General features: G+C 64.5%; 58 protein-coding genes, 2 tRNA genes and 1 pseudogene. 31 read left to right on the top strand and 30 right to left on the bottom strand.

Features of this window, described 5'->3' with window-relative positions:
• Window positions 1-216 precede the first annotated feature (216 nt).
• The 6 genes and pseudogenes from EH240_RS29460 to EH240_RS29435 all read left to right on the top strand — a co-directional run bounded on the left by EH240_RS29460 (window position 217) and on the right by EH240_RS29435 (window position 7169).
• Window positions 217-2337, top strand: a complete 2121-nt coding sequence (locus EH240_RS29460) for a molybdopterin-containing oxidoreductase family protein (protein ID WP_125005171.1) — start codon at window positions 217-219, stop codon at window positions 2335-2337.
• 87 nt (window positions 2338-2424) lie between these two features.
• The gene (speB, locus tag EH240_RS29455) at window positions 2425-3234 is read left to right on the top strand and encodes an agmatinase (RefSeq protein ID WP_125005161.1); all 810 of its coding nucleotides are present in this window, start codon (window positions 2425-2427) and stop codon (window positions 3232-3234) included.
• A gap of 58 nt (window positions 3235-3292) precedes the next feature.
• Window positions 3293-4068, top strand: a pseudogene (gene dapB, locus EH240_RS29450) (4-hydroxy-tetrahydrodipicolinate reductase).
• A gap of 180 nt (window positions 4069-4248) precedes the next feature.
• Window positions 4249-5262: an ABC transporter substrate-binding protein gene (locus EH240_RS29445; protein ID WP_125005159.1), complete on the top strand. Its 1014-nt coding sequence runs from the start codon at window positions 4249-4251 to the stop codon at window positions 5260-5262.
• A gap of 162 nt (window positions 5263-5424) precedes the next feature.
• Complete coding sequence (locus tag EH240_RS29440) at window positions 5425-6279, top strand: ABC transporter ATP-binding protein (protein ID WP_125005157.1); 855 nt, start codon at window positions 5425-5427, stop codon at window positions 6277-6279.
• A gap of 14 nt (window positions 6280-6293) precedes the next feature.
• A complete protein-coding gene (locus EH240_RS29435) occupies window positions 6294-7169 on the top strand; it encodes an ABC transporter permease (RefSeq protein ID WP_125005155.1) in 876 nt (291 codons plus the stop codon).
• A 72-nt stretch (window positions 7170-7241) separates the two neighbouring features.
• On the opposite strand, the gene EH240_RS29430 is transcribed toward EH240_RS29435, so the two are convergent.
• The gene (locus tag EH240_RS29430; protein WP_125005153.1) at window positions 7242-8627 is read right to left on the bottom strand and encodes a sensor histidine kinase; all 1386 of its coding nucleotides are present in this window, start codon (window positions 8625-8627) and stop codon (window positions 7242-7244) included.
• Complete coding sequence (locus tag EH240_RS29425; RefSeq protein ID WP_125005151.1) at window positions 8617-9285, bottom strand: response regulator; 669 nt, start codon at window positions 9283-9285, stop codon at window positions 8617-8619. The genes EH240_RS29430 and EH240_RS29425 overlap by 11 nt, the downstream gene beginning before the upstream one ends.
• Window positions 9286-9765: 480 nt before the next feature.
• Between EH240_RS29425 and EH240_RS29420 the strand changes: the two genes are divergently transcribed.
• From EH240_RS29420 to EH240_RS29410, 3 genes are all read left to right on the top strand, one after another.
• The gene (locus tag EH240_RS29420) at window positions 9766-10026 is read left to right on the top strand and encodes a DUF680 domain-containing protein (protein ID WP_125005149.1); all 261 of its coding nucleotides are present in this window, start codon (window positions 9766-9768) and stop codon (window positions 10024-10026) included.
• A 52-nt stretch (window positions 10027-10078) separates the two neighbouring features.
• Complete coding sequence (locus EH240_RS29415) at window positions 10079-10285, top strand: DUF680 domain-containing protein (protein WP_125005147.1); 207 nt, start codon at window positions 10079-10081, stop codon at window positions 10283-10285.
• A gap of 81 nt (window positions 10286-10366) precedes the next feature.
• On the top strand, window positions 10367-10573 hold the full coding sequence (locus EH240_RS29410) for a DUF680 domain-containing protein (protein WP_125005146.1): 207 nt from the start codon (window positions 10367-10369) through the stop codon (window positions 10571-10573).
• A 241-nt stretch (window positions 10574-10814) separates the two neighbouring features.
• Here EH240_RS29410 and EH240_RS29405 read toward each other — a convergent pair whose 3' ends face one another.
• The 3 genes from EH240_RS29405 to purM all read right to left on the bottom strand — a co-directional run bounded on the left by EH240_RS29405 (window position 10815) and on the right by purM (window position 13470).
• On the bottom strand, window positions 10815-11330 hold the full coding sequence (locus tag EH240_RS29405; RefSeq protein ID WP_125005144.1) for a SixA phosphatase family protein: 516 nt from the start codon (window positions 11328-11330) through the stop codon (window positions 10815-10817).
• Between the two features lie 341 nt (window positions 11331-11671).
• The gene (gene purN / locus EH240_RS29395; RefSeq protein ID WP_125005142.1) at window positions 11672-12379 is read right to left on the bottom strand and encodes a phosphoribosylglycinamide formyltransferase; all 708 of its coding nucleotides are present in this window, start codon (window positions 12377-12379) and stop codon (window positions 11672-11674) included.
• Window positions 12376-13470: a phosphoribosylformylglycinamidine cyclo-ligase gene (purM, locus tag EH240_RS29390; protein ID WP_125005140.1), complete on the bottom strand. Its 1095-nt coding sequence runs from the start codon at window positions 13468-13470 to the stop codon at window positions 12376-12378. The genes purN and purM overlap by 4 nt, the downstream gene beginning before the upstream one ends.
• Window positions 13471-13716: 246 nt before the next feature.
• On the opposite strand from purM, the gene EH240_RS29385 reads away from it, so the two are divergent.
• The 4 genes from EH240_RS29385 (at window position 13717) to hdaA (ending at window position 17342) form a co-directional block, all read left to right on the top strand.
• Entirely contained in the window at window positions 13717-14706 is a 990-nt protein-coding gene (locus EH240_RS29385) for a methyltransferase (protein ID WP_125005138.1), read from the top strand.
• Window positions 14707-14928: 222 nt separating this feature from the next.
• Entirely contained in the window at window positions 14929-15486 is a 558-nt protein-coding gene (locus EH240_RS29380) for a CDP-alcohol phosphatidyltransferase family protein (RefSeq protein ID WP_125005136.1), read from the top strand.
• Window positions 15458-16636 carry an AI-2E family transporter gene (locus EH240_RS29375; protein ID WP_125005134.1) on the top strand — a complete coding sequence of 393 codons (1179 nt, stop codon included), beginning with the start codon at window positions 15458-15460 and terminating at the stop codon, window positions 16634-16636. The genes EH240_RS29380 and EH240_RS29375 overlap by 29 nt, the downstream gene beginning before the upstream one ends.
• A gap of 1 nt (window position 16637) precedes the next feature.
• Entirely contained in the window at window positions 16638-17342 is a 705-nt protein-coding gene (hdaA, locus tag EH240_RS29370) for a DnaA regulatory inactivator HdaA (RefSeq protein WP_125005132.1), read from the top strand.
• 562 nt (window positions 17343-17904) lie between these two features.
• On the opposite strand, the gene EH240_RS29360 is transcribed toward hdaA, so the two are convergent.
• The 3 genes from EH240_RS29360 to EH240_RS39755 form a co-directional block, all read right to left on the bottom strand.
• Window positions 17905-17981: transfer RNA gene (locus tag EH240_RS29360), tRNA-Pro, on the bottom strand.
• 176 nt (window positions 17982-18157) lie between these two features.
• Window positions 18158-19354: a flavin-containing monooxygenase gene (locus EH240_RS29355; RefSeq protein WP_125005169.1), complete on the bottom strand. Its 1197-nt coding sequence runs from the start codon at window positions 19352-19354 to the stop codon at window positions 18158-18160.
• Between the two features lie 385 nt (window positions 19355-19739).
• A complete protein-coding gene (locus EH240_RS39755; protein ID WP_125005128.1) occupies window positions 19740-20711 on the bottom strand; it encodes an NAD(P)H-dependent oxidoreductase in 972 nt (323 codons plus the stop codon).
• Window positions 20712-21022: 311 nt separating this feature from the next.
• Between EH240_RS39755 and EH240_RS29345 the strand changes: the two genes are divergently transcribed.
• From EH240_RS29345 to EH240_RS29325, 5 genes are all read left to right on the top strand, one after another.
• On the top strand, window positions 21023-21328 hold the full coding sequence (locus tag EH240_RS29345; protein WP_125005126.1) for an ETC complex I subunit: 306 nt from the start codon (window positions 21023-21025) through the stop codon (window positions 21326-21328).
• A 55-nt stretch (window positions 21329-21383) separates the two neighbouring features.
• A tRNA-Arg gene (locus tag EH240_RS29340) sits at window positions 21384-21460 on the top strand.
• A 142-nt stretch (window positions 21461-21602) separates the two neighbouring features.
• Window positions 21603-21977, top strand: a complete 375-nt coding sequence (locus EH240_RS29335; protein ID WP_125005124.1) for a pyridoxal-dependent decarboxylase — start codon at window positions 21603-21605, stop codon at window positions 21975-21977.
• A 129-nt stretch (window positions 21978-22106) separates the two neighbouring features.
• Entirely contained in the window at window positions 22107-22688 is a 582-nt protein-coding gene (locus EH240_RS39750; protein ID WP_281035175.1) for a CatB-related O-acetyltransferase, read from the top strand.
• Window positions 22689-22711: 23 nt separating this feature from the next.
• Window positions 22712-23683, top strand: coding sequence for a glycosyltransferase family 8 protein (locus tag EH240_RS29325; RefSeq protein ID WP_125005120.1), 972 nt, complete (start codon window positions 22712-22714; stop codon window positions 23681-23683).
• A 439-nt stretch (window positions 23684-24122) separates the two neighbouring features.
• Here the strand turns inward: EH240_RS29325 and EH240_RS29320 are convergent, their stop codons facing one another.
• The 3 genes from EH240_RS29320 to EH240_RS29310 all read right to left on the bottom strand — a co-directional run bounded on the left by EH240_RS29320 (window position 24123) and on the right by EH240_RS29310 (window position 25207).
• Window positions 24123-24365, bottom strand: coding sequence for a DUF982 domain-containing protein (locus EH240_RS29320; RefSeq protein WP_125005119.1), 243 nt, complete (start codon window positions 24363-24365; stop codon window positions 24123-24125).
• Between the two features lie 263 nt (window positions 24366-24628).
• Entirely contained in the window at window positions 24629-24874 is a 246-nt protein-coding gene (locus EH240_RS29315; protein ID WP_059186167.1) for a DUF982 domain-containing protein, read from the bottom strand.
• A 114-nt stretch (window positions 24875-24988) separates the two neighbouring features.
• Window positions 24989-25207 carry a hypothetical protein gene (locus EH240_RS29310; protein WP_125005117.1) on the bottom strand — a complete coding sequence of 73 codons (219 nt, stop codon included), beginning with the start codon at window positions 25205-25207 and terminating at the stop codon, window positions 24989-24991.
• Between the two features lie 428 nt (window positions 25208-25635).
• On the opposite strand from EH240_RS29310, the gene EH240_RS29305 reads away from it, so the two are divergent.
• Complete coding sequence (locus EH240_RS29305; RefSeq protein ID WP_059186266.1) at window positions 25636-25995, top strand: ArsR/SmtB family transcription factor; 360 nt, start codon at window positions 25636-25638, stop codon at window positions 25993-25995.
• 49 nt (window positions 25996-26044) lie between these two features.
• Here EH240_RS29305 and EH240_RS29300 read toward each other — a convergent pair whose 3' ends face one another.
• A complete protein-coding gene (locus EH240_RS29300; protein WP_125005115.1) occupies window positions 26045-26230 on the bottom strand; it encodes a hypothetical protein in 186 nt (61 codons plus the stop codon).
• Window positions 26231-26406: 176 nt separating this feature from the next.
• Between EH240_RS29300 and EH240_RS29295 the strand changes: the two genes are divergently transcribed.
• Window positions 26407-26946: a cytochrome b gene (locus EH240_RS29295; RefSeq protein WP_125005113.1), complete on the top strand. Its 540-nt coding sequence runs from the start codon at window positions 26407-26409 to the stop codon at window positions 26944-26946.
• Between the two features lie 329 nt (window positions 26947-27275).
• Here the strand turns inward: EH240_RS29295 and EH240_RS29290 are convergent, their stop codons facing one another.
• The 5 genes from EH240_RS29290 to EH240_RS29270 all read right to left on the bottom strand — a co-directional run bounded on the left by EH240_RS29290 (window position 27276) and on the right by EH240_RS29270 (window position 32455).
• Window positions 27276-28082 (bottom strand): ABC transporter permease, encoded by an 807-nt coding sequence (locus EH240_RS29290; RefSeq protein WP_125005111.1) that lies wholly within the window; start codon window positions 28080-28082, stop codon window positions 27276-27278.
• 4 nt (window positions 28083-28086) lie between these two features.
• Window positions 28087-28920 (bottom strand): ABC transporter permease, encoded by an 834-nt coding sequence (locus EH240_RS29285; RefSeq protein WP_125005109.1) that lies wholly within the window; start codon window positions 28918-28920, stop codon window positions 28087-28089.
• Between the two features lie 20 nt (window positions 28921-28940).
• The gene (locus EH240_RS29280; RefSeq protein ID WP_125005167.1) at window positions 28941-30053 is read right to left on the bottom strand and encodes an ABC transporter substrate-binding protein; all 1113 of its coding nucleotides are present in this window, start codon (window positions 30051-30053) and stop codon (window positions 28941-28943) included.
• An 81-nt stretch (window positions 30054-30134) separates the two neighbouring features.
• Window positions 30135-31229 carry an ABC transporter ATP-binding protein gene (locus EH240_RS29275; protein WP_125005107.1) on the bottom strand — a complete coding sequence of 365 codons (1095 nt, stop codon included), beginning with the start codon at window positions 31227-31229 and terminating at the stop codon, window positions 30135-30137.
• A 329-nt stretch (window positions 31230-31558) separates the two neighbouring features.
• On the bottom strand, window positions 31559-32455 hold the full coding sequence (locus EH240_RS29270) for a LysR substrate-binding domain-containing protein (protein WP_125005104.1): 897 nt from the start codon (window positions 32453-32455) through the stop codon (window positions 31559-31561).
• Between the two features lie 83 nt (window positions 32456-32538).
• On the opposite strand from EH240_RS29270, the gene EH240_RS29265 reads away from it, so the two are divergent.
• Together EH240_RS29265 and EH240_RS29260 are read left to right on the top strand one after the other, a co-directional pair.
• The gene (locus tag EH240_RS29265; RefSeq protein WP_167484209.1) at window positions 32539-34125 is read left to right on the top strand and encodes an amidohydrolase; all 1587 of its coding nucleotides are present in this window, start codon (window positions 32539-32541) and stop codon (window positions 34123-34125) included.
• A 48-nt stretch (window positions 34126-34173) separates the two neighbouring features.
• Window positions 34174-35106 (top strand): dimethylarginine dimethylaminohydrolase family protein, encoded by a 933-nt coding sequence (locus tag EH240_RS29260; RefSeq protein WP_125005100.1) that lies wholly within the window; start codon window positions 34174-34176, stop codon window positions 35104-35106.
• 236 nt (window positions 35107-35342) lie between these two features.
• On the opposite strand, the gene EH240_RS29250 is transcribed toward EH240_RS29260, so the two are convergent.
• Window positions 35343-35516 (bottom strand): hypothetical protein, encoded by a 174-nt coding sequence (locus EH240_RS29250; protein WP_125005098.1) that lies wholly within the window; start codon window positions 35514-35516, stop codon window positions 35343-35345.
• A gap of 41 nt (window positions 35517-35557) precedes the next feature.
• Here EH240_RS29250 and EH240_RS29245 point away from each other — a divergent pair, with 41 nt between their 5' ends.
• Together EH240_RS29245 and EH240_RS29240 are read left to right on the top strand one after the other, a co-directional pair.
• Window positions 35558-35914 carry a hypothetical protein gene (locus EH240_RS29245; protein ID WP_125005096.1) on the top strand — a complete coding sequence of 119 codons (357 nt, stop codon included), beginning with the start codon at window positions 35558-35560 and terminating at the stop codon, window positions 35912-35914.
• Between the two features lie 3 nt (window positions 35915-35917).
• Window positions 35918-36178, top strand: a complete 261-nt coding sequence (locus tag EH240_RS29240) for a hypothetical protein (RefSeq protein ID WP_125005094.1) — start codon at window positions 35918-35920, stop codon at window positions 36176-36178.
• A gap of 11 nt (window positions 36179-36189) precedes the next feature.
• On the opposite strand, the gene EH240_RS29235 is transcribed toward EH240_RS29240, so the two are convergent.
• The 7 genes from EH240_RS29235 to EH240_RS29210 form a co-directional block, all read right to left on the bottom strand.
• On the bottom strand, window positions 36190-36894 hold the full coding sequence (locus tag EH240_RS29235) for an SOS response-associated peptidase (protein ID WP_125005092.1): 705 nt from the start codon (window positions 36892-36894) through the stop codon (window positions 36190-36192).
• A 93-nt stretch (window positions 36895-36987) separates the two neighbouring features.
• Window positions 36988-37206: a hypothetical protein gene (locus EH240_RS29230; protein ID WP_125005090.1), complete on the bottom strand. Its 219-nt coding sequence runs from the start codon at window positions 37204-37206 to the stop codon at window positions 36988-36990.
• 21 nt (window positions 37207-37227) lie between these two features.
• The gene (locus EH240_RS29225; RefSeq protein WP_125005088.1) at window positions 37228-37494 is read right to left on the bottom strand and encodes a hypothetical protein; all 267 of its coding nucleotides are present in this window, start codon (window positions 37492-37494) and stop codon (window positions 37228-37230) included.
• A gap of 269 nt (window positions 37495-37763) precedes the next feature.
• Window positions 37764-38315: a dihydrofolate reductase family protein gene (locus tag EH240_RS29220; RefSeq protein ID WP_125005086.1), complete on the bottom strand. Its 552-nt coding sequence runs from the start codon at window positions 38313-38315 to the stop codon at window positions 37764-37766.
• Between the two features lie 105 nt (window positions 38316-38420).
• Complete coding sequence (locus EH240_RS38215) at window positions 38421-38567, bottom strand: hypothetical protein (protein ID WP_167484208.1); 147 nt, start codon at window positions 38565-38567, stop codon at window positions 38421-38423.
• 104 nt (window positions 38568-38671) lie between these two features.
• On the bottom strand, window positions 38672-38866 hold the full coding sequence (locus tag EH240_RS29215) for a hypothetical protein (protein ID WP_245436471.1): 195 nt from the start codon (window positions 38864-38866) through the stop codon (window positions 38672-38674).
• A 145-nt stretch (window positions 38867-39011) separates the two neighbouring features.
• Window positions 39012-39554 (bottom strand): phosphatase PAP2 family protein, encoded by a 543-nt coding sequence (locus tag EH240_RS29210; protein WP_125005084.1) that lies wholly within the window; start codon window positions 39552-39554, stop codon window positions 39012-39014.
• A gap of 38 nt (window positions 39555-39592) precedes the next feature.
• On the opposite strand from EH240_RS29210, the gene EH240_RS29205 reads away from it, so the two are divergent.
• Window positions 39593-40075, top strand: coding sequence for a DUF2127 domain-containing protein (locus EH240_RS29205; RefSeq protein ID WP_125005082.1), 483 nt, complete (start codon window positions 39593-39595; stop codon window positions 40073-40075).
• A 157-nt stretch (window positions 40076-40232) separates the two neighbouring features.
• Here EH240_RS29205 and EH240_RS29200 read toward each other — a convergent pair whose 3' ends face one another.
• The 4 genes from EH240_RS29200 to EH240_RS29185 form a co-directional block, all read right to left on the bottom strand.
• Window positions 40233-40655: a hypothetical protein gene (locus EH240_RS29200; protein ID WP_125005080.1), complete on the bottom strand. Its 423-nt coding sequence runs from the start codon at window positions 40653-40655 to the stop codon at window positions 40233-40235.
• Between the two features lie 111 nt (window positions 40656-40766).
• Window positions 40767-41312: a cytochrome c gene (locus EH240_RS29195; protein WP_245436469.1), complete on the bottom strand. Its 546-nt coding sequence runs from the start codon at window positions 41310-41312 to the stop codon at window positions 40767-40769.
• On the bottom strand, window positions 41309-41707 hold the full coding sequence (cueR, locus tag EH240_RS29190) for a Cu(I)-responsive transcriptional regulator (RefSeq protein ID WP_125005078.1): 399 nt from the start codon (window positions 41705-41707) through the stop codon (window positions 41309-41311). Before cueR ends, EH240_RS29195 begins: the two co-directional genes overlap by 4 nt.
• Before the next feature lie 12 nt (window positions 41708-41719).
• Window positions 41720-43237, bottom strand: coding sequence for a multicopper oxidase family protein (locus tag EH240_RS29185; RefSeq protein WP_125005076.1), 1518 nt, complete (start codon window positions 43235-43237; stop codon window positions 41720-41722).
• Between the two features lie 198 nt (window positions 43238-43435).
• On the opposite strand from EH240_RS29185, the gene EH240_RS29180 reads away from it, so the two are divergent.
• From EH240_RS29180 to EH240_RS29165, 4 genes are all read left to right on the top strand, one after another.
• Complete coding sequence (locus EH240_RS29180; protein WP_125005074.1) at window positions 43436-45331, top strand: multicopper oxidase domain-containing protein; 1896 nt, start codon at window positions 43436-43438, stop codon at window positions 45329-45331.
• A 144-nt stretch (window positions 45332-45475) separates the two neighbouring features.
• Window positions 45476-46543, top strand: a complete 1068-nt coding sequence (locus EH240_RS29175; RefSeq protein ID WP_125005072.1) for a type III polyketide synthase — start codon at window positions 45476-45478, stop codon at window positions 46541-46543.
• Window positions 46540-47262 carry a methyltransferase domain-containing protein gene (locus tag EH240_RS29170; protein WP_125005070.1) on the top strand — a complete coding sequence of 241 codons (723 nt, stop codon included), beginning with the start codon at window positions 46540-46542 and terminating at the stop codon, window positions 47260-47262. Before EH240_RS29175 ends, EH240_RS29170 begins: the two co-directional genes overlap by 4 nt.
• The gene (locus EH240_RS29165; protein WP_125005068.1) at window positions 47259-48521 is read left to right on the top strand and encodes an NAD(P)/FAD-dependent oxidoreductase; all 1263 of its coding nucleotides are present in this window, start codon (window positions 47259-47261) and stop codon (window positions 48519-48521) included. Before EH240_RS29170 ends, EH240_RS29165 begins: the two co-directional genes overlap by 4 nt.
• Here the strand turns inward: EH240_RS29165 and EH240_RS29160 are convergent.
• Window positions 48518-49330, bottom strand: a complete 813-nt coding sequence (locus EH240_RS29160) for a class I SAM-dependent methyltransferase (protein WP_125005066.1) — start codon at window positions 49328-49330, stop codon at window positions 48518-48520. The genes EH240_RS29165 and EH240_RS29160 overlap by 4 nt on opposite strands.
• A gap of 264 nt (window positions 49331-49594) precedes the next feature.
• Here EH240_RS29160 and EH240_RS29155 point away from each other — a divergent pair, with 264 nt between their 5' ends.
• Window positions 49595-50074 carry a DUF2231 domain-containing protein gene (locus EH240_RS29155; RefSeq protein WP_167484207.1) on the top strand — a complete coding sequence of 160 codons (480 nt, stop codon included), beginning with the start codon at window positions 49595-49597 and terminating at the stop codon, window positions 50072-50074.
• A 684-nt stretch (window positions 50075-50758) separates the two neighbouring features.
• Entirely contained in the window at window positions 50759-52324 is a 1566-nt protein-coding gene (locus EH240_RS29150; protein ID WP_125005064.1) for a tlde1 domain-containing protein, read from the top strand.
• The last annotated feature ends 78 nt before the right edge of the window (window positions 52325-52402 follow it).

Genomic DNA, 52402 nt, shown 5'->3' with positions numbered 1-52402 from the left:
CTTGAGGGTCCCTTGAGGGGGAGATGCCCGGCAGGGCAGAGGGGGTAGTCTCACGTAGAGTGCCAACGTCGTCTCGGCATAGAAGACGCTAGCGCTCCACGCGCGGCGACCCCCTCTGTCGCCTTCGGCGACATCTCCCCCACAAGGGGGTGAGATCGGCGCTTGCGCCCCATCTGGCCCTACATCTCTTCCCCAAAACCCGCTACACACCCCGCCATGAACCAGCACGCCAAGCTTCGCATCGGCCATTCGGCCTGTCCGCATGATTGCCCATCCACCTGCGCGCTCGAGGTCGAGCTGCTCGACAACAACCGGATCGGCCGCGTCCATGGCGCCAAGGCGAACAGCTACACGGCGGGCGTCGTCTGCGCCAAGGTCGCCCGCTATGCCGATCGCGTCCATCACCCCGACCGCCTGCTGAAACCGCTGGTGCGCGCCGGAGCCAAGGGCGCGGGCGCCTGGAAGGAAGCGAGCTGGGACGCAGCCCTCGACCTCGTCGCCGAGAAGTTCATCGCGGCCGAGGAGAAACACGGCTCGGAGACAGTCTGGCCTTATTACTATGCCGGCACGATGGGGCTGGTGCAGCGCGACGGCATCGAGCGGCTGCGGCACGCGAAGAAATATTCCGGCTTCTTCGGCTCGATCTGCACCAATCTCGCCTGGACCGGCTGGATGATGGGGGCGGGCGCCTTGCGCGGACCCGATCCGCGCGAGATGGCGAAGTCGGATTGTGTGGTCATCTGGGGCACCAATGCCGTGGTCACTCAGGTCAACGTCATGACCCATGCCACCCGGGCGCGCAAGGAACGCGGCGCCAGGATCGTCGTCATCGACATCTACGAGAACGCCACCGTGAAGCAGGCCGATCTCGGCCTGGTGCTGAAGCCCGGCACGGACGGCGCGCTGGCCTGCGCGGTGATGCATGTCTTGTTCCGCGACGGCATGGCCGACCGCGCCTATCTCGAAAAATACACCGACGATCCGCGCGGGCTGGAAGAGCACCTCAAGACACGCACGCCGGAATGGGCGGCTGCCATCACGGGGTTGACCGTCGCCGAGATCGAAACCTTCGCCCATCTCGTCGGCACGACGAAGAAGACCTACTTCCGCCTCGGCTACGGCTTTGCGCGCCAGCGCAACGGCTCGGTCAACATGCACGCCGCCTCCTGCATCGCCGCCGTCACCGGCGCCTGGCAATATGAAGGCGGCGGTGCCTTCCACTCCAATTCCGGCATCTTCAAGCTGAACCAGGACGTGCTGGAAGGCACCGCGATGCGGGACCCGAACATCCGCTATCTCGACCATTCCCGCATCGGCCCGGTGCTGACCGGCGCGGCGGACGCGCTTTATGGCGGCCCGCCGGTGACGGCGATGCTGATCCAGAACACCAATCCGGCCAATGTCGCGCCGGAGCAGCGCCTGGTGAAGCAGGGGTTTCTGCGCGAGGACCTCTTCACCTGCGTGCACGAGCAGTTCATGACCGATACGGCCAAGCTGGCCGATGTCGTGCTGCCGGCGACGATGTTTTTGGAGCATGACGACATCTACAAGGGCGGCGGCAACCAGCACATCACGCTCGGCCCCAAGCTGATCGAGCCGCCGGAAGGACCGCGCACCAACCACTACGTCAATGAAGAACTCGGCAAGCGGCTGGGCGTCGGCGACCGGCCTGGCTTCGGCCTGACCGAGCGGGAGCATATCGACATCATTCTGGGCAAGCGTGGGATCGGCAGCTTCGACAGCCTCAAGGGACAGAAGTGGGTCGATCTGCAGCCCGATTTCAACGACGCGCATTTCATCAACGGCTTCGGCCACGCCGATGGGAAGTTTCACTTCCGGGCCAACTGGACCGGACAGTCGGCGCCCAACCGGCCGCCGAAAAGCATGGGCCTGTTCGGGCCGGTGGAACGACTGCCGGAATTCCCCGACCATGTTGACCTGATCGAGGTGGCGGATGACGAGCACCCGTTCCGGCTGACGACGTCGCCGGCGCGCAATTTCCTCAACTCGACCTTTTCCGAGACGCCGGTGTCGAGGGCCAAGGAAGGCAGGCCGGAACTGCTGCTCCATCCCGAGGACGCGGCGGCGCTCGGGATTGAAGACGGCGGCCGCGTCGAGGTCGGCAACCGCCGCGGCGATATCGTGCTGCATGCCAAGCTCTTCGACGGCGTGAAGCGCGGCGTGGTGGTGGCCGAAGGCATCTGGCCGAACAGCGCGCATGAGCGCGGCGAAGGCATCAACGTGCTCACCGGCGCCGACGCGCCCGCGCCTTACGGCGGTGCCGCCTTCCACGACAACAAGGTCTGGCTGCGGAAGGCGCAAGAGCTGAACGCTTAGTTGGCACCTGGCCCAAGCGCCTCCGGTCGCAACCGCCAGCTCGGGCGTCTATAGAGGCACCCTGTCTGCGCAACGAGGGAGAATGTCGTGGCCAAGGTCTCGCTTTTGGGCATTCCGCATGACGAGAACTCGTCCTACCTGCGCGGGCCGGCCGAGGCGCCACCGCTGATCCGCCGCGAGCTCGCCAGCGACGCCTATACCTCATGGTCGGAAACCGGTTTCGATCTGACCGACCGCTTCGTCGATCATGGCGATATCGATTTCACCCGGCCCGGCGACCCGTGGCAGCGGATCGAGAGCGAGGTCGACCGCGCGCTCGATGCAGGCTATCCGCTGATCTCGCTCGGCGGTGACCACGCGATTGCCTGGCCGGTTCTGCGAGCGGTGCGTCGCCGCCACCAGAGTCTGACCATCGTCCATATCGACGCGCATCCGGATATCTATCATTCCTACGACGACAATCCGCGCTCGCACACCTCGCCCTTTGCCCGCATCATGGAGGAGCGGCTCGCCGACCGGCTGATCCAGATCGGCTTGCGCACCGTCAACGACCATCACCGCGAGCAGTTCAAGCGCTTCGGCGTCGAGGTGGTTGAGATGCGGCATTTCAAGGAAGGGTTGCGGCTCGACCTCAGGACGCCCGTCTATATCTCGATGGATATCGACGCGCTCGATCCGGCCTTCGCGCCCGGCATTTCCCACCGTGAACCGGGCGGTTTCACCACCCGCCAGGTGGTCGGCTTGATTCAGGGAATAGACCAGCCAATCGTCGCCGCCGACGTCGTCGAGTACAATCCACGCCAGGACCTTTCCAACGTCACCGCGCTCGTCGCCGCCAAGCTGGTCAAGGAGATCGCCGGCATGATGCTGAAGACCAACGGCGCGACTGCCGGCTGAATCAATTTGGCAAGGCGGCGTGCTAAAGCGTTGTTTCGACTCGACTCTGGACAGGGACATGCCGCAGCCGCTCAGGATAGCCGTCGCCGGCGCGCTCGGCCGCATGGGCCGGCAGATGGCGGAAGCCGTTCAGGCCGATCCACGGCTGGAGCTCGTCGCTTGCTTCCATCGGCCAGGCAGCACGGGAGAGGGATTGGTCGAGCGCGATGAAGCGCTGGCGCTTGCCGTCGTCGTCATCGACTTCACCACGCCGTCGGCTTCCGCCGAACTGGCAAAGGCCTGCGCGGCGCGCAACGGTCCCGCGCTGGTCGTCGGCTCGACCGGTTTCGATGCCGCCGAACTGGAAACCATCGCCGACGCCGCAAAGAAAATCGCCGTTGTGCGCTCCGGCAGCTATTCGCTGGGGCTCAACATGCTGACCGGCTTGGTTGGCGAGCGGCAAGAGCGCTGGGCGGAGACGACTGCGACATTGAGATCCTGGAAGCGCATCACCGCTTCAAGGTTGATGCGCCGTCGGGCACGGCGCTGATGTTGGGCGAGGCGGCCGCGCGCGGCCGCGGCGTCAGGCTGGACGATGTGGCGAGGCGCGCCCGCGACGGCGTCGTCGGCCCGCGCCCCGCCGGCGAGATCGGTTTCGCCGTGCTGCGCGGCGGCGGCATCGTCGGCGAGCACAGCGTCAGCTTCCTCAGCGAAGGTGAGAGGCTCACGCTTTCGCATGCGGCCGGCGACCGCTCGATGTTCGCGCGCGGCGCCATCGCGGCCGCGCTCTGGGTCGCCGGGCGTCCGCCAGGCGAATACGACATGCGCGACGTGCTGGGGTTCAACGCCTCGTGATCGGCGATCCTTGCCGATTTCAAGTACTTCCGATCATCGAAACGGCTGAAAGCCAGCTGAAAGCTTGGGCATGCCATGACAGCGTTGCGGCGTTCGCCGCGTGACCGGTCCCGGGAGTGGCCGGCAAGGAGGAAATGCGGCGCAGCCTGGAGGGCGTGCCGCCCAGGTGGAGGAAATTACGTGACCGGTTTCATCTCGAAGTGCGTCTTGCGTTCGGCGGTGCTAACGCTTGCCATCGTCGCCACGGGCGCCACGGCGGCATCGGCCGCCGACAAGATCACCATCATCGTTGGAGGCATGGAAAAGCAGATCTATCTGCCGGCCGTGCTCACCCAGCAACTCGGCTACTTCAAGGATGAAGGGCTCGATGTCGAGCTCGTCAACTCGCGCGCCGGCGTTGAGGCCGAGAACGAATTGCTGGCGGGCGCCGTGCAGGGCGTCGTCGGCTTCTACGACCACACCGTCGACCTGCAGTCGAAGGGCAAATACATCCAGTCGATCGTCCAGTTCAGCCAGGCGCCGGGCGAGGTCGAGCTGGTTTCCGCAAAACACCCGGAGATCAAGTCGCCGGCTGACTTCAAGGGCGCCACGCTCGGCGTCACCGGCCTCGGCTCCTCGACCGATTTCCTCACGCAGTATCTTGCCGTGCGTAGCGGCCTGAAGCCGGGCGACTACACGCTTCTGCCCGTGGGCGCCGGCAACACCTTCATCGCCGCCGTCAAGCAGGATCAGATCCAGGCCGGCATGACCACCGAGCCGACCATCGCCAAATTGCTCCAGACCGGCGAGGCCAGTGTGCTGGTCGACATGCGCACGCCCGAAAAGACCAAGGCGGCGCTGGGCGGCAACTATCCGGCGGCCTCCTTCTATGTCCAGTCCGCCTGGCTCGACAGCCACAAGGACGAGGCGCAGAAGCTCGCCAATGCCTTCGTCAAGACGATGAAGTACATCGCCGGCCATTCGGCCGAGGAGATCGCCGACCAGATGCCGAAGGACTACTATGCCGGCAACAAGGACCTCTACGTGCAAGGTCTCGCCGGCGGCAAGGCGATGTTCACGCCGGACGGCCGCATGCCGGCCGACGGCCCGGAGACGGTGCTGAAAGTTCTGTCGACCTTCTCCAAGAGTCTGCAGGGCAAGCAGATCGATCTGTCGAAGACCTACACTACGGCATTCGTCGACGCCGCCAAGTAGCGCATTCGGCGGCGGATCGCGCGGATCTGCCGGTTGAAGAACAACAACTTGCGCCGCTTGCCTGAATCAGTTCGGCAGCGGCGCCTTTCCGGACGCCGATACGCGGCCAGCCCCCGGGCTTGGGCCGCAGGCGTCCTCGCACCATCGCCACAGGAGTGTGCCATGCAGTTGCAAACCATGGCGGCTGAGAAGCTGTCCCAGGCCGCGCCGCCGGCCGATGCCGCGATCGCCATCGACGATGTGACGCTACGCTTCGTCACGCCCGACGGCCATATGATGACGGCCATCCGCGATTTCACCATGACGGTGGCGCGCGGCGAGTTCGCCTGCGTCGTCGGGCCGACCGGCTGCGGCAAGTCGACGACGCTCAACCTCGTCACCGGCCTGCTCAGGCCGACCACAGGCAATGTCCGCGTCATGGGCAATCCGGTCACCGAGATCAGCCGCGACATCGGCTTCGTCTTCCAGGCGGATGCGCTGTTTCCGTGGCGCAGCGTCATCGACAATGTCGCGGCCGGCCCGCTCTATCGCGGCACGCCGAAGGCGCAAGCCTATGACCGGGCGCGCGACTGGATCGCCCGCGTCGGTTTGGCCCGCTTCGAGAAGCACTATCCGCACCAGCTCTCGGGCGGCATGCGCAAGCGCGTCGCGCTGGCCCAGACCTTCATCAACCAGCCCAAGATCCTGCTGATGGACGAGCCGTTCAGCGCGCTCGACATGCAGACCCGCACCGCCATGCAGGATGAGCTGCTTGACCTCTGGTCGGAACTCAAATCCTCCGTCGTCTTCGTCACCCACGACCTCGAGGAAGCGGTTGCGCTGGCCGACAAGGTCTATGTGCTCACCGCCGGGCCCGGCACGGTGAAGAGCGTCTATCGCATCGACCTGCCGCGACCGCGCGTCATGGCCGACATCCGCTACGATCAGAAATTCATCGAGATCGCCAAGGTGATCTGGAACGACCTGCGCGAGGAAGTGCAGCTCGGCCAGAGCCGGGGCCTGCAAACCGGCCACTGAAAGGAGGTTCCGCAATGACTGCCATCTCTCCCACCGACCGGGCCGCCGTGCGCGCCACCTCGATCGTTGCCGCCGAGGCCCGGGCGAGGGCGCGCCTGCGCCGCCGCCATGCTTTGGTCATCGGCCTGCGCCTCGCGATCCTGATTGTTTCCCTCGCGCTCTGGGAACTCGGCGCCTACTACAACATCATCGATCCGTTCTTCTTCTCCAGCCCCTCCGGTATCTGGGAGCAGATCTGGTCGTGGGTCACCGAGGGTACCTCGCAGGGGCCGCTCTGGCTGCAGATCTACGTGACGCTGGAAGAAACCTTCCTCGGCTTCGCCATCGGCGCCGTTGGCGGCATCGCCGCCGGCATCATCCTCGGCCGCAACAAGCTGCTGGCGGATGTCTTTTCCATCTACATCAAGATCGCCAATTCGGTGCCGCGCGTGGTGCTGGGCTCGGTCTTCATCATCGCGCTTGGCCTCGGCATGGCCTCCAAAGTGGCGCTCGCCGTGGTCATGGTGTTTTTTGTCGTCTTCGCCAACGCCTTCCAGGGCGTGCGCGAGGCCGACCGGGCGATGATCGCCAACGCCCAGATCCTCGGCGCCTCGCCCTACCAGATCACCCGTACCGTCATCATCCCGTCGGCGATGAGCTGGATCCTCGCCAGCCTTCACGTCAGCTTCGGCTTCGCGCTGGTCGGCGCCGTGGTCGGCGAGTTCCTCGGCGCCAAGCAGGGCATGGGCCTGCTGATCTCGACCGCGCAGGGCGCCTTCAACGCCAACGGCGTCTTCGCCGCCATGATCATCCTGGCGGTGATGGCGCTGGTGGTGGAGTTCCTCATCACCCGCTTCGAGAACTATGTCGTCAAGTGGCGGCCGGCACCCTTCAACGAGCAGGGAACCTGATAAGCAATCCCAGGAAAAGTGTGAAACGGTCAGGCTCGGCACCTTCGCCGTAGCCTTCCGCCCGGAATTGCGTCAAAACAAGGCTCCGGCTGGCCGGTCCTCGGCTGCGGCCAGCGGCAGCCGCACCTCGACCTTCAGCCCGCCGGCGGCGGCATCGCCAAGCATGACGCTGCCGCCGGCATTCTCGACCACCTCGCGCACGATGGCGAGGCCGAGCCCGCTGCCTTCCTCGCTCGCCCCGGCAATGCGATAGAAGCGCTCGAAGACATGCTCCCGCTCCTCCGCCGGAATGCCGGGCCCGGCGTCCGTGACCGTAAGCTCGGCCTCGCCATTCGAAGCAGCGAGCTTCACGGTGACGCTGCCGCCGGGCGCGGAGTAGCGCAGCGCATTGTCGACGAGATTGACGATCATCTCGCGCATCATCGTGCCGTCGCCGATGACCGGCACCGGGCCGGTTTCCTCAAGCCCGAGGTCGATGTTGCGCTCGATCGCCTTCGGCGCTTGGCCTTCCAGCACCTGACGTGCGGCTTCGGCGAGGTCGATACGGTCGGCGCGCGGCCGCCGGCTGCCGGGCTCGGCACGCGACAGGGTGAGCAGCTGTTCGGCGAGCCGCGCCAGGCGGCCCGAGCTTGCCTGCAGGGCCACCAGCGCCTCCTGGCGCTGGTCGGCGGCACTTTCGCGCAGCGCATAGCTTGCCTGCGTCGACATGAGCGCCAGCGGCGTGCGCAGCTGGTGCGCGGCATTCGCGATGAAGCGGCGCTGCGCCGCCATCTGCGCCCGTACGCGCTCCATATAGGCGTTGAGTGCATCGATCAGCGGCCGGATCTCGCTTTGCGCGCCGGGCACCTCGACCGGGTCGAGATCGCTGCGGTCCGGCGAGCGCACCGCATCGCGCAGCCGGATCAGCGGCGCGAGCCCACGGCGCAGGCCAAGCAGCACGAACACGCCGGCAATCGCCACCAGCGCCAGCTGCTGGGCGAAGGCGCTGAACCAGAGGCTCTTCACCATCGCGTCGTGGCCGGCGAGCGTGACGCCCACGGTGACCTTGATCGGCGAATCCGCCCCGGCGCCGATCACGGCATGGCTGAGCGTTGCGAGGCGCAACCGATGATCGCGATAGGGAGCCTCGATACTGCCGCTCTGCGGCGCATCGGGCAGGTCGGGATAACCGGTCAGCAGCCGGCCGTTCGCGGTCTCGACCCGGTAGTAGACGCTGTCGCGGTCGCCGGTGTCGAACATCTCGATCGCCGCCGGCGGAATGGTGGCGTCGAGAACGCCGTCGGCCATGGCCACCTGCTCGGCGATCGCGCGCGCCGAGCCGACCAGCATGCGGTCGGTGACGAGGTCGGCGGTCGCCAGCGCGTTGCGCTGGCTGGTCCACAGATTGACGGTCACCAGTGCGGCCAGCGGCAGCACCACCCAGGCCAGCAATTGCAGGCGGAGGCTGCTAATCTTCATGGCGCAGCAGATAGCCGAGGCCGCGCAAGGTGGCGATCTGGACGCGCGACCCTTCGAGCTTCTTGCGCAGGCGATGGACATAGATCTCGATGGCGCTGGGGTCGGCGTCGGTCTCGAAATCGTAGATCGCTGACGAAAGCGCCGCCTTGCTCACCGTGCGTCCGGCCTTGACCACCAATTGCTCCAGCACCGCATGTTCGCGCGGCGTCAGCGACAGCGTCTCGCCGCCGAGCGAGAACAGCCTGGTGTTGGTGTCGAAGACGAGATCGCCGCAGGAAATGACCGGCGCGGTCCGGTCGTTGGCGCGGCGCAGCTGCACGCGGATGCGCGCTTCCAGTTCCTCGATCTGGAAGGGCTTGGCCAGATAGTCGTCAGCGCCTTCGTTGAGGCCTTTGACGCGGCCGTCGAGACTGGCATTTGCGGTGAGCACGATTACTGGCACGGGATTGCCGCGCGCCCTCAGCCGCTTCAGCACCTCCATTCCACCCATGCGCGGCAGGGCGAGGTCGAGGATGATGAGCGCATGGTCGCCGGCGGCCAGCGCATGCTCGACATCCTCGCCGTCATGCACGACGTCGACGACGTAGCTTGCCTGGCGCAGCGTCTTGCTTAGCCAATCGGCCAGTTCGCGATTGTCTTCGACAAGCAGGAGCCGCATCGTCCGTCGCTGTTCAGGAACGCCTCCATTCGGGTGTCGCCGGCCTTCGCGAGCGCGGCCGGTGGCCCGAACGGACAATTGCAGACAATCGATAGTATCGATCCGCCGGCAAGGCAAACGCCGGCTAAGGCCCGCTCCGTCGGCCGGTTCAAGGCTCGTTACGCCATCACGAGAAATAAAACCGAACGGTTCGGTTCAATTTATGTTGACGGATCGTGTAGCTGAGGTGAACACTGGCTTGCTGTATCGGGACGTCAGCTGCGCAGCCACTGCGATAACCCATTGATATTGAACAAGAAGAAAGTGGCAGATTCGCCATTCACGCGATTTCAAGGTCGAACCGATCGGTTCGATTTGCACATTTTCGTGATTGGAAATGGCAACAGGCCGGACCCATCTCGCGGTGGTCCGAGCGACGCGAATTTCCATTACAGCACGCCACTTGACGGACACGACTTTTGAAAATCTGGAGTACCTGAAATGAACAAGATTACTCTTACCGCCGCCGCCCTTCTCGTTGCCACGGGCAGCGCCTTCGCCGGCAGCGACCACTACGGTTCGGACAACGTCAACCAGCCGGCCGTCACCCAGTCGGTCGCGCCCCAGTCGGTCGCGCCCCAGTCCGGCGACAACATCGACCGCAGCATCACCGGCTCGATCCGCAAGTTTGAGCAGCGCGATCTCAAGATCACGCCCGATCAGAACCAGCCGGAATCCGGCCAGGGCATCTGGGGCCGCTAAGCCGGGCTCAAATCAACCCAGCCAATCAATCCTCAATTCTGGAGTACCTGAAATGACCAACATCGCTCTTACCGCCGCCGCCCTTCTCGTTGCCACCGGCGCCGCTTTCGCCGGCTCCGACAACTACGGCTCGGCCAACGCCAACCAGCCGGCAGCTTCGGTCGATACCTCGTACACCGCTTCGGTCAACAAGCCGGATACGAATGTCCAGAAGCCGGTGAGCCAGGGCGCCGACCGCGACCTGTTCGGCAACCGCTAACCGGTTCCGACTTTCGATAGACTCAAAGCGGCGGGCTTGACCCGCCGCTCTGTTTTGAAGAGCCGGCATTGGGCCGGCTTTTTGCGTTCGATCAAACAATCATCACGAAGCGGTGATGCCTGTGACGCCGCCGCTTTCGCCGGAAGCGAAAACTATGGCTCGAACAACGCCAACCAGCCGACCGTTGCGGTCGACCGGACCGTGACGGCTTTGATCACCAAGATAAACGCCAATGTCCAGAAGCCACTGACCCAGGGCGCCGACCGCAACCTGTTCGGCAATCACTGATCGGTTCCAGTCTCGAAGCGGCGGGCTTGCTCCGCCGCTTTTTTGTTCTGGCAGACCGATGACGCACCAATCCCTTATGGGGAAGATGTCCGGCAGGACAGAGGGGGGCGCGAAGAAACGCTGCGCAAGCAATTTCGGCCTGACGGGCTGAGGCCGGTGAAATATCGGAAAAGACGGCCGGACAGCGCCCCTCTGCCTTGCCAGGCATCTCCCCCACAAGGGAGATCGGCAGTTCCGCCGTCTACCCCAAATCCTTCGGCCTGACGAAATGCGTCAGTCGCGCACCACCGAAATCGATGTTCGCCCAATCCTCGTCCACCGTGAACCGTGCCAGCGCCGCCGTCGGGAACTTCGCTTCGATTTTCTGGAACACATCGGCATCCGATCCGGTGCCGGCGAGCCGGAGCACAAAATTCTGCAGGCCGGGGTTATGGCCGATCACGATCAGGCTGGTCGCTTTCGCCTGCCGCACGCGGGCCAGGATGGCGGCCGGCGCCGCCTCGTAGAGTTCCTCGGCGAACTCCGCCGGCACATGCTCCGGCAGTTCCTGGGCGACCAGCCGCCAGGTGTCGCGGGTGCGCAGCGCCGGCGAGACCAGCGCCAGGTCCGGCAGCCAGCCGCGCCGCGAAAGCTCGCGCCCCATCAACGGCGCCGTCTTCAGCCCGCGCGGCGCGAGCGGCCGGTCGAAATCGGCAAGCTTGGGGTCGTCCCAACTCGACTTGGCATGGCGCAGAATAAGCAGTTGTCTTATTGGCATTGGTCAGGACCAGGGAATCTCGGCGTTGAAATCCTTGCCATATCCGCCACCATATTTCGTCCCTGCTGCGGCATCAAAGGCGGCTACCAGCGTGCCGAAGACAAACAGGCCCACACGCTGTTCGCTGCTTTCCCACCTGACGGCGACATCTGCCTCGGTGATGGCCCATTGCCCGACCTGACATGTATTACATCAACAATCGAGCCGGCCGTCTCGCCTTGCGCTCTGTACTGCGTCCCGGTGTCCTCATATTCGAAGACACCTGCGAGATCGCCCTTCGTCCGGATCGCGCTGTCGAAGTTATCCACGGCTAGTAGGTCCCGACCAGCGCTCCCAGATTTCTACGGCGTGATCCGCGCCAGCTGTTCGAGGTCGGTTTCCTCGCGCAGCGGGTCGGGCGCCATCACCACCGAGGTGGCGTTGTCGGCGTCGTCGGCGAAATGGGCAAGCACTGTGTGACCCTTTTCCATGCGCGCCTTGCCCTCGGCGACCAGCCCCAGCGCCAGCGGATAGAGCCGGTGCTCAACCTTCAGCACCCGCGCGGCCAGCGTGTCCTCATTGTCGCCGACCATCACCGGCACGGCGGCCTGGGCGATGATCGGGCCGTCATCCATCTCGGGCGTGACGAAATGCACCGAGCAGCCGTGGATGCGCACGCCTGCGCGGATGGCCCGCGCATGCGTGTCCAGCCCCTTGAAGGCGGGCAGCAGGGCAGGGTGGATGTTGATCATGCGTCCCTGCCATTTCTCGACCAGGCCACGGCCGAGGATGCGCATATAGCCGGCCAAAGCCACGATCTCGGCGCCGAAGCCGGTGAGCGCGGCATCGATCGCGGCGTCATGCGCGTCCTTGCTCGGATGGTCGGCGCGCTGGATCACCTTGGTGGCGATGCCGCGCGACTGCGCGATCCCAAGCCCGGCGGCGTTCGCCCGGTCGGAGATGACGCCGACGATCTCGGCCGGATAGGTCGGGTCGCTGGCCGCCGCGATCAGCGCAGTCATGTTGGAGCCGCGTCCTGAGATCAGGACGACCGTGCGTTTCCTGCTCATAGGCCGATCGAGCCCCGATAGATGACACCGGCGTCCCGGCGCGGCACGATGCGGCCTATCGGCGTCACCGTCTCGCCGGCTTCCTGCAGCACCGCCGCCACTTGCGCCGCCTGGCCGGAAGCGACGGCCAGGATCATGCCGATGCCGCAGTTGAAGGTGCGCATCATCTCTTCCGGCGCGACTCCGCCGGTCTTGGCGAGCCACGAGAACACCGGCGGCACGTCGATGGCCTCGAGGTCGAGCTCGGCGGAAAAATCCTTGGGCAGCACGCGCGGAATGTTTTCCGGAAAACCGCCGCCGGTGATGTGGGCGAGCGCCTTGATGCCATGCGTGTTGCGGATCGCCTTCAGGATCGACTTCACATAGATGCGCGTCGGCTCGAGCAGCGCCTCGGCGAGGCTCAACTCGTCGTTGAACGGCGCCGGATCGCTCCAGCCCAGCCCGCTCGCGGCAACGATCCGGCGCACCAGCGAAAAGCCGTTGGAGTGGAGGCCGGAGGAGGCAAGGCCAAGCAACACGTCGCCCTCGACGATGTCGTCAGTGGGCAGCAACTGGCCGCGCTCGGCCGCCCCCACGGCAAAGCCCGCGAGGTCGTAATCCTTGTCGTGATACATGCCGGGCATCTCGGCGGTCTCGCCGCCGATCAGCGCGCAGCCAGCCTGCCGACAGCCTTGCGCGATGCCGCCGACGATGGCCGCGCCCTGGTCGGGGTCGAGCTTGCCGGTGGCGAAATAGTCGAGGAAGAACAGCGGCTCGGCGCCCTGCACGACGATGTCGTTGACGCACATGGCGACGAGGTCGATGCCGATCGTGTCGTGCTTGCCGGAATCGATGGCAATCTTGAGCTTGGTGCCGACACCGTCATTGGCCGCGACCAGCACCGGGTCGGTGAAGCCGGCGGCCTTCAGATCGAACAGGCCGCCGAAGCCGCCGATCTCGCTGTCGGCGCCCGGCCGGCGGGTGGCGCGCACCAGCGGCTTGATCTTCTCGACCATGAGATTGCCGGCATCGATATCGACACCCGCCTCGGCATAGGTGAGCCCGTTCCCGCGCTTGGCTATGTTGCGCTTGTTGGTATCGCGCTTGCTCATCCGGTGCGCCTGCTCTTTTCCTGCTCGTGTGCGGGCTCTTCGCATGAACGGTCGCCCCTCGCAAGGATAACGGTAGGATGGCTGGCCTTGCTCCCCGATAAAACCTTGGACTGTGCGCCTTTCTGCGGCGGTGGCGCCTTTTTATCGGAAGCCTGTCCCTCAATGTTGGCCCACACCCCTTTGTATCCTTGTTTCTGCCTGCTGTTGGTGCTCTGCTGCCACGCACCAGGGATCCCGGGGGAAGACATGCTCAATCCGTCGCAACAGATCATGAGGCTCGGCCTTGGATTCGCCGTGTCACAGGCGCTGCGCGCCACTATCGAACTCGGCATCCCCGATCTCCTGGCTGCCGGCGAGCAGTCAGTTGATGAGCTAGCTGCTGCCACTCAATCGGATGCTGACTCACTTTATCGTATAATGCGGCTTCTCGCGCCTGAAGGCGTCTTTAGGGAAGTACTGCCCCGCCATTTCGAGCTGACGGAGATCGGCGCCGCGCTTCGCTCGGATCGGCCAGGTCCTCGCGATTTCGTCCGCATGATCAACAGTGAGGCCTATCTTGCCTTCGAGCAGCTCTTGCATTCCGTCCGCACCGGAAAGCCAGCCTTCGACAAGGTGTTTGGCAGCCCAAGGTTTGACTGGCTGTCCGAACACCCGGAGCAGGCTGCCTTGTTTCAGCGAGCCATGGTCGCCTTGGGTCAAGGCAGTAACGAGGCTGTTGCCGAAGCCTATGAGTTCAAGCCGTTTACGCGGATCGTCGACGTCGGCGGCGGGCATGGCCAGCTGCTCTCGGCGATCTTAGCCCGCAACCCTCATTTGAGCGGCGTGCTTTTCGATCTGCCTTCGGGCGTCGCGGCGGCACGCCAGGGTGCCGGAGGCGACCTGCCGCGCACCGAATTTATCGCCGGTGATTTCTTTGAGAGCGTTCCCTCCGGTGACGTTTACGTCATCAAGAAGGTCGTTCACGACTGGAACGATGAGCGTGCCGCGGCGATCCTGCGCAATTGCAGCAAGGCAATGCTGCCGAACGGGAAGGTGCTGATCGCCGAGACGCTCGTGCCGCCAGGTAACGAACCGAGCCAGATCAAGGGTATCGACGTGGTCATGCTCGCCGTCACCGGTGGCATGGAAAGAACCCAGGGCCAATATGCAAGCTTGTTCGACGCCGCTGGGCTACGCCTTGAACGAGTGATTCAGACCCGAGGCCCCATTTCCATCCTTGAGGCGTCTGCGGCCTAGCCAGCCGAAGAAAATCTCGCCGTGAGCCTGGCTTTGCGGTAGCTCTCCGTTCAGCCACGCCATCTCTTCCGTGAAGGTTGGGGACTGGCATATGCGAGAACGAAGAATGTCGAGATGGCCGGGGCGGCTCACGCAAACCCTCGCCGCGACTGGCGCTCCTCCCTTGCGCCTATCCACCATCTCCATCATCTATTTCCTAACAACGCCACGACGGGACATCACGTGACCATACCCAACATGATCACGATCATGCGGCTCCTGCTGGTGCCCGCCGTGGTGCTGGCCATGCTGCAGGCGCGTTGGGACTGGGCTTTTGCGGGTTTCCTCGTCGCCGGCGTTTCCGACGGCGTCGACGGCTTCATCGCCCGGCGCTATCAATTGTCCTCGCGCCTCGGCGCCTATCTCGATCCGATGGCCGACAAGCTTTTGCTGGTCTCGGTCTTCGTTGTTATGGGCTTTGCCGGGGAACTGCCGCTCTGGCTTGTCGTGACCATGGTCTCGCGCGACGGGCTGATTATCTGCGCCGTGCTTTTATCCAGCGTGATGAGCCACCCAGTCGAGATGAAGCCGCTCTTTGTGTCCAAGGTGAATACCGCCGTGCAGATCGCGCTGGCGGCGCTGGTGCTGGGCGAGCTTGCCTTTTCCGTCCATCTCGATCCGCTTCGGCCGGCGCTCATATTGCTCTCCGGGGTCTTGACCGTGGCTTCGGCCGCGGCCTATCTCGTGGCCTGGCTAAGGCATATGAGCGGCTATGGCGAAGGCTCCACAACGGACACCTGACAGCGAAGCCTGGACGGCCGCGGCCTCGACCGCGTTCCGCCGGCAGGTCGCGTTCTGGTTGATCGCAGCCGTGCTCATGGCGCTGTTCCTCTATGTCTTCTCCGGCATCCTGTTGCCCTTCGTCGCTGGCATGGTGCTCGCTTATTTTCTCGATCCGGTCGCCGACCGGCTGCAGCGGCTCGGCCTCTCCCGGCTGATGGCGACGGTGGTGATCCTGATCGCCTTCATCGTCGTCGTGGTGCTCGCCTTCGTCATCCTGGTGCCGGTGCTGGCGACGCAGATGGCCGATTTCGCCCGCAAGTTGCCGGAATACCTCACCCGCCTGCAGTCGCTGATCACCAGTTTCGACCCGAAATGGCTGGAGCAGCGCTTCGGCGTCAACGCCGCCAGCCTGCGCGACGGGCTGAACTCGCTGCTAACCACCGGCTTCGGGCTGCTCACCACCGTCTTCACCTCGATCTGGAGCTCGGGCGTGGCGCTGGTCTCGGTCGTCAGCCTGTTCGTGGTCACCCCGGTCGTGGCCTTCTACATGCTGCTCGACTGGGACCGCATGGTGGCCGTGGTCGACAGCTGGGTGCCGCGCGACTATGTCGAGACGGTCAGAGCGCTCGCCCGCGACATCAACACCGCCACCGCCGGCTTCGTGCGCGGTCAGGGCACGCTCTGCCTGGTGCTCGGCGCCATGTACGCCACCGGCCTGACGCTGACGGGGCTGAACTTCGCCATCCTCATCGGCTTCTTCGCCGGGCTGATTTCCTTCATCCCCTATGTCGGCTCGCTGACCGGGCTGGTGCTTGCCATCGGCGTCGCCTTCGTCCAGTTCTGGCCGGACTGGACGATGATCGTGGCGGTGGCCTGCGTGTTCTTCGTCGGCCAGTTCATCGAGGGCAACATCCTGCAGCCGAGGCTGGTGGGCAAGAGCGTCGGTCTGCATCCGGTCTGGCTGATGTTCGCGCTGTTTGCCTTCGGCGCGCTGTTCGGCTTCGTCGGCCTCTTGATCGCAGTGCCGGCTTCAGCGGCCATTGCCGTTCTGGTGCGCTTCGCAATTTCCCGCTACCTCGAATCGCCGCTCTACAAGGGGCATGCCGCTGAGTCCGTGCCGCCTTTGCCTGCCGACCGCGGCGGCGGCCACCGTTCGCCGCGCGGCTAAGATGACAGCCCAGCGAACCGATCCGCCACGCCAGCTGCCGCTCGATCTCGGCCACGGCACCGGCTATTCGCGCGACGAGCTCGTCGTCTCCGGCACCAACGCACAGGCCGCCGCCCTGGTTGACCGCTGGCCGGATTGGCCCTCGCCGGTGGTGGTGCTGGCCGGCCCTCCGGGTTCCGGCAAGACGCACCTCGCTCAGATCTGGCAAGCACGGGCGCACGCCGTCGCCATCGATCCCGACGGGATCGGCAAGCACATCGGCGGTCTTGGCGCCAGGCCCGCGCTGATCGACGACATCGACAAGGGCCCGATCGACGAACAGGGGCTTTTTCACCTGATCAATACGGTGCGCGGCGCCGGCTCCACGCTTCTTTTGACGGCGCGGCGCTTCCCCTCCGCCTGGCGCGTCGCGCTGCCCGACCTTATCTCGCGCCTGAAGGCGGCGGCGACGATCGAGATCCACGAGCCGGACGACCTGCTGCTCGCCGGCGTCATCACAAAGCTGTTCGCCGACCGCCAGGTCGAGGTCGAGCCGCATGTCGTGCAATATCTGGTGCGGCGCATCGAGCGCTCGCTGGCGACCGCCATGCGCGTCGTCGAACGCCTCGACCGCGCCGCGCTCGAGCGCAAGACGCCGATCACCCGCGCGCTCGCCGCCGAAACCGTCAGTGCCATGGACGAGGGGCAGGGCGAGTTCGATATTTAGGGCTGGACACAATATACTCCTGAAGTCCCTTGCATTAAGCCACTGCCAGCAAAAAGTATCGCAGCGATACGCCAGCCACTACGATCCGAAACGTGCCGGCGGAAACCCGGACCCTGTGTGAAAGGGCCATGTATGGCCGCGGCACAGAGGCGAGAATCCGCATCATCGTCGAAACTGCCATTCGGTCAGAAGGGCGCATAAAGCTGGGCTCGTTGCTGTCCCACATCGCGCGCTGCGCGGGTGTGACCAATGAAGACGTTGAGGTTCTGGAACTGATATTGGCCGAGCATCGAGCTGCTCTTCGAACATCATGAAATGTTGACCCATTTAGGCGTCTGTCCCATTTCGGGACGCACCCACTGGCATCCATCTTGCACCGTTAGATACGCCGGTTGATCCCGGTCCCGATCGCGTTCCAGATCGGGTTGTAGGCTCGCCGGGCTCGAGGTTGTTGGGGACTCGCCCGGCGGGTTTACGGTCTGCCTTCAAATCACGTTCGGGCAGCCGGAAGCATTCGCCACCGATTCAGCGAGGGCTACCGGACAGCCGAAAGAAAAGAAAATGGTCGGAGTGGCGTGATTCGAACACGCGACCCCCTGATCCCAAATCAGGTGCGCTACCAGGCTGCGCTACACTCCGACGCTCGCGGCGTATAGGGTTCCGGGGCCTGGAAGGCAACCCAAAACGGAAGCTTCGCACGCAGAATTCGCGCCTTAATGCATGTCGCCCCAAACTGTGCAGCGGTTTTGGGAGAACGCCATGCATCAAAATAAGACCTGAAGCGCGTTGTCTGATCCGTTTCGCCGCGACGCGCTTCAGCGCTTTTGCCCGGCGATCCTGCCGGCGATCGCCGCGCCCTGGATGCGGGCATTGGCGAAGCAGCCGCGGATGCTCGGCCGCATGCCGGTGAACCAGAGGCCCGGCAGCTTCGGGTCGCTCGTCCCGCCGTTGAACAGCGGCACGCCCTTGGCGTCGAGCACGCCGAGCCTGCCAACCATCGCCTCCAGCCCGGTGCGGTAGCCGGTCGCGGCAATGACGATGTCGGGCGCGAGCGCCTGGCCGTTCTCGAGAACGACGCCGTCATGCCTGAATTCCTTGACTTGCGGCACGACGAAGATGCGGCCGGCCTTGATCGCGTCGACCGCGCCGTCGTCGGCGGCAATCGCCGTGTAGTCCGAGCCGAGGCGGCTGGCGCCGCCCGACAGGGCAGGGGGCACGCCGTGTTTCCTGAGGTCGCCGAAGACCAGCCGCTGCGTCGCCGCCATCACCGCATCCGCCAGCCGGGCCGGCAGGCTCGCCATGACGGGCGAGAAGCGATGCACGGCAACCTTGCCGATGCGCTTGGGCAGCAGCGACGGCCCGTTGCGCGCCGAGAGCCACATCTGCCCGGTCTCGACGCCGGAAAGATGGTTGAGCGCGTCGAAGCCGGAATTGCCGGCGCCGACCACCAGCACTTTCTTCCCGGCATAGTCGCTCGCCCGGCCGAAATGCGCCGAATGGACGATCTTGCCCGCGAAATCCTTCATGCCTTTCCAGCCCGGGATGAAGGGTTGCCGGTCGCGTCCGGTGGCGATCACCACGTGGCGCGCCGCCCGAGGTCCCGTGCTGGTCTTCACCAGCCAATGGTCGCCGCGGAATTCGATTTCCTCGACGACGACGCCGAAGGCGATCGGCAGCCGGTGCGTCAGGGCGAAATCGTTGAAGAGGCGGATCACCGCGCTGCGGTGCGGAAAGGCCGGCGTGCCTTTCGGAAAGGAAACGCCGGGCAGCGTGGAGAGGTCGCGATGCGTGTTGAGATGCAGGTTCTCATGGCGGTGGTGCCAGGGCTCGGCCAGACGTCCCTCGCGCTCGAGGATCTCGGTGGCGACCCCGGCCTCGATCAACGCGTAGGCCGCCGCCAATCCCGCCGCGCCGGCGCCGATCACGATCGCGCCTTCGAGGATCGCCGGCTCGCCGGTCCAATCCGACGAGATTTCCGCTTCCATGCCCATTCTTGTCTTTGTCGTCGTCATGGCCCTGAGTGGCACGCCCGTGTATCCGACATATGCCGCTGGCAAGGCAATGGAAATAGGCCGCGGTTGCAAAGAGCCCCGGCATGGTGTCGCGGATGGGGCTGAGCGGGTGGAGAGCCGCCATGCATTTTGATGGGTCGGGCAGTGCTTAACTTGGCAGATTGCATGCCTTGGAGATTGGCCGGAACGCCCATCGGGTCGTTAATCCTTGAGGCGGAGCAAGGAGCGAAGCGACGCGGCGCAGACCATAGGATCCTGCGACGCGCCGAAGCGGCCCAGAATTCTGCTCCGCTGCATTCCTCGACTGAGGTCACGGCTTGGATCCGTGGGTCTTCGCTCCGCTTCGCGTCGCTACGCCCAAGGATGACGAGAGTTGGGAGGAGCGCTAGCCGTTGGCGGGGTCGGCGTGGCGGTGCACCAGCTTGAAGCCGCCGTCCTCAAGCCGGAACACTTCCGTCACCCGCAGGGTCATCTCGGCGGGCTGGCCGTTCTTGCCGATGCGCGCCTTCGCGTGCTGCAGCCCGGTCCAGAAGGCGAGCTCGCCGCTCGCGGAGGCTTGCAGCACCTCGAGATCGGTGCTGCCGCCCTGGTGGAAGCTTGCGGCATCGCGCTCGTAGCGGCCGGCGACGACGTCGGCGCCTTCGAGGTGGTCGCCGCGCGGCGAAAAGAAGGTCGCCGGCTCGCTATGCGTGACGATCGCCTTCAGCGACGTGGCGTTGCCGTTGACATAATCCTCGGCGATCTTCTCGCGCTGCTTCATGAAGGCGTCGAAGGCCGAGCTGCCCGGCCGCACGGTCCTGATCCACTTTTCCAGCGCCTCTATGAAATCTTCCAAGAAAGCGGCGGTATCGACGTTCTTGACTGCGCCGTTGTCGTCGAGGAGTTCGGCGGCATTGCCGATATAGGCCTCCGGCTGCTGCATCACCGGCATGTCGAGGAAGACGAAGGTCTGCCTGAGCGCCTGGTTGGAACCGAAGGCGCCGATCTTGCTTGGGCTGACGCTGACGACGCCGGCGGGCAGGCCCTTGAAGACGCTCTTGCCCGGCGGGCGCGAGCCGACGTCGAGCGCGTTCTTCAGGCAGCCGGGGATCGAGCGGTTGTATTCCGGCGTCACGAACAGAACCGCGTCGCATTCCCTGATGGCGGCGCGGAAAGCCGACCAGGCGGCGGGCGGTGTGCCGCCGTCCAGGTCTTCGTTGTATAAGGGCAGCTCGCCGATCTCGATGAAGCGGCAACGCAGCGAATCCGGCGCGCGGGCCGCCAGCGCCTTGGCGATCTTGCGGCTGTAGGACTGGGCGCGCAGGCTGCCGACAAGCACGGCTAGCTGCAGGACGGGATGTTCGGTTGTCATGGTCATGGCGCACTGTCCGGGCTTGTTGAGGATGGCGAGGTTCGTGGCGCTCGGCCGCGCTGCAGGCGCGACCAATGGCTGGAGCGGCCGGTCTGGTCGTCTGACCTTCCGTTAATGTTCGGGCCGGCGCGAGGTTCCCCACTCGGCCGTGACCACCCCTTGCCAGCCAAGACCGCCTGCTGTTGCTCTGCCGGGCCTTGGCCGCTTGCGGGCGGCGCCGTTGCACAGTATTGACGGGTTGGCGCGCGGCCTCAGGCCCAACCCGCTTTCGGACGCGCGCCGCGAAAGCCCGCTCTGCGGGCAGCAAAGAGGTGGTCATGTCCGCGCGCATTTTCAGCCCAGCCAAAACCGCGATGCAGTCCGGCAAGGCCAAGACCGGCCACTGGGTGCTGGAATTCGATCCCGCCCAGCGCAAGAAGATCGACCCGCTGATGGGCTACACCACTTCGGGCGACATGCTGAGCCAGGTGCGGCTCACCTTCGATACGAAGGAAGAGGCGGTCGCCTATGCCGAAAAGCAGGGCATCGCCTTCCGCGTCGAGGAGCCGAAGGAGACGAAGCGCCGGCAGATTTCCTATTCCGACAATTTCCGCTATGACCGCAAGACGCCCTGGACGCACTAACCTTCGGGTCGAGCGTTGCCTGGCGTAGTGGCATCAGCCGGCCTGGCCGGCCAGCGGTCCCGTAGCTCAGCTGGATAGAGCACCGGCCTTCTAAGCCGATGGTCGCAGGTTCGAATCCTGCCGGGATCGCCAATTTGCACACAAAACATGCCGCCGACGGCAAGGATGCCGCCCGCGTCGACTTCGAGCAATATCACTGAGGCGGACAGATTGGAGAAAGTCGGTTTATGAGCGAGCACAAGCCGAAGCGTCCGATTGAGCGTTCGACGAGTCGATGGAATTGTCGCGGCGGTTCCGCGCGCTAAAACTTTGGCTGTCGCTGCAGTATCACGGACGCCGCGCGTTTCGCGCCGCGATCCGGCGCGATCTCGATCACGCCGTCGCGCTGGCACTGGCTGTCGACGTACACCCGGACCTGGAGCTGCTGGCGCCTGTTACGCTGAGCGCCGTCTGCTTCCGCCACCGTGCCAAGGACAATGCCGCCATCCTGAAGCGCATGGCGGCGCGCGGCCGCGTCTATCTGTCGAACGCGACGATCGGCGGCCAGTTCGCGCTGCGCGCCTGCTTCGTCAACCACCGAACCGCCGATGACGACGTGGAAGCGATCGTGCCCGAGGTGATCGCCGCCGCCGAAGATCTGAATGTCTGATCCGAGGCGGGAACGCGGCTTCGCCGCTTGGGGAATTGCATGCTTGAAGACGCGCGCAGTGATCAGTATGTCCGAACCAACTCGGTGATATATTCAGAGAGCTACAGGGGCGGTGCGGGGGCTTGGCGAATGTCTACGTTTTCCAAATGGTTGAAGGATGTTCGCCACAAATTGCCGGAAAACGTGTCGGTCGGTCGCCACACCTACGACGTGACATGGCGAAAGGTTCTGTTCGCTTCGAAGAACACCCCGCTCAGAATCGGAGCTTTCTGCTCGGTCGCCAGAGAAGTGGTTTTCTTGTGCGCCGGACAGCACCTGACTGATAGCGCGACCTCATTTCCGATCTATAGCCGAATGCTAGATCAGCTCGACCCGGTCGCGAATGGCGGTAGGCCGGGCGGCGTTACCGTCGGCAACGATGTTTGGATTGGCTATGGTGCCATAATACTTCCCGGGGTCGAGATCGGCGATGGCGCGGTCATCGGCGCCGGGGCCGTGGTCACGAAAAACGTGCCGCCATATGCGATCGTCGCCGGATCTCCGGCCAGAGAAATCAGATACCGCTTCTCGCAGGACATCATCTTGAAGCTGCTGGCAATCCAATGGTGGCTTTGGGACGATGACAAGATCAAGAGCGAGGCAGCTCTGCTCACCGGTCCAATCGAGACTTTCATTGAGAAGCATTTTATAGTAAGCGCCGCAGCCAACTAAAAGGTTGTAATAAACAGCAGAAAATGACGAAGTCTTGTTTCTTTCTGGCGGCGGATGCCAGGTACTTTCCCTATGCCTGTCTGGCGGCGCGCCGGGTGTTGGACGTTTCGCTGCCGATAGACGGCTTCATCCTGCAAATGAATGTCGGCGTAGCCGATCTTGCTGCCGCGCAGCAGCTGCTCGATGATCGCGTCAGAATAGTTGATCTTTCAGAGCTGATGCGAAGCGTGACCTTCGCCCCAGGTCATCTGAGTATTGCTGTATATATGCGGCTGTTCATCGATGAAATCTCCGAATTCGCCCCTTACGAACGGGTTGCTTATCTTGACAGCGATGTTCTCTTCAACAGGTCGATCGTTGACTTGGTCGAGACACCGTTGGATGCGCCGCTACTCGCGGCGCATGATGTTCAATCATACTTCGAGCCGAAATACCGAGCGCTGCTTTCGATGAAGCCAGGCGCCCCATATTTTAATTCCGGCGTCCTTTCGCTTGATTTGCCCCGGATCAGAAAGGATGGCCTGTTGGCTCGGGCTCGGTATTTTGCCTCACGTGGTGTCAATGGGCTGGATCAAGGTGCATTGAATGTCGCGTTCGAAGGCAAATGGCAAACGATGCATCCATCGTGGAATGTCATGACCAGCTACAATTGGCAGGTTCCGTTCGAAAAGGCCTATGCCCGGCATTTCAGCTGGGGCAAGCCTTGGGACAAGGTGCCGCTAGGCGTCGAACTCGCTGCTCTCGACATCTATCGCGATCTGGCCAAGAACACGCGGTGGTGGGCTGCTTTCCAGCGCCGTGTTCCTTTCGAGCGCGGGGTTATGAAGCGCTTCGTCCGGCGCTTTGACACTGTCGGCAGTCTACTGACCAGCCGCGAACGGATTCGCCGCCGCGCCCGTTACGACGGCGAGAGAGTGCACGAAATGTTTGCCAGGCAAGCGGAAGAAGGCGCGATGGCCGCGCAATTCCCGGAAGTGCTCGGCGGGTTCGGCTGATCGAAGCGCCGAAACGATCCGGGTCGGTCGGGCGCATCCTGTGGATAGTAACCTCCCGTTCACCACGACCCGGTCTTCGCGTTGAACGCAGACGTCAGACTCGCCGAAATAAAAGGGCCTGAACAACAGGCGCCCTGAAGCCCTGCGGCCGACGTTTTCATGTACCCCATGGGATGCGCTCTGAACGCTCCGAGTATACGTCGGCCGCCGCTTCGCCTCATATGGCTGAAAAATCAAGCCCGCCCCGGCGATGGGAGGCCGGAACGGGCTCGGCTTGGGTTTTGGGACCCCGTAGTCAGGAGACTACAGGGAAGAAACAGGGCGGCGCCCGCAATGTTCCGAAATTTTCTCGGCTGCGGGCCGCCAAGGGCAACGCTCTTCCGGGGGAGCTCAAGACGATCCGGGTGCCGGTTTCCCCGCGCCGGGATCGCGATGCGCCTTAGCCCAGCAGGCCGGCGGCCTTCGCCGCCTTGCGCAGGGTCTTGCGGGCTTCGACGGGACTTCTCAAGCCATCGAGCGCGTCGCGGCAGATACGGCTTGCCGACCGCCAGGCGCGGTCGCGCGCCCGCCTTGGCCAGCGCTGGTCGAGGCATTCGATTGCCTCGAAGCAGCTCGAGACCTTGTGTTGTTCGCTTGGCTCGAAATCGATCACGACCGGCTCGGAAAACCAGACGTCGTTCATCACATCCTCCGTTCTTATGGTGTTCTTTTGATCAAGCAACGGCGCCGGCAGGCGCCCGATTGAATGCAGGTCCGGGATGATCGGCGGACCCGCGCATTAACCATCCACCGCTGATAATGTTCCGAAGAACTTTGAGGTAGGCGATGCACCGCGCGGGATCGGACCGCAGGCCGGATTCATTCCGCCCGACTGCGCCTGACGCGCCTGCTGATGCTTTTATCGCTCTTCTACCGATAGGCAGGTCGTCAAGTACCGCCTTGGGCCTATTCAACCAGCACATGCGCCTCGCGCGCGGCGCTGATGAAGGCTTCCCTGGCATTGTCGGCCGGAACGTCGCCGCTCATCGCGCGGCGGCAGGCGCGCAGTGCCGCGCCATGCTGCGCGCTGCCGGCGTCGCGCCATTGGCCCGTCAGCAATTCCACGGCCTGCTGCGCATTGGAAATGTGTCGGATCGAGCCTGCCACGCCGACGGCAACTTCGACCGGCCTGGAAAACCATCCCTGGATCATCGCGAAACCCCTGATGCGTTATGGGCGGATGATAAACGCGCAACTGCCCGGCAGGTTTCATCCCGATATTTCAACAGGATGTGAGCAACGCGCCGGCAGCGGACATGGTCGCAGCTATCTTCCGAGCGGCTTGCGGGACAGTTCGATGAGTTCCGTCTCGTCGGTGATGCCGGCCATGTAGTTGGCGAGGATGCGCGAGGCGCGCGCCTCCTTCTGATCTTCGGTTTCTCCATCAACCCGTCCGCTCTCGAAGACGCGCCCGAACAGGGCCGTCTCGGCGGGTGTGAACGTGTTTCGTGAAATATTGGACACGGGCTTCTTCCTCCAGCTCATGTCCCCCATCCTTCCCTGGCTAACATTAGCACGGGTTCGGAAACGAGGGTGAGTCCTCGAAGGGGATGGCGGCAATGCGCGCCTTTCGCGACGCCCTGGCCGACGGGTTTTCGTCCCATTATCTGGCCGAAGACATGCCAGATGCTGGACCAACTCGCTATATCCTTGCTGAAACAACGAAGCGCTGATACTCATTAGCGGCGCGGAATTATTCCGAGTCTGCGCCAACTTGCGTCACGCAACAACGCGGCGCATGCTGTCCGAGGCCAATATCCCGACGTGGTGGCAACCGGGTTACGACGGGATTTGGTCGAACGAAGAAGCAGGGCAGGTTCCGATTCCGTGTCGGAGCAGGCCCACCAAATGCTCTGGAATTCTGAAGCCATTGCCCCCATGGCGTCGGAAGAGCATGAACATGGGGAAAATCGATGGTGACGAAGAAACTTACCGCCAATGCAGAAAGCGCGGCTGCCTTTCTTGCGGTGATGGGCAACGAGAAGCGTCTGCTCATCATGAACTACCTGGCCGAGGGCGAACTGTCGGTCGGCACGCTCGCCGACAAGGTCGAGCTCAGCCAATCCGCGCTCTCCCAGCATCTGGCCAAACTGCGCAGGTTTGGCCTGGTCGACACCCGCCGCGACCGTCAGATGGTCTACTATTCCTGCAAGTCGTCCGCAGCGCGCGAACTCCTCGCTCTGCTCGACGGCCTGCTGACCATGGACAGGCCGCTCGCCGGCCCAGCCCGGCAGGCTCTTGTCGAAAGGATGCGGCGGCCGCAGGCCGCCTGATCGGCTGCGACGCAGGCGAGGCCGAGAGGCCTTCGCCTGCGCGACGCCCCTAGAGCAATTCCAGGAAAAGTGCGTAGCGGTTTTCCGTTCGGAATTGCGCAAGCAACAAATAGTTAGAGCGGCTGAACCGCTCTAACGGCGCGGCTGCAAACAGAATGGTGCCGCGCCGTGCGGCGCCGGGTTTCCGCTTTTGCCTATTGTTCGGCCGGAAATATTCCGGATCCGCAATTCCCATTACAAATTCGTAACTTAGCGGCCACAAGTTCGCCGGGAACGCGCTTGAGATAGCGGCTAATGCATGTCGCCCAAAAGTGCGTTGCGGTTTTGGGAGAACGACATGCATCAAAGCAAAGACTTAAAGCGCGTCGCCTGAATCCGTTTCAGCGCAACGCGCTTCCAGGGAGCCGCGCAATGGCTAGTGCCACCTACACGTCCGCTCAGAAGTTCCTGCATTGGGCGCTCTTTGCCCTCGTCATATTGCTCTACGCCCTGACTTATGGCGAAGACCTGCTGCCCCGCGGGGATCCGGCGGTCGATGCCATCTGGCGGCTGCATATTTCGTTCGGGCTGTTGCTGGCGGCGTTCGTCTTCTGGCGAGTGGTCCTGCGCGGCATGCGAGGGGCGCCGCGCCTGCCGGCGGAGATGCCTGCTCCGGAGCGGGCCGCAGCGAAGGTCGGGCACTTCATCCTCTATGCGCTGCTCATCGCCATTCCCGTCCTCGGCATCCTGTTGGCCTGGTTCAGGGGCGACGCCTTGAGCTTCTTCGGCCTGTTCACTGTGCCGGCCCCGTTTGCTCCCGACAGAGCGACCGCGCGGACCATTCGCGAACTGCATTCGCTCTGCGCGAACGGCATATTGATCGTCGCCGGCATACACGCCCTGGCCGCGCTCTATCATCACTTCATTCGCCGGGACGGGGTCATGGCCAGGATGCTGCCGGGGAATCGTTAGCGCGCCGGCTAGCTTCCTTCCTGTGTAGGTGACCGCGCGGCGGAGCCGGCGCCGTTGGGCGCTCCATGTCTCGCGTCCCATCACTTTTGATTGAAGGAACGTCGGGCCGGCGCGACCGCCGATGCCCGCAAGGCCATGATAACAGGCCTTTTTTGCCGACGCCGCCCTCTCCCGCCGGCCCGGAGCTTACGGATTTGTAAATCGCCCGCCCGGCGTCCAGTGGGCTAATCTTGCGGCGATCCACACCCCCGGATCACATGGGTGCCAAATTTCCACTTTGGCGTCTCCAGAGGCCCGTCGCTCCCGGCGGGCCTCTTTCGGTTGAGGGTTTACGCCGCGGCGCGCCGCCTGGTGATGACGCTCCTCACTGCCAGCACCAGCACGGTGATGATGATCAGGATCACCGAGAGCGCCGCGATCGCCGGGTCGATGTTGTCGCGCAGGCCCATCCACATCAGGCGCGGCAGCGTGATCGCGTTGACCGAGGTGATGAACAGCGTCACGCCGATCTCTTCCCAGGAAAGCACGAAGGAGAGCAGCGCCGCGGTGACGATGCCGAACTTGATGTTGGGCATGATGATGCGCGTCGCGCGCTCCCACACGCTGGCGCCGAGGCCGCGTGCGGCAAGGTCGATGCGGCGGTCGAGCTGGCTGAGCGAGACGAGGATCAGCACCGTGGCGAAAGGCACGGTCATCACCGAATGCGCCATGGCCACGCCCAGCCAGGTGTCGTAGCCGAAGAAGGACGAGATGCCGGAGACAGAGGTGAGCAGGAAATAGAGCGTCACCGCCGAGACCACCGGCGGCACGACCATCGGCAACAGCACGAAGCCGACGAGGGCGGCGGTGAAGCGCGGCTGGAACATCCACACGCCCAGGCTGAATGTGAGCGCGAGCACGGTGGAGATGACGCTGCTGACCACGCCGATGCGGATCGAGAGCAGGATGGATTGGATCCAGCGCGGATCTTCGACCAACGAGCGGTAGTGGCGCAGCGACAGTTCCCCGGTCGGCATCGCCAGCATGCGACTCGGCGTCAGCGACACCGGGATGACGGCAAGCAGCGGCAGGAGCAGGAACAGCGCCACCAGGACGGCAATCGCCAGCGAGACGGGACCGGGACGATAAGTCGGCATCGCGCTACACCAATTGCTTGGGTTTGACGTAGCGGAAGACGAGCGCCATCAGCGCGCCGACGAACACCACCAGCACCACGCTGATCGCCGCGCCCAGCCCCCAGTCGGGACTCTGGAAGATGCGCAGATAAATGAGCTCCGCGATCATCACGCTGCGGCCGCCGCCGAGGATCGCCGGCGTGACGAAGAAGCCGAGCGAGAAGACGAAGACGATCATCGCCGAGCCGATGATGCCGGAGCGTGTCATCGGCACGAACACCGTCCAGAAGGTGCGCATGCGGCTGGAGCCGAGCCCGCGCGCCGCAAGCAGCACGCGCTCGTCGAGGCTGCGCATGGCCGACGCCAGCGGGAACACCGCGAAGGGGATGAGGAAATGCGACATGCCGACGATGACGCCAAACTCGTTGCGCACCAGCGTCAGCGGCTCGGAGATGAAGCCGATCGATTGCAGCCACGTGTTGATGAGACCGCGATTGGAGAGCAGCGCCACCCAGCCGAAGGCGCGCGTCAGCACCGAGATCCAGAACGGCACCAGGATGCAGAATTCGGCAAGCACGCGCTGCAACGGGCTGCCGCGCACCCACACCACCGTTATGGCGTAAGCAGCAGTGACCGAGACGACCGTGACGATCGCCGCGATGCGCAGCGTGCGGATGAACACCGATTGTACCAGGTCGTCGGTGAGCAAGGCGTGGTACTGGCCAAGCCCCGGCGTCGGCAGGGTGAAGCTCCATTTCACCACGCCGAGGAAGGGCCAGGCATAGGCAAGGACAAGGAACAGGAGCAGCGGCGCCATCAAAAGCGCCGCGCCTGTCCTGTCGGAGAGGGTGCCTCTCATGTCAGCTCAGCATCCCGCTCTCAGGCGGAGATGATCTTGGTGTATTCGTCCAGCGCCTTGCCGTAGTTCTTGGCGTACCAGTCCATGTCGAGCGGGATCTGCTTCTTCATGTTCTCCGGATCGACCGGGTTGATGCGCCTCTTGTCGGCCGGGATCAGCGCATCGGTGGCCGGGTTCGCCGGACCCTGGCCGAGCTTGTCGAACATCACCAGTTCCTTCTGCGGGTCCTGCGTGCTGGCGATGAACTTCATCGCCGCTTCCTTGCCGCCTGGATTGTTCTTCAGCACGGCGAGCGCGCCGGGCGAAATCAGGCCCTGGTCCCAGATGAACTTGATCTGGCCGCCCGAGTCCTGCTCGATCAGCGAGGCGCGCGTCGACCAGACGATCGCCATCGAGGCCTCGCCGTTGAGCAGCACGCTCTGGCTTTCGGCGCCGCCGCCCCAATAGGAGACGACGTTTTCCTTGAAGGCGGCGATCTTGTCATGCGCGCGCTTGAGGTCGAGCGGGTAGAGCGAGGCGGGTGCGACGCCGTCGGCAAGCAGTGCGGCTTCCCAGCTCGACACGCCCCATTTGTAGAGCGAGCGCTTGCCGGGGAATTTCTTCACGTCGAAGAAGTCGGCCATGCCGGTCGGCGCGTTGCTGCCGAATTTCTGCGAGTCATAGGCGATCACATAGGAGAAGAAGTAGGTCGAGGCGGCATATTCCCAGCCGAAGCCCGGCCGCATCTTGCTCTTGTCGACGATCTTGTAGTCGATCGGCTCTAGCATGCCCTGGCCGCCCAGCGTGATGGCCGAGAACGGGTCGACGTCGACCAGGTCCCAGGTCGGCGCGCCGCTCTTGAACTGCGCGGCGATCGCGCCCTCCGTCGGGCCCGAGCCGTCCATCTTGACCGGGATGCCGGTGTCCTTGGTGAAGGCCTGGCCGTAGGCGGCGTCGTAAGCCGTGATGGCGTCGCCGCCCCAGTTGACCAGCACCAGCCCTTTCGTCTCGGCGAAAGACTGCGTCGAGCGTAAAAGCATCGGCGTGCCGGCAAGCACGAGGCCCGCAAGCTGCGCGAACTGGCGGCGCGAGATCTCGCCGCGCTTGGTTCTCTCGGAAAGAGACTCGATCGCCTGTTTCCGAGTGTTGTTCATATCGTCGTTCATGTCAGTTCCCCTTGTTTTTGATTGATCTGATCCGGAAGCCGGTGCGGCGATTTCAGGCCGCGCCGGCGCTCATTGTCCTCCGTCCGGAAGGAGGAAGCCTTTTTCCGCCGGCCAGGTCAGCCAGACGGAATTGCCTTTTCTCAAAGCCGCTGCCGCCACTTCGTTCGGCACCGAGACGGTGACCTTAGCGCCCTGGCGCGTGGTGAGGTCGAGCTTGGTCGCCGCACCGAGATAGGTCGAGGCGACCGCGGTGGCGGCAATGCCGTTTTCGCCTGCGGTTGCCTCGCGCGCAATCGACATGTGCTCGGGCCGGATTGCCAAGATGGCGTCGCCGCGGACCTTTTCGGCCTTGCAGCGCATGTTGATCGCGCGGTCCTCGCACAGGCCCGTCGCGCCATTGTCGGCGGGCTTGACGCCCTTCACCGGCAGCATGTTGATCTCGCCCAAGAACTCGGCGACGAAGCGGTTGTCCGGCCGGTCGTAGACCTCGTCCGGTCTGCCCACCTGCAACAGCTTGCCGTGATTGAAGATGGCGACGCGCGAGGACAGCGCCAGCGCCTCGCTCTGGTCGTGGGTGACGAAGACGAAGGTGGTGCCGGTCTCCTGGTGCAGCCGCTTCATCTCGGCCTGCATCTGGCCGCGCAGGCCCTTGTCCAGCGCCGAGAATGGCTCGTCGAGCAGGAGCACGCCCGGCTCGAACACCAGCGCGCGGGCCAGCGCCACGCGCTGCTGCTGGCCACCGGAAAGCTGCGCCGGCAGTTTCTTCTCGTGGCCGTTGAGGCCGACGCGCTCGATCATCTCGCCGACGCGGCGCTTGATCTCCGTGGCGGACTTCTTGCGCACCTTGAGCGGGAAGGCGATGTTCTGCTCGACGCTCATATGCGGGAACAGCGCATAGCCCTGGAACACCATGCCGGCGGCGCGCTGCTCGGCGGGCCGGTCGGTGATGTCGACGCCGTCGCTGAAAAGCCGGCCCTCGCTCGGCTGCACGAAGCCCGCCAGGATCATCAGGAAGGTGGTCTTGCCGGAGCCCGAAGGCCCGAGCAGCGTCAGGAACTCGCCGCGGCCGATATCGAGCGTCAGATCGTCCAGCGCCCGGAACGAGCCGAAGCTCTTGCCAATCCCGTTCGCCTTGATCTCTGCGGCCCGGCCGGGTTGCTGCATCCTGCCTCTTCCTTGGTCTCGGGTGAAATCGTAGGCACGGCGCGCGCACACCGCAACCGAATAGTTTTCGCCTGATCGGCAAATTTGATTCACGTCTGGTGGACGAGCGCCGACGTGGAAGCTGCTAATCTCCCCTTGCGGGGGAGATGCCCGGCAGGGCAGAGGGGGGTACTGTCCCGCCGGCCTCTCAGCTCTGTCACAGTCTCCGTCTAGAATTCCTGTTGTAAGGTTCAGAGGCCGGCGATCCGTCACACCCCCCCTCTGTCCTGCCGGACATCTCCCCCGCAAGGGACCCGCAAGGGGGGAGATCAGCTGTTTCGTCGCCCTGCCTAGTACTTCGCCAGCCGGTTCTCCGACAGCTTCGCCCTAAGCCACTCGCTGAAGGCATTGAGCACCGGGTGGCCGGCCTTGGCATGCTCGAAGACCAGGTAATAGGAGCGCGGTGAGGGCACCGACGCTTCGAACGGCTTGACCAGCCGGCCTTCGCTCAGCGCACGGCGGCCGGTCAGTTCGTCGCCCAGGGCAATTCCCTGGCCGGCGATCGCCGCCGAAAAGACGAGGTTCATGTCGGAAAAGAAGATGCCGCCCTCGGTATCGGGATTTTCCACCTTGGACAGCGCCAGCCAGCGCGCCCAGTCCTCGGTGTCGCTGAGATGGAGCAGGTTGGCGCGCAGCACGTCGGCGGGTTTGGAAAAGCCGCCGACCTTGTTGAGCAGCGTCGGGCTGCAGAGTGGCGTGAAGGAGACTTCGCAAAGCAGCTCCACCGCCCGGTTCGGCCAGTTGCCGACTCCGAAGGCGATGAAGGCGTCGGCCTCCGGATTGCTGACGTCGTCGAGGCGCCGGGGCGTCAGCACGGAGAGCGCCACGTCCGGATACATCTGCTGGAATTCGCCGATATGGGTGCACAGGAACATCGAGGCAAAACCCGGCGGACAGGAGATGCCGAAGGAGCCGCCGACGCCGGCGCCGCTGTTCTGCGTTCCCGCATCGCCGAGCACGGTCAGCGCCTTCCTGACATCGGCCGCATAGCGCTGGCCGCGCGGGGTGAGCGCCACCCCCTTGCCGATCCGCTGCAGCAGGTCGAAGCCGAGGTCGCGCTCGAGCAGCCTGAGCTGATGCGAGACGGCGCTGCGGGTGAGGTGGAGCTCGTCGGCGGCGCGCCAGACGCTGCCGTGACGGGCGAAGCTGTCAAGGGCGCGCAGCGCCTGCGTGGAAGGTATTCGCAAGAGGCCTCAGGTGAACCGAATTTGCACGAGCCGGGAAAACATATCACTTTTTGATGAGCCGCTTCACTGCTTTTCTTGGACCCATGGAGAAACCGGTGACGACATCCGCGCAGGAAACCGCGCTTGCCTGCATCGACGGCATCCAACCGCTGCTGTCGGCCTGGACGCGCACCATTTTCGATTTCGGTGAGACCGCCTGGCGCGAGTACCAGTCGGCCGCCTGGTATGTCGACCGGCTGAAGCGCGAGGGCTTTTCGGTCGAGGAAGGCTCGGGCGGCATGCCGACCGCCTTCTGCGCCCACTGGACAAATGGCGACGGGCCTACCGTCGGCATGTATGCCGAATACGATGCCGTGCCCGGCAACTGCCAGGACGCCGTGACGGCGAAGCAGCCGCGTGCCGGGCTCAGCGTCGAGGCCGGCGGCCACACCGATCCGCATTCCGGTTTGGGCATCGGCAGCCTCGGCGGGCTGCTCGCCGCCAAGGCGGCCATGCAGCAGCACGGCATTCAAGGCACGCTGCGCTTCACCGGCGAGCCGGCCGAGAAGGTGAGGGGCTCGAAGCCGATCCATGCGGCCAAGGGCTATTATGACGGCCTTGCCGGCATGATCTCCTTCCACCCCTTCTACATGCTGCCGCTCTGCAACACGGCGCGCTGGGACACGCATTGCGGCGCCGCCTATGCGATGATCTACCGCTTCATCTGCGACGAACCGGAAAACTGGGTTCGCGCAAGCGACGGCGCGCCGATCCCGCAGGCGCATTCGGCGGTGCGGGCGCCCGGCGCCAACGACGCGCTGATGACGATGTATATGGCCTCCAAGGCGCTGCGCGATTCCATGCTGCCGCACCAGGGCGGCTGGTCGATCAGCGAGGCGATCCTGACGGCGGGGCAGGCGACGGCCGACAACCTGCCGGCCGGTCTTGCAGAGATCCAGTACATGATCCGCGTGCCGACAATTGCCATGGCCGAGCAGGTGACCGCCATGCTCGACCGCAATGCGGAAGCAGCCGCCGGGATGAGCGGCTGCCGCTACGAGCGCCACTGGGTGTCGAAGTCGCGCCCGGGCCTCGCCAACCACGCCATGGCCGACATCACCTATCAGGCACTGTCCACCGTAGGGGCGCCGCATTGGGACGACGCGGCGAGGGCGATCGCCCGCGAGGTCCAGGTCAATGCCGGAGGCGAGGCGACCGAGAACCCTTTCATCGACGAGCTGGAGGGGCTGATTGCGCCGCAGGAGGCGGAGGCGATCCTGCGCCGTGACCTGCCGCCCTCGCAGGTGAACTCGACCTCGGACGACTACACCGACATGAGCTGGCATGCGCCGACGGCACGCTTCTACATCGCCCGTCCGGCGCTGCGCTCGGCGAAGGGCCACGCCTATCCTTCTTGGGCTATGAATGCGCTGGGCGGCATTCCGGCCACCATAGACCCGATGGTGACTTGCGCCTCGAAGACGGTCGCGCTCACCGCCTTGCGCCTGCTGGAGGACAAGGCCGCGCGCGATGCCGCGATGGACGAGTTCGTCGCCCGCACCGGCGGCGGCATCGGCGGCTCGAGCTGGATCGCGCCGCTCTGCGATTACGAGCCGCCGATAAACTTCCGCTGGCCCGAATACGTCACCACGCTGCGGGGGCGCGACTGGTGGATACCAAGCGGCCAATGATCTCAAGCAGCCAATGATCTTAAGCAGACTGACCACGAGGAGAACCCCATGACCGTCCATGACCGCATCGTCGCCGAGCCGTTCTCGCTGCAGCGCCGCAACCCCGCCGGCGGCACCAAGCCGCTGACCGCCTGGGGCTTCGCTAACGAGACCGACGTCCTGACCGACGTCCTGCTTGGCTCGCCCAATTTCCTGCGCCATCTGTCGACCAGCTCGCTGTCCAGGAAGCATCTGCGCGAGGCGCCCTGCAACATCCAGATCGCGCAGGCGCAGCACAAGGATCTGGTCGCCGCCTACGAGCATTTCGGCATCAACATCCACTGGCATGAGCCGACGCCGGAGCTGCCGATGCAGGTCTATTCGCGCGACTCCAGCGTCATGACGCCTTACGGCGCCTTCATCACCGCTATGGCCAACTGGTGGCGGCGCGGCGAGAACTATGCCGCCATCCGCACCTATGAAAAGCTCGGCATCCCGATCTACGACATGGTCACCGCCGGCACCTTCGAGGGCGGCGACTTCAACGTCATCGAGGAAGGCGTGGTGCTGATCGGCTGCGGCGGCGCCCGCACGCAGGAGGAAGGCGCGCGCCAAGTGCAGGCCTGGTTCGACAAGGAAGGCTGGGAGACGCGCATCGCCTTCATCGACGAATACTATGTCCATATCGACCTGATGGTGGTGCCGATCGCCGAAAAGCTCACCGCCGTCTGCCTCGCCTGCACCGAGCCCGGCATCGTCGACTGGCTGAAGGGCATGGGCCACGAGATCATCGACGTGCCCTTCCAGGACACGATGGCGCTCGGCTGCAACTTCATGTCGCTCGGCAAGGACAGGGTGATCGCGCCGACCTCCAGCAAGAGCCTGATCGGCCAGTTGAAGGCGCGCGGCTTCGAGGTCGCGGCGATAGACATGAGCGAGATCTCCAAGACCGGCGGCGGCATCCACTGCATGGCGCAGGCGCTGAAGCGGGTGACGGCGTAGGGGGATTTTCGGACCCGCCAATCGCTGACGCCGCGATCCTTCGCGCCCCCCTCTGGCCTGACTCTGGCCTGCCGGCCATCTCCCCCACTTGGGGGGAGATCGGATGTCGCGCCGGCTTTCGCCAATCCTCCAACGTTGCAGGAATGAGCTGGGTGCCGAAGCTGCCAATCTCCCCCCCGGTGGGGGAGATGGCCGGCAGGCCAGAGGGGGCGCGACGGAGCGCTGACCACCCTGCCTTATCGGCGCGCGGCCTTGCGCTGCGCATCGAGCCTTTCCTGCAGATGACCATTGAGCACGATCATCTCCTTCAGCGCCTTCACCGCGTCGCCCTTATGCTCGGCAATGAAGCGCTCCGCGATCGCCTGAAGCGACGCTTCCTGGCGGCTGTCGAGCCTGACGATTTGAACCATGGCGGTTGCTCCTGTGGCTTCCATTATCATGCGAACAAAAAGTGAACAAAAATGTCAAGGGCGAATTGACTTCCGCAGGAATGAGTTCCTATTTTGTCAGGAGGTGGGGCGGTTGCTCGAAATCAGGAAGAGCCGCGTTGGGCAAACGGAAGAGCCGCTATGACAGATTGTTCCAGTCGGACGCGGAGGCAATCATTCGCGACGCGCTCCAACTGCGTCAGACAGTGCTGGCGGCGCAGCTAAACCTCAGGGCCAATGGGGAAATGTACTGGCGGCTCAATGGCTTGGTGGAGAGGCTGCATGAAGTGATGGGCGCGGTGACGGGCAGGGAGCCCGATTTCCGCGCCGCCTGGCTCGGCCTGCTGCCGCTGCCGGAGGATTACTCAGACCGGACATGAGGAATGGCCGGACCCATGGACAGTGTCGGCCGGGCGGCCAAGGCCAACATGCTGCTCATCGTCGAATGCCGCCACTGCTACCATGTCGGCCGTTTCAAGGCGAACGACGTGGCCAAGGTGGTGGGCTGGAATAAGCCCCTCGAAGCCATCCGCTTCCGCTGCAAGCAATGCGACCGCAAGGACACGGTGGTGAAAACCCAGTTCATCGACCAGGACCACCCGCCCAAGGGCTATATCTGGGTGCTGCAGAAGGCGAGGGGGTAGGTACCGTTTCTCTAAAACAACGACCCTTGCGCCGGCGGCTCGGCCGGAAACTTGATCTGCGTCGCCGGCTTCTCCACGATCACCAGCGCGTCGTCCGGCGCCGGCCGTTGCAGCTTCCTCGCTTCCGACCATGGCGCCGTCAGCCATACCTCGGTTTCCTCGGTCGTGGTCAGGATCACCGGCATCGCCTTCTCGTGGATCGGCGCGATCAGTGCGTTGGGCCTGGTGGTCAGGAAGCCATAGAGCTCGTGGTCGCCGGGGCCTTCCTTCACCTTGCGCACGCCGTGCCATGGTGTCCACAGGCCGGCGAAGAAGAACAGCGGCCGCGCTTCGCTCAGCGCGAACCAGAAGTTCTTCTGCACGCCGGTCTCCGGATCCTTGTCCCCCGGCGTCGGCGAGGGCTCGGCGAAGCTTGTCACCGGCACCACGCAGCGGTTGTCGACGCCGAGATAAGGCAGCCAGTGGGCATATTGCGGGTTGCGGATGTTGGTCGTGCCGGAATCGGCGTTGCCGCGCATCCGTTCGGGCGGCGTCGGCATGCCCCAACGCAGAGTGGCCACCTCGCGGCTGCCGTCGGCGGCGTTGCGCACAACCGGCGCCGGCTGGTTGGGATAGATGTCGACCGACGGCTCGAGGTTGCCGATCAGGTCACGCAGCGTGCGCGTCCACTGGCGGATCGCCTCCTGGCTGGTGGTGATGTTGTAAAGATTGCACATCGGCAGCGTTCCCGGTCCGCCGATTGATCCCGCATTTTCCGCAGAAGCGCAAACCTTGTCGCCTGCACGGCAAGCCACAAGGACAGGAGGTCGCTAGCGCCCGCGCCCGCCGCGCCGCTTTACCTCGACCGGCTCCTCGGTCGGCGGCTCGCCCGGCAGCCCCAGCCGATGGCGCTCCTCCTCGGCGAAGGCTTCGGCTTCCGCGTGGATATCGAACACCAGATGCGTCAGTCTGCCGCCTTCGACGACGCGAACCAGCCATTGGCCGTTGATGCCCTTTACGCGGACACTGTCTGGTTCGCCTGCCACCATGTGCAGCTCCAGCGCGTTGCCTCAAGAATTGCATCCTGGAACAGCATTACGATTTAACTTGCGAAGGGTTGCCGCAAGCATCGGCGCATTGTCCTTTAGTAGGAGAACAGTCGCCTGACGCCAGACGATTTGACGTTGTAAATAAAAAAATCGAGAAACCGCCAGTCGCTGTGAAAAAAACCAGGTTTCGAAACTTGGCTCGGGCTTTCTCGGCGGAATTCGACTTCGATAGCCGCTCGGTGCGCGGAACGATACGCCGGCGAACGCATCCAAGCGGAAGCCGGACATGTCCGGCACGCCGATGGAATTGGTTCGGAACGGATGGCCGCAGGCTCGCTTGAGCGGCGTGCGCGCCGGCGGCCCGGCAGCCTGGGGGGGTGTATTGGGTTCGGCGGCCGGGCCTGACCGGAGTTTGCGAGCCTGCCGGCTCCCTCGAACATGCGCTTGTGCTCATGCAAGGGCAAGAACGACCTAGGCCCTAGGACCAAAGCAGTGGGAGCGGCGCAAACGGCCGAGACGGCGGCCCTTTCCCGCTTCTCGTATTGAACTTGCGGCACTCAGGCAGGCGCGTAGCGCAGCAGCGTCACGCCCTGGCAAAGGCGCTCAGTGCCAAGCGGCGTCAGCGCGAGCGACAGTCCATGCTGGAAATACGGCTTGCCGCCGCCCAGCACGACCGGATGAATGTAGAGCCGGTACTCGTCGATCAGGCCGGCGCGGGCCAGATGCGCGGCCAATCCGGCGCCGCCGACACTGATCTGGCCGTCCGTCTGCGCCTTCAGCGATCCGGCCATCGCGACGGCGTCGTCATCCGCCAGGCGGGCATTGGCGCCGACCGCGCGGAGCGTCGTCGAAAACACGATCTTCGGCGTCTCGCGCCAGGCGCGGGCAAAGTCCCGCTCGACCTCGGCGGCGGTGTCCCGCTCCGGACTGTCCCAGAAACGCATCGTCTCGTACATGCGCCGCCCGCAGAGCGCGATCGCCGTCAGCCGCATATCCTCGTTGAAATGCCGGTGTAGTTCTTCTTCGGGCACCGGCAGGCCGATGTTCCCGTCCGGCCCGGCAATATAGCCGTCCAGCGACATCAGCATGGAATAGACGATCCTGGCCATCGGCGCCTCCTTGTCTGACCGGCGAGGGCGCCAAGGATGCACAACCCGGTTGCATTTTGCAATCGGTTTGTCGTGAGAACGGAGGAAGGAGGCGAGCCCTCGGGATCAGAAGCCGAGGAACTGCTTGCCGACAATGTAGCCGACCGCCACGACCACCAGCGGGAACAGCGCCGGCGCCATCCTGCTGAATGGCGAGGGTTTTATCTCCCGCACCGGAGCGTTGGGCTTGGCGTTACCGAGGTTCTTGGTCATGGGGTCCGTCGCCGTTCATTGCCGGTTGACCCGTAATATTAGAAATTGCTGATTAATTTTCTCACAATTCGATCTGTGCAATTTGCAGCTATCGTCGGTAGTCGCTATTCCGCCTGCTGCGTGCGCTCTGCGAGCGCGAAGGCTTGCAGGTTTCTCGATTTGCCGAGATCCTGGTCGGCATTGGCGATGATTGCGTGGAACGCGGCGCGGGCGATATCCTTCTTCTTGGTCTCGGGATGCACTTTGCGCACCGCCTTGACCAGTTCCTTCGGTGTCATGTCGGGGGTGACTAGGCGCATCAGCGTGTCGCCTATGGCTTACAGTTCGCTGGTATCCATGACTGGAACCTGTATTGGCTGCATGAACCCGGCATATAACGTGGCCAGAACGTCACTTTTGTGATGCGCAGGCCAATGCAGTGATTCGGGCACGGAGCAGGTCTCTCTACAGAATCTTCGTGGCGAAAGCATCCAGCCGCGAATTCTCGCGATAGCCAACCCGCACCGCCAGAGCGGCGACCAGCCCGGTGACGGCGCCGCCGACGACGTCGCTTGCATAGTGGATGCCGATGTGGAGCCTCGACCAGCAGATCAGCAATGCCATGACAAGCAGGACCAGCGTGCGATGCGGCAGCGCCTGCATCGCAAAGGCCGCCACGATGGCTATGCCCGCCGTCGCATGGTCGGACGGGAACGACCAGTCGCCGCTGGGCGCAATCAATAGATGCGTGACGCCTGCGTCGTAGGGCCTGATCCGGTGGACGAAGAGCAGGATGGCCTGATTGATCGCGAGCCCGAGCAGGAAGGATAGCCCGGCCGAGAGGCAGGCATGGCGCACATGGTAGCGGTCCGTCCTGGCCCACCATTGCAGGGCGACCACCAGGACCATGAGCGGCACGCCGATTTGTGAGATGGCGATCATTGTCCTATCAAGGAGCGTGCTGATGCCGGCCGCGGAATTGATCCAGTGAGTAAGAGCTGCGTCCATATGAGGCTGATTTTCCTTATTTATCGCGAGGTCTTTACGTGAAGCCGACCAGCGAGCATCGCATCCATCAGCTCTTCGAGATCGGCGTATGGCTGAAAGGTGCGCATGCGCTGATCGAGTGCATCGGCGGGATCCTGCTATATGTCGTCACCACCGACACCATCGCCTCGTGGGTCAATGCCCTCACCCAGGAGGAGTTGATCGAAGACCCGAACGATTTCATAGCTGGCTATCTGTCGCAGATGGCCGGCCAGTTCTCCGTCGCGAGCAAGCAGTTCTATGCCTTCTACCTGCTCAGCCACGGCCTGATTAAGCTGCTTTTGGTCATCGGCCTGTTGCGCGGCAAGCTGTGGTCCTACCCGGCCTCGCTCGCGGCGCTCGGCGCCTTCATGGCCTACCAGGTCTATCGCTATTCCTACACGCACTCGCCGGGCCTGCTCGTGCTGACAGTCTTCGATGCGATTATCATGTGGCTGATCTGGCAGGAGTGGCGCATCGTTCGAGAGCACAAGCCCGCCTGACCGGCATGGTGCGTTTGCTGCGACAGTGAGGAACCTTCCGACGCTGGCGGAACACCGCCCCCTCCCAGCAGAGCAGAGGGGGCGCGAAGGATCGCTACGAAAATATCGCAAACGGCCGGAGTCGCGCCGAGCGATCGACCGGCCATTCCTTTCTCAATCAGGCATGGACCAGGATGGCGATCCGGTGCACGCCGACTTCCTTGCTCGTATTCGTCGCCTCGTCGGTCTTGCCTTTGGCGCAGGTGTACACGTCCCCGACCTTGAGCTTGAACTCCTTGTCCGCCTTCTTGATGGTGAATGCGCCCGCGGTGATCGTGCACACCATGTCGTTGTCCATCACCATCGCGGGAGCCGAGGCTCCGGGCTGAAAGACCGCGTCGACGAGCGCAATGCTCTTATAGGCGGGAATGTCGGAATTGCCGGTGCCGACCTCCACCAATCTGACGCCGGGCGCGATCTCCTTGCCTTCCTTCGGACCGTATTTCTTGGTTTTCGCAAATGTCGCCGTTGCGAACAGGGGCGCAACGGCCGCGGCCGTTGCGCCGAGAGCAATTGCAGACCTGCGATTTATCGTTTTCATCGCATCCTCCCTAGACCTGTCATGCACGGATGAGCATGACCGCGTAATATTAGCACGTTCTGATTTAATTGTGCAGACCGGCGCGACCAATGGGCGAGCTGCTCGTGCGCCTTACTGCTGCTTCCGCCGGAACTTCGAATGGCAGCTCGAGCAGTCCTGCAGGACGAGATGCAGGAGGTGTTCCGCCGGCAGCTTGGCCGGATCGGCTTCCACAGCGCCCGGCCGCTTGCCGAGCAGGCTGCCGCCGTCCATCGGCAGCATGGCGCCCATGCGCATGTCGCCGGTGATCGCGGCCGGCGCCTGGCCGGCCTTGACCGCCAGCGCGTCGGCGAGCCGGCCGATATGGCGGGCGAGCGCCTCGAATTCCGGCCGCGCCTGGCCGATCTCCATTCTGGCAGCCGACGGCGCGCCGAGCGTGCCCTCTGGAAATTCGGCGATCAAGGCAGGGCCGGTGCGAGCCTTGAGCGTTTCGGCCGCCGCCTTGAAGCCGTCCGCGTCATAGGCGCGCTTGCCGTCGAACATCTCGGCGATCGTCTTGGCCGCCGCCGCCATCTCCTTCATCGAGGCTTGGCGGGCTTTGACGAGCGCGTCGGTGCCGGCGGCGGCGGCAAGCGAGGAGGCCAGCAAAAGGATGGCGGCGGAAACGGTCCGCCTCACTGCACCATGCCCTCTCCGGCGAGCTCGTCGATGATCGGACAGTCCGGCCTCTCGTCGCCGCTGCAGTGCTCGACCAGGTGGCGCAGCGCATGGCGCAGGCTGGCGAGCTCGGCGATCTTGCGGTCGATCTCCGCCAGCTTCGCCTCGGCGATCGCCTTGACGTCCGCGCTTTCGCGATTGCGGTCGCGATAGAGCGACAAAAGCTGCCGGCACTCGTCTACCGAGAAGCCCAGGCTGCGCGCGCGCTGCAGGAAACGCAGCCGATGAATGTCGGCCGCCGAATAGTCGCGATAGCCGTTGTCGGTGCGGGCCGGGCGCAGCAGGCCGATATCCTCGTAGTAGCGGATCGTCTTCGGCGGCAGGCCCGCCCGTTCCGATGCGATGCCGATGTTCATTGAGTTGAACTCCTATGCCTTGACGTCGAGGATGCCCATCATGCCGAGCTGCTCATGCTCGAGGATGTGGCAGTGATACATGCGCTGGCCGGGCCGCTCCTGGCGCAAGAGCAGCCGCACCGTCTCGCCACGCGCCACATTGACGGTGTCCTTCCAGGCGAGATAGGGCGGTTTTGCGACCTTGCCGCCGCGCTCGTGCTCGATCACCTGGAACTGCGTGCCGTGGACATGGAAGGGGTGGTCCATGTCGGCCTGGTTGACGATCTCCCAGAGTTCGGTCTGGCCGGCCTTGGCGACGATGTCGACACGCGCCATGTCGAAGGCCTTGCCGTTGATCAGGAATCCCATCTGCATGTCGGTTGCGGTCATGGTCATCGTTTCGGTGAACACGAGGCGCCGGCCGACGGCGGGGACCGACAGCGGCGCGATCGGCCGCAACCGCTCGGGGAGCGGAGGCACAGGCTCGGCGGGATTTTTCGAAACATCGACCGTCAGCAGCGTCAGCCCGGCATCGGCCGGACGGCCGGCGCCCATCCAGCCGCGATCGTAGGCAAGAGTGGTCAGGGTTGCGGAGCCGGGTTTGTCGAACGAAATGACCAGCTCGACGCGCTCGGCCGGGCTGAGCAGGATCTCGTCGGCCGCCACCGGCGCCTCCAGCAGGCCGCCGTCGGTCCCGATGATCGTCGCCGCCGCGCCGTGGAAGGCGAGCCTCAGGAAGCGTGCATTGGTGGCGTTGTAGAGTCGCAGGCGCCGCTTGGCGCCTATACCCACGACCAGCCTCGGGTTCTTCTGGCCGTTGACCAGCACATGGTCGCCGACGCGGCCGTTCATCAGGTCGGTCATCGTGTTGTCGGGCATCGAGCCGTCGCCGGCAAGCCGAAGGTCGGTGAACACCAGCACCGTGTCGCCATAGGCGGCGGGAACGGGATCAGCCTTGGACTTGACCACAAAGGCACCGGCCAGGCCGCGATAGACCTGCTCGGCCGTCCTGCCATGCGGATGCGGATGATACCAGTAGGAGCCGGCGCTGCCTTCCGGCAGATCGAAGGCGTAGACGCGGTCCGCGCCCACCGCCACCGGGTCCATCGGGTTGCCGTCCTGGTCGGCCGGCACCGGCATGCCGTGCCAGTGGATGGTGCTCGCCTCGCCGATCCGGTTGGCGAAGGTGATCTCGACGCGGTCGCCTTCATAGGCCCCGATCAGCGGCCCGGGACTCGTGCCGTTATAGGCGAGGATCGGCGTGTCCTTACCCTCGGCGAAGCGCGCGACGGCGGGTTCCGCAGTCAGCCTCGCCTTGAACAGGCCGGGCGCGCCCGCTTCGTTGGCAAGCAGCGGCAATTCGCGCAGCGCCTCGCCCTCGGGCAGCGCGACGGCGACTTGTTGCATGGCGCTCATGTCGTGGCCGGCGTGGCCGCCCATGCCGGGCATGGAGTCCATGTTCGACATGTCGTCCATCTTCATCTGCGCCAGCGCCCGCGGGCCTGCCAGAACCGTTGCCAAGCCTGCCGCCAGAAAGCCACGTCGATGCATTTTTCGCTCCTCGATCTCTATTTGGAAGGTCCCGCCGAAAGACCTCGCCACCGACGCTAAGGGTTCCAGTTGCTGGAAGGTCAAGGCGGTCGAGTTGCTGGTGCCGGAAATTCCGGCGGGTGGATCGTAATGGCCTCGGCTGCGTTCATCCGCAGGTACAACCAGCCGTTTCATCGACCAGCCCGAGAAGCAGGGATCATGCTCATCCAACCGATCGACTATTTCCTTGTTGCCTGGTTCGCGCTGGCCGCGGCCTCGACCCTCTATGTCGGCTTCGACCAGTACCGCAACAATCCCGAGCCGGTAGTGATGAAATGGGGCTTCATCCTGGTGACGCTCTATATGGGCCCGCTCGGCCTGCTGCTTTATGTGCTCGCCGACAAGGAGCCGCGCCCCGGCGAGCACGAGGCCTTCACCAGTCCGCTCTGGAAGCAGGGCGTCGGCTCTACCATCCACTGCGTCGCCGGCGATGCCACCGGCATCATCCTTGCGGCCGTCGTCACCGCCACGCTCGGCCTGCCGATGTGGCTCGATCTGATCGTCGAATATCTGGCCGGCTTCGCCTTCGGCCTGTTCATCTTCCAGTCGATGTTCATGAAATCGATGATGGGCGGCAGCTATGGGGAAAATGTGCGCAGGAGCTTCCTGCCCGAATTCATCTCCATGAACTTCATGATGGCAAGCATGGCTCCGGTCATGAGCTTCCTGATGATGGGCCGCGACATGCGCGCCATGGAGCCGACCGAGCTGCTGTTCTGGGGCGTGATGTCGCTCGGCGTCATCGCCGGCTTCGCGCTTGCCTATCCCGCCAATGTCTGGCTGGTCGCGCGTGGCCTGAAGCATGGCCTGATGACGGAGCGGGCGTTGCCGGGGGCCAAGAGGCAGCACGCGCAGATGCAAATGCAGCAGGCCGACGCCAGTGGTCATGGCCATCGCGAGCACGGCCACGATATGGCCTCCCGCAAAGGCAGTGGCGGCCACCAGATGCGGTCGGACGCGACAACGCCGCAGATCGCGGCGCTCGGCGTGGTGTCGCTGATTGCGCTCGGCATTGGCATGGCGGCTCCGGCGAACTGGCTGAACCTGAGACTTTCGGCCCGCGACGTCGGCGGGGTGATCATGCCGCAAGGCATGATCATGGACCGCGACACGCCGGCCGACACCATGCGCGACATGGCGGCGGCAGATCCGCGCCTGGTGACCGCCTCATACGACCTCGCCGCCAAAGGCGGCCGGGATTTGCCGTTCCGCATGGAGAACGGGGTCAAGGTGTTCGAGCTGAGGCCGTCGGCGGTCCGCTGGCAGATCCTGCCGGACGTGACGGTTGACGGCTATGCCTATAACGGCCAGATACCGGGGCCGCGCATCCATATCCGCCAAGGCGACCGGGTGCGCATCAATGTCACCAACGCGCTGCCCGAAGAAACCACCGTGCACTGGCACGGCCTGATCCTGCCCAATCAGATGGACGGGCCGGCCGAGATCACCCAGGCCCCGATCGAGCCCGGGCAGACCTATTCCTACGAGTTCACCGCCACTCAGCACGGCACCTATTTCTACCATCCGCACGCCAAACCGGACCGCACCCAGGCGCTCGGCCTCTACGGCGCGCTGATCATCGACCCCGCCAATTCGGCCGACGAGGTCGCCGCCGACCATGACTCTGTCATCGAGCTGCAGGAATGGCTGGTGCGCGAGGGCCTGACCTATCCTTCGATGCCGATGGACGGCGGCATGCCGAACTTCTTCACCATCAACGGCAAGGCCTATCCCTCGACGGAGACGATCCGCATGAAGGTCGGCGAGACCCTGAAGGTGCGGTTCATCGGCACCAACAACGGCTTCATCCATCCGATGCACATCCATGGTGGGCCGTTCGAGGTCGTCGCCCGTGACGGCGAGGCGATTCCGGCCGCTGCCCGCTTTCTTGCCGATACGATCAACGTCGGGCCGGGTCAGCGCTATGACGTCGTCTGGAAGGCGCAGCGCCCCGGCAAGTGGCTGATCCACTGCCACATCCCGCATCACACCACGAACAACAATGTCGAGGAGAAGGGCGGCGGCGGGCTGATGGTGGTCATTGATGTCGGCTGACTGGCCATGTCTCGGGACGAAACCAGTTTTCCGAAACGTTTATCGAATAGGCAACGCTCAAAGCCAGGCACCCGTCGCCGATAAGCAAACCCCTCCGACAGCAGCGCCACGGTTGCACCGTGCCCGACGCCCAGGAGACAGAACATGACCGCCAAAGCCTATATCAACCGGATCGCGACAGCGGTTCCGGAGCACGAAGTCCATCAGTTCTACCTGCGCTACGCAGCCTCGATGCTCGCCGACGATCGCCGCCGGCTGTTCGAGCGCATGGCCGGCCTCGCCGGCATCGAGCACCGCTTCTCCTGCTTTGCGCCCGCTCTCGACCCCGAAGGGCCGTCGGCCGACCTGGCCGGAACCTTCAGGCGCGGCGCGTTCCCGGGAACGGCCGCGAGAATGGCGATGTTCAGCGAAGCCGCGCCCGTCCTGGCTCAGAAGGCCGTTGACGGACTGCACCTTGGCGACGATGCGTCGCGGGTCACCCATCTCGTCGTCACCTCCTGCACCGGCTTTTCCGCGCCGGGCATCGACCTCGACCTGGTTCGGCGCTGCGGTCTGCCTGACGGTATCGAGCGCACGATGATCGGGTTCATGGGCTGCTACGCGGCGGTCAACGCCCTCAAGCTTGCCCGCCACATCGTCCGCTCCGACCCGCAGGCCAGGGTTCTGCTGGTCAACATCGAGATATGCACCCTGCATCTGAGGGAAACCACCGAGCTCGAGAAGCTTTTGTCCTTCTGCCTTTGGGGCGATGGCTGCGCGGCGACGCTCGTCACCGCCGAGCCGCCCGGCATCGAGCTCGATAGCTTCCGCTGCACCGTCGCGGATGAGCAGCGGGAGCTGATGACCTGGGATATCCACGACCATGGCTTCGAAATGGTCCTTTCCGGCCAGGTGCCGGCCGCGGTCCAGCAGGCGTTGCGGAGCCACCGGGACGACATCCTGGGCGGCCGGTCGCCGGAGGCGATCGACCTCTGGGCCGTGCATCCCGGCGGACGCACCATTCTCGACGCCGTCGAGAGGGCGCTGAACCTCGCGCCCGCTGCGCTCGAGCCGTCGCGCGAGGTGCTGCGCCGATACGGCAACATGTCGTCGCCGACCGTCATGTTCGTGCTGGAGAAGATGCTGAAGGCGCCGGACGGACAGCTTGGCTGCGGCATGTCGTTCGGACCCGGGCTGACGGCCGAGACCATGCTGTTCAGGACCGTCTCATGACCGCGCTCGCCCGCCGCAGCCTCGTTCCGGAAATCCTGGATGGGCTGGCCGCCGACGATCCGCGGGCGCTGCGCTCGCGCCGCGATCTCGCCCGCATCAACGCGCTGATGTTCCAGGCGCCGATCATGGCCTCGCTGTTGCGGAGGTTTTTGCCGAGGCCGCCCGGTCGCATCCTGGAGATCGGCGCCGGCGACGGCACCTTCATGCTGAAGGTGGCGCGGCGCATGGCAAGAGACTGGCGCGAGGTGGAACTGACGATGCTCGATCGCGTCGATCTCGTCACGCCAAAGCTCACGGCGGATTTCGCCGCGCTGGGATGGGCGGTCGAAACCGTCACCGCCGACGTATTCGACTGGGCGGAGAGGGCGGATGGCAGGCCCTTCGACGCGATCACGGTCAACCTGTTCCTGCATCATTTCGACGACGCCGGGTTGCTGCGCCTGTTTTCGCTTTTGCGGCGCAAGGCCCCGTTGCTCGTGGCGACTGAACCGCTGAGGACGGGCTTCGCGCTCGCCGCCGCCCGGTTTCTGCCGGCAATCGGCGTCAACGACGTCACCCGGCATGACGCGGTGGAAAGCGTGCGCGCCGGCTTCCGCGGCAGCGAGCTTTCCGACCTCTGGAGCGCCGCCGGCGGCAGGCCGCTTGAGGAGCGGCGCGCCGGTCCTTTCTCCCATGTCTTCGTTGGCGCGGCACGGATGCCGGCGGAGGACGCGCCATGAGGCGGCCATCCACCCACGACGCGATCGTCATCGGCGCCGGCCCGGCGGGTGCGTCGGCGGCGCTGGCGCTTGCCCGGCGCGGATGGGCCGTCGCGATCGTGGAGAAGAGCGCGTTTCCGCGCAGAAAAGTCTGCGGCGAATACATCTCCGCAAGTAACCTCGCGCTCCTCGACCGGCTCGGGATCGGCGATGCCTGGCGGGCCGAGGCCGGTCCCGAAATCCGCCGGGTCGGCCTGTTTTCCGGTGACTCCAGCATCGAGGCGCCGATGCCTGGCGCACGATCCGGATCCGCGGCAGGAGACGGCTTCGGCCGGGCGCTCGGCCGCGACATACTGGACACGCTTCTGCTCGACGCGGCCCGCTCGGCCGGCGCTGAAGTCTTCCAGCCCTGCCGCGCCGTCGCCGTCGAGCGCGACGGCGATTGCCAGGCGGTGCGGATCCAGGCCAAAGGCGGCAGTTCGAGCGACGAGGCGACGGTCCTGCGGGCGCCGGCGATCGTCGCCGCGCACGGTTCGTGGGAGCCGGGGCCGCTGCCAAGCCAGCTCGAGAAGAAAAGCCGCCCCTCGGACCTGCTCGGCTTCAAGGCGCATTACACCGGATCGTGGCTGCCGCCCGACCTGATGCCGCTGCTGACCTTTCCCGGCGGCTATGGCGGCATGGTGCTCGCCGACCATGGCCGCATGTCGATCTCCTGCTGCATAAGGCGCGATGTGCTCGCCCGGCTGCGCGGCAGCCTTGCCCGCGAGCGCGCCCGCCATGTCCCGGCGGCCGAAGCCGTCGAACATCATATCATGGCGACATGCCGGGGCGCGCGCGACGCTCTGGCGGAAGCCCGCCTCCACGGTCCGTGGCTTGCGGCCGGGCCGATCCGGCCCGGCATCCGCACCGGCTACGAAGCGGACATCTTCCGCGTCGGCAATGCCGCTGGCGAGTCGCATCCGATCATCGCCGAGGGCATATCGATGGCGCTTCAGTCCGGCTGGCTTCTGGCGCATGAACTCGGCGAGGCGGCAAGCGGGCAGGCGGGACGCGAGGCGGCCGGCAGACGCTACGAAGCGGCCTGGCGGAGATTGTTCTCGACGCGGGTTCATGCTGCCGAGGCCATCGCCCGGCTGGCCCTTGGCCCCGGCGGCGCCGCCTTGATGGAGGCGGTCGTTCGCAATTTTCCGCGGGCGCTCACCTTGGGCGCGCGGCTCAGCGGCAAGACGAAACCCGTCCCCCGTTTGGCCGATGCACGCCTGCCGGGCGCTGAACTCTAGGCCAAAGCCACGATCACGTGCGCCTGGATTTTGGCGGCGACCTCGCCGCTGCCGTGTCTGGCTGCGATCACCGAAGTGGCGTAGTCGGTCGCGGCTTCCAGTTTTCCCGCATCTCTGGCCTCGATTTCGTTGCGCAGCAGAGTTCCCTGGCAATAGGCAACGGCAGGAATGCGCGCTGAGGAGGCACGACTTTGCTCGGCTCGCGTCTCGATCGCCACATCGGAGAAACCCGCGGCCACCAGATCGCTGCGGATGACGTCCTTATCGTGGTAGCCGTGCGGCGTGCGCGCGAGGAAGCGCGGCGGATCGTTGGGAAAAATCTCCGCGAGGGCATTGGTCACGTCATCGGCGAATATGTTCTCCTCGATGCGATCCCAGACGCTGAACAGGAACCGTCCCCCGGGCTTGAGCACGCGTTTTGCCTCACGATAGGCAGCCGAGCGGTCGGGAAAGAACATCGCGCCGAACTGACAGCAGACGAGATCGAAGGCCGCATCCTCGAACGGCAGCGCCAGGGCATCCGCCTGGCGCCATGTGATGCGGCTGTCGGGCCGTTGTCGCGAAGCGGCGTGGTCGAGCATCGGCTGATTGAGGTCGGTCACGACGTAGCTTGCGCCGGGGGACAGCCTTGGCGCCAATGCGCGGGTGACAACCCCGGTGCCCGCCGCGGTTTCCAAAACGGCGCCTGGCGAAAAGGACGCTGCTCGTCGTGCAAGATCGGCGGCATACGGTTCGAAAATCAACGGCACCATATAGCGGTCGTAGTTTTCCGGGACAGAGCCGGCGAACACCTTGTCCGTTTCCAACATTGCAATCCCCGCCGTCTGCTCGATGAGGCGCGAGACTAGCACGTAATTGTTTGATTTGGCTCGTTTTCGACCGAGGCGGCCACCAGCATATGCGGCTATGTCGTCGCTGCTGCGCGTTAACGAGTCCGCGCACCAAACGCCGTGTTATGGAACATTCCCGGGCAACCGGAGTTCGGTACATGTCCGGCTTTTTGCCGCCAAGCCCGTGATGAGTTCCGATGTGGTCTGAAGGCGGCGCTCGCCACGCTTGCGGGAGGCATTACCATGGCCCAGCAGACGATTCCCCACAATCCGCACAGCACGGCAAGCATTGCCGGCCATCCCGTCCATGCGATGCTAATACCGTTCCCGATCGCCTTCTTTGTCGCGACCTTCGTTTGCGACCTCATCTTCTGGCGGACCGGCAATCCGGGCTGGGTCACCGCTTCGCTCTGGCTGCTGGGGGCCGGTCTGATCATGGCCGCGCTTGCCGCTCTTGCCGGCCTGACCGATATTTTGGGCGATGCTCAAATCCGCAATCTTCGCGACGTATGGCTCCACGCCGGCGGCAACGTGATCGTCGTCCTGATCGAGCTTTACAACTGGTACACGCGCTATGCCCAAGGTGAGGCGGCGGTGATGCCCGTTGGCCTCGTCCTGTCGCTGATCGTTGTTCTCATCCTTCTGTTCACCGGCTGGAAGGGTTGGGGAATGGTCTATCGGCATCATGTGGGGGTCGCCGACGGAACGGACGAAACAGGCTGAACACAGCGGCTTTCCGCCCCGGCAATTGCATATAAAAACAAATATTTAGAGCGGGTAAGCAATTCAAAGGCTGAACAGGCCAGGGCGGAGTGCAGCTCGGACGACGAACTTGGCTTCACGGCTCTGCCATTGATTTTCGGCCGGTGCCGAGACCTTCCTTCTTGCCGCCGGAGTTCGCCCCGCGTTTCCATCCAGCAGCGATGTCGCGCCTCGCGCCGCAGCCCCTTCCCGCCGTTTTTTAACCTCAATCCGTCCTTAGCTGGCGATCGCCCGAAAGGGGTAGAACCTTCGCCTTTGCTTGACTCGGCCGGCAAAAACGGGCAGCAAAAGCGGGCGAAGGCGAGCATTTTTACCGTGGCGCAGACCATGGAGGGCTCTTTTTCGTATGGACCGTCGCCGGATTGGCGGCTGGTGGAGGGATTGGTTAACCATCTTTGTCCATCCTTTGAATCAATCGGCAACAGACGCGTGAAGGTGCAGGGGGCACCAGGCGAACTGTGATCGTGACGGGTGCCAGGTCCGCAAACCGGCATGCCGATTGAGAGTGGTCGTATGGCGTTTTTGCGTTTGAAGAACCGGGGTGACACTCCTGAGAGGGGTTTGACTTCGAAGAAATCTGGTGGTCATCGTTGGGTTGTGGTGCCGGCTGTCGGCGCCGCGCTTGCCTTATGGTCGGTGGCGACCATGGCTGGCCTTCACTCGGTGAGCACCTCGCTCACCGCCGCTTCCAACGGATTGCCGCAGAGCCTGCTTGCGCCGCGCAGCATCGCGCTCGCCGACCAGCACGGCAAGCTTGCCAATGCCTGGGCGCCGCGCGTTGCCGCGGCCGGCGCCTACAAGACAGGCTCGCTCACCCACGGCTGCGATGCCGGCTGCCTCAGTCTCGCCGCCAGCTTAGCGCGTGATGGCTTCGTGCATGACGGCAAGGCCGCGCGGCTGAAGCCGGCGGCTCCCGACAGCGTATCGCATGAAAGGGTCGTGGTGGCCTCGGCTGCGGACGTCGCCGACCGGTTCGACAGCGTCATCAAGCGCGCCGGGCTTTCGCCGCAGAAACTTGCCGATGCCTTCCGACGTGCCGAGAGCGCGCCTTTCCTGCTTGCGAGCCTGCCGGCGGCGAACCGCTTCGGCGCGGCCCAGACCGGCCCAGCCCAGACCGACACGGCCCCGACCGTCGCGGCAGAGAGCGGCCCGGTCGAGGCGCGCTTCGGCCCAAGTCAGGTCGACGTCCAGCGTGCGTCCGAACTGGCGCTGGCGCTGGCAAATGTCATGCCCGACGAGACGGTCGACGTGCCGACCGCGGTCGCGCTTGCCAACAGCGACGCGCCCGATACGACGGCCGGCGCCTCGGACGATGCTGAAGCCTCGGCTCAAACCGCCGGGAACCAGGGCGAGGTGCAGGTCGCCTCGCTGCCGCCGCAGGACGATTTGCCCGACAGCATTGCCGTTCCGGGCCTGAGGCCGCGCACCACGCTTGAGCGCGCGACCGAGGCGCCCGAACAGAATGCCGCGAGGAAGCCAGAGCCTGCCAAGCCGCAAGCGGCCCAATCGGCAAGGCCCCAAGGTGCCAAATCGGAGGCTGCCAAATCGGAGGCGGCCAGGCCGCAGCCGCCCGTTGCCGACACCGCGGAAGGCCCGCAGACGCAGCGCTCGCTGAGGAACGCCGACCAGGCGCTTCCGGGCGTGCAGGGCTCGAAGCCAGTCAATGCAGGGCCGACCAAGCGCGGCAAGGCGCAATCCTCCGAGATGCTCGCCTATGCCAAGCCGGACACGCCCGAGCGCGGCGGCCTCAGCAATGCCTTTGGGAACCTGTTCAACCGGCCTTCGACGGGCAATGGCGTCGCCGTCTATGACATCTCGGCCAAGATCGTTTACATGCCCGACGGCTCGCGGCTTGAGGCCCATTCCGGGTTCGGCTCGATGGTCGACCAGCCGCGCTTCGTCAACCGCAAGAATGTCGGCCCGACGCCGCCCGACACCTACAATCTGTCGATGCGTGAATCGCGCTTCCACGGCGTCGAGGCGATCCGGCTGACGCCGGCCAGCGGCAAGAACAAATATGGCCGGGATGGCCTGCTCGCCCACACCTACATGCTGCGCGGCGGCCGCGCCGAATCCAACGGCTGCCTCGTCTTCAAGGATTATCACCGCTTCCTTGCCGCCTACAAGAAAGGCAAGATCAAGCGCCTCGTCGTGGTGCCGCGCCTGACCAGGTCGCCCACCCAGGTCGCCCAGGAAGGGCGCCAGGGTTGATCCAGGATTTCACGACGTTTGGGATTGGCTGAAGCCTCCCCAACCTCGTCATTCTAGGGCGAAGCAGGAGCGAAGCTC

This window comes from Mesorhizobium tamadayense, assembly GCF_003863365.1.
GTDB lineage: Bacteria > Pseudomonadota > Alphaproteobacteria > Rhizobiales > Rhizobiaceae > Mesorhizobium > Mesorhizobium tamadayense.
The sequence above is the reverse complement of the archived record's forward strand: the minus strand, read 5'-3'. Positions and strand labels throughout refer to the sequence as shown.

What these genes read in the sequence shown, in the direction of transcription:
- EH240_RS29150 (WP_125005064.1), top strand. Translation starts at nt 50,759, where the DNA reads ATGGCTGGCCTTCACTCGGTGAGCACCTCGCTCACCGCCGCTTCCAAC.
- EH240_RS29180 (WP_125005074.1), top strand. Translation starts at nt 43,436, where the DNA reads ATGCTCATCCAACCGATCGACTATTTCCTTGTTGCCTGGTTCGCGCTG.
- EH240_RS29345 (WP_125005126.1), top strand. Translation starts at nt 21,023, where the DNA reads ATGTCCGCGCGCATTTTCAGCCCAGCCAAAACCGCGATGCAGTCCGGC.
- EH240_RS29460 (WP_125005171.1), top strand. Translation starts at nt 217, where the DNA reads ATGAACCAGCACGCCAAGCTTCGCATCGGCCATTCGGCCTGTCCGCAT.
- EH240_RS29385 (WP_125005138.1), top strand. Translation starts at nt 13,717, where the DNA reads ATGCTCAATCCGTCGCAACAGATCATGAGGCTCGGCCTTGGATTCGCC.
- EH240_RS29405 (WP_125005144.1), bottom strand. Translation starts at nt 11,330, where the DNA reads ATGCCAATAAGACAACTGCTTATTCTGCGCCATGCCAAGTCGAGTTGG.
- EH240_RS29200 (WP_125005080.1), bottom strand. Translation starts at nt 40,655, where the DNA reads ATGAAAACGATAAATCGCAGGTCTGCAATTGCTCTCGGCGCAACGGCC.
- EH240_RS29420 (WP_125005149.1), top strand. Translation starts at nt 9,766, where the DNA reads ATGAACAAGATTACTCTTACCGCCGCCGCCCTTCTCGTTGCCACGGGC.
- EH240_RS29275 (WP_125005107.1), bottom strand. Translation starts at nt 31,229, where the DNA reads ATGCAGCAACCCGGCCGGGCCGCAGAGATCAAGGCGAACGGGATTGGC.
- EH240_RS29220 (WP_125005086.1), bottom strand. Translation starts at nt 38,315, where the DNA reads ATGGCCAGGATCGTCTATTCCATGCTGATGTCGCTGGACGGCTATATT.
- EH240_RS29210 (WP_125005084.1), bottom strand. Translation starts at nt 39,554, where the DNA reads ATGGACGCAGCTCTTACTCACTGGATCAATTCCGCGGCCGGCATCAGC.
- EH240_RS29285 (WP_125005109.1), bottom strand. Translation starts at nt 28,920, where the DNA reads ATGAGAGGCACCCTCTCCGACAGGACAGGCGCGGCGCTTTTGATGGCG.
- EH240_RS29240 (WP_125005094.1), top strand. Translation starts at nt 35,918, where the DNA reads ATGGCCGGACCCATGGACAGTGTCGGCCGGGCGGCCAAGGCCAACATG.
- EH240_RS29230 (WP_125005090.1), bottom strand. Translation starts at nt 37,206, where the DNA reads ATGGTGGCAGGCGAACCAGACAGTGTCCGCGTAAAGGGCATCAACGGC.
- EH240_RS29325 (WP_125005120.1), top strand. Translation starts at nt 22,712, where the DNA reads ATGACGAAGTCTTGTTTCTTTCTGGCGGCGGATGCCAGGTACTTTCCC.
- EH240_RS29295 (WP_125005113.1), top strand. Translation starts at nt 26,407, where the DNA reads ATGGCTAGTGCCACCTACACGTCCGCTCAGAAGTTCCTGCATTGGGCG.
- EH240_RS29170 (WP_125005070.1), top strand. Translation starts at nt 46,540, where the DNA reads ATGACCGCGCTCGCCCGCCGCAGCCTCGTTCCGGAAATCCTGGATGGG.
- EH240_RS29265 (WP_167484209.1), top strand. Translation starts at nt 32,539, where the DNA reads ATGGAGAAACCGGTGACGACATCCGCGCAGGAAACCGCGCTTGCCTGC.
- EH240_RS29310 (WP_125005117.1), bottom strand. Translation starts at nt 25,207, where the DNA reads ATGAGCTGGAGGAAGAAGCCCGTGTCCAATATTTCACGAAACACGTTC.
- EH240_RS29250 (WP_125005098.1), bottom strand. Translation starts at nt 35,516, where the DNA reads ATGGTTCAAATCGTCAGGCTCGACAGCCGCCAGGAAGCGTCGCTTCAG.
- purM (WP_125005140.1), bottom strand. Translation starts at nt 13,470, where the DNA reads ATGAGCAAGCGCGATACCAACAAGCGCAACATAGCCAAGCGCGGGAAC.
- EH240_RS29375 (WP_125005134.1), top strand. Translation starts at nt 15,458, where the DNA reads ATGGCGAAGGCTCCACAACGGACACCTGACAGCGAAGCCTGGACGGCC.
- EH240_RS29320 (WP_125005119.1), bottom strand. Translation starts at nt 24,365, where the DNA reads ATGAACGACGTCTGGTTTTCCGAGCCGGTCGTGATCGATTTCGAGCCA.
- EH240_RS29300 (WP_125005115.1), bottom strand. Translation starts at nt 26,230, where the DNA reads ATGGGAATTGCGGATCCGGAATATTTCCGGCCGAACAATAGGCAAAAG.
- EH240_RS29225 (WP_125005088.1), bottom strand. Translation starts at nt 37,494, where the DNA reads ATGTCCGGCTTCCGCTTGGATGCGTTCGCCGGCGTATCGTTCCGCGCA.
- EH240_RS29315 (WP_059186167.1), bottom strand. Translation starts at nt 24,874, where the DNA reads ATGATCCAGGGATGGTTTTCCAGGCCGGTCGAAGTTGCCGTCGGCGTG.
- EH240_RS29235 (WP_125005092.1), bottom strand. Translation starts at nt 36,894, where the DNA reads ATGTGCAATCTTTACAACATCACCACCAGCCAGGAGGCGATCCGCCAG.
- EH240_RS29155 (WP_167484207.1), top strand. Translation starts at nt 49,595, where the DNA reads ATGGCCCAGCAGACGATTCCCCACAATCCGCACAGCACGGCAAGCATT.
- EH240_RS29215 (WP_245436471.1), bottom strand. Translation starts at nt 38,866, where the DNA reads ATGCGCCTAGTCACCCCCGACATGACACCGAAGGAACTGGTCAAGGCG.
- EH240_RS39750 (WP_281035175.1), top strand. Translation starts at nt 22,107, where the DNA reads ATGTCTACGTTTTCCAAATGGTTGAAGGATGTTCGCCACAAATTGCCG.
- EH240_RS29160 (WP_125005066.1), bottom strand. Translation starts at nt 49,330, where the DNA reads ATGTTGGAAACGGACAAGGTGTTCGCCGGCTCTGTCCCGGAAAACTAC.
- EH240_RS29430 (WP_125005153.1), bottom strand. Translation starts at nt 8,627, where the DNA reads ATGAAGATTAGCAGCCTCCGCCTGCAATTGCTGGCCTGGGTGGTGCTG.
- EH240_RS29165 (WP_125005068.1), top strand. Translation starts at nt 47,259, where the DNA reads ATGAGGCGGCCATCCACCCACGACGCGATCGTCATCGGCGCCGGCCCG.
- EH240_RS29335 (WP_125005124.1), top strand. Translation starts at nt 21,603, where the DNA reads ATGGAATTGTCGCGGCGGTTCCGCGCGCTAAAACTTTGGCTGTCGCTG.
- EH240_RS29435 (WP_125005155.1), top strand. Translation starts at nt 6,294, where the DNA reads ATGACTGCCATCTCTCCCACCGACCGGGCCGCCGTGCGCGCCACCTCG.
- EH240_RS29425 (WP_125005151.1), bottom strand. Translation starts at nt 9,285, where the DNA reads ATGCGGCTCCTGCTTGTCGAAGACAATCGCGAACTGGCCGATTGGCTA.
- EH240_RS29305 (WP_059186266.1), top strand. Translation starts at nt 25,636, where the DNA reads ATGGTGACGAAGAAACTTACCGCCAATGCAGAAAGCGCGGCTGCCTTT.
- EH240_RS29290 (WP_125005111.1), bottom strand. Translation starts at nt 28,082, where the DNA reads ATGCCGACTTATCGTCCCGGTCCCGTCTCGCTGGCGATTGCCGTCCTG.
- EH240_RS29260 (WP_125005100.1), top strand. Translation starts at nt 34,174, where the DNA reads ATGACCGTCCATGACCGCATCGTCGCCGAGCCGTTCTCGCTGCAGCGC.
- EH240_RS29415 (WP_125005147.1), top strand. Translation starts at nt 10,079, where the DNA reads ATGACCAACATCGCTCTTACCGCCGCCGCCCTTCTCGTTGCCACCGGC.
- EH240_RS29355 (WP_125005169.1), bottom strand. Translation starts at nt 19,354, where the DNA reads ATGACGACGACAAAGACAAGAATGGGCATGGAAGCGGAAATCTCGTCG.
- EH240_RS29440 (WP_125005157.1), top strand. Translation starts at nt 5,425, where the DNA reads ATGCAGTTGCAAACCATGGCGGCTGAGAAGCTGTCCCAGGCCGCGCCG.
- EH240_RS29175 (WP_125005072.1), top strand. Translation starts at nt 45,476, where the DNA reads ATGACCGCCAAAGCCTATATCAACCGGATCGCGACAGCGGTTCCGGAG.
- EH240_RS39755 (WP_125005128.1), bottom strand. Translation starts at nt 20,711, where the DNA reads ATGACCATGACAACCGAACATCCCGTCCTGCAGCTAGCCGTGCTTGTC.
- purN (WP_125005142.1), bottom strand. Translation starts at nt 12,379, where the DNA reads ATGAGCAGGAAACGCACGGTCGTCCTGATCTCAGGACGCGGCTCCAAC.
- EH240_RS29280 (WP_125005167.1), bottom strand. Translation starts at nt 30,053, where the DNA reads ATGAACAACACTCGGAAACAGGCGATCGAGTCTCTTTCCGAGAGAACC.
- EH240_RS38215 (WP_167484208.1), bottom strand. Translation starts at nt 38,567, where the DNA reads ATGACCAAGAACCTCGGTAACGCCAAGCCCAACGCTCCGGTGCGGGAG.
- hdaA (WP_125005132.1), top strand. Translation starts at nt 16,638, where the DNA reads ATGACAGCCCAGCGAACCGATCCGCCACGCCAGCTGCCGCTCGATCTC.
- EH240_RS29185 (WP_125005076.1), bottom strand. Translation starts at nt 43,237, where the DNA reads ATGCATCGACGTGGCTTTCTGGCGGCAGGCTTGGCAACGGTTCTGGCA.
- cueR (WP_125005078.1), bottom strand. Translation starts at nt 41,707, where the DNA reads ATGAACATCGGCATCGCATCGGAACGGGCGGGCCTGCCGCCGAAGACG.